Below are 56,453 nucleotides of genomic sequence, written 5' to 3' on the forward strand. Positions count from 1 at the left end.
TTTCAGGTTTCCGCTCCAGCCTTTCGGCCTTTCGCGTTTCCCTTTCCGGCGGTTCCGACTCTATCAGATCCTTTCGGGCCTGATTCCCAGTCAGCGGGGGTTTTGCCTTCCCGGCTGTTGGGCCGTTCCGACGTCCCAGACTTTAGCGGATTCCCCCCGGCGGCTCCTAATCGGGCCACCGAGTCCACCGTGAATTGAATTCGGGCGTACCGAATACACTCCCGGCGGGAGATCGTGCTGCTTGTTTGGGTGCCGCTTGAGCGGCGGAGGTGCTGTCGCGGGGCCGACTGGCCGGGTGACAACTCGGAGGACTCTAGGGATCTCCGGGCCCCGTGTCAATTCAACCCTACTGCGGCGCCTGGGCCGACGGGTCCACGGTCGCCTGGTGCTCCTGGGCGAGGTGCTCCTCGGCCTTGAGCCAGGGCAGGAACTGGGCGGGTTTTCGCCAGCCGCAGGTGTCGCATCTGATGGTGCGGCGCGGGCCCGAGCGCTGTACCCGCACCGTGTGCTCCCGGCCGTGCTGGTCCCAGCGGCTGACCTTGCTCGTGGTGGTGTTCGGCAGCATGACGCCTCCTCCGCGGCCCCTGTGGGCGCGCGTTCCGCAAGGAGTGTGCAGCAAGAGCAATATCAACAGGGGGGTTTCTGTGGTGCGTTGTGTGTCTTGCCGGGCGTCCGCGGCCGCCCGGCAACGACGGAAGCGGCCCAGGAGCGCGATGTGCACGCTCCTGGGCCGCTTCTGTAGTGCGGGACCCCTTAGGGGTTCAGGCCTGGGTTCAGACCTCGGTTCAGCCCTGGGTTCAGCAGCCGACGAGGCGCGTCGCCAGGTAGCCCTCGATCTGGTCGAGCGAGACGCGCTCCTGCTTCATGGTGTCGCGCTCGCGGACCGTGACGGCGTTGTCGTCGAGGGTGTCGAAGTCGACGGTGACGCAGTACGGCGTACCGATCTCGTCCTGGCGGCGGTAGCGGCGGCCGATGGCGCCCGCGTCGTCGAAGTCGATGTTCCAGTTCTGGCGCAGCGCGGAGGCGAGTCCCTTGGCCTTCGGGGACAGCTCCGGGTTGCGGGACAGCGGGAGGACCGCGACCTTGACCGGGGCGAGGCGGTGGTCGAAGCGCATGACGGTGCGCTTCTCCATCTTGCCCTTGGCGTTGGGCGCCTCGTCCTCGACGTAGGCGTCGAGCATGAAGGCGAGCATGGAGCGGCCGACACCGGCGGCGGGCTCGATGACGTACGGGGTGTAGCGCTCGCCGACTTCCTGGTCGAAGTAGGAGAGGTCCTGGCCGGAGGCCTTGGAGTGCGCGGAGAGGTCGTAGTCCGTGCGGTTGGCGACGCCCTCGAGCTCGCCCCACTCGTTTCCGCCGAAGCGGAAGCGGTACTCGATGTCAGCGGTGCGCTTGGAGTAGTGGGAGAGCTTCTCCGCCGGGTGCTCGAACCAGCGCATGTTCTCCTCGCGCATGCCGAGGCCGGTGTACCAGTTCCAGCGCTGCTCCATCCAGTACTCCTGCCACTTCTCGTCCTCGCCCGGCTTGACGAAGAATTCCATCTCCATCTGCTCGAACTCACGGGTGCGGAAGATGAAGTTGCCGGGCGTGATCTCGTTGCGGAAGCTCTTGCCCATCTGGGCGATGCCGAACGGCGGCTTGCGGCGCGAGGTCTGCTGGACGCTGGCGAAGTTGGTGAAGATGCCCTGGGCGGTCTCGGGGCGCAGGTAGGCGACGGAGCCGCTGTCCTGCGTGGGGCCGAGGTGCGTGGAGAGCAGGCCCGAGAACTGCTTGGGCTCGGTGAAGGTGCCCTTGTTGCCACAGTTGGGGCAGTTCAGGTCGGTGAGGCCGTTCTCCGGCAGCTTGCCGTGCTTGGCCTCGTACGCCTCCTCCAGGTGGTCCGCGCGGAACCGCTTGTGGCAGGAGGTGCACTCGGTGAGCGGGTCGGTGAACGTGGCGACGTGACCGGAGGCCTGCCAGACCTCGGTCGCCAGGATCACGGACGAGTCGATACCGACGACGTCCTCGCGCGAGGTGACCATGTAGCGCCACCACTGGCGCTTGAGGTTTTCCTTCAGCTCGACGCCCAGCGGCCCGTAGTCCCAGGCGGCGCGCTGGCCGCCGTAGATCTCGCTGCACGGGTAGACGAAGCCACGGCGCTTGCTGAGGCTGACGATGGTGTCGATCTTGTCGGCGGCCACGGTGCTCTCTTCATTACGACGACGACGAAGCGATTGCTGCTTCAGAGCGAATGCGAATGCTTCAGGTTACCGGCGGCCTGGGGCTCCGGATCAAATCGGTTGGGGGTCGGGAGCCCCGGCTGGGGTGGGATGCCCGTTTCGATGTGATCGCGGCGACAGCTTGTTGACAATCGTTTCCAGATTTGTTGAAAATGAGTGTCATGAACGTACGACGCCTCATACCCACCGCTGCTGTCGCCTCCGTCACCGTGCTCGGCCTCACGGCCCTGTCGGCCTGCTCCGCCTCCTCGGGTGACGGCAAGAACAGCGACGGCAAGCTCGCGGTGGTGGCGTCGTTCTATCCGATGCAGTACCTCGCGGAGCAGATCGGTGGGGACCACGTCGCCGTCACCAATCTGACCAAGCCCGGCCAGGAGCCGCACGACCTGGAGATCAGCGCCAAGCAGACCGCGCAGCTCCAGGACGCGGGTGTCGCCCTCTATCTCAAGGGCCTCCAGCCGGCCGTCGACGACGCGATCCAGCAGTCCGGGATCAAGACCAAGGTCGATGCGGCCTCCCTGACGCATCTGGAGAAGCACGGCACCGAGGTCGGCGGGCATGCCGAGGAGCACGACCACGAGCACGGCGGCGAGGGCGGCCGCGATCCGCACATCTGGCTGGACCCGGTGAAGTACGCCGAGGTCGCCGAGGGTGTGGGCAAGGCCTTCGAGAAGGCCGACCCGGATCACGCGGCGGCGTACAAGAAGAACACCGCGGCGCTCGTCGGCAAGCTCGGCGGGCTGGACACGCGGTTCAAGGACGGACTGAAGAACACCGACTCGAAGGTGTTCATCACGACCCACGCGGCCTTCGGCTATCTCGCCGAGCGGTACGGGCTCACCGAGGAGGCCATCAGCGGCCTCGACCCGGAGAGCGAGCCCAGCGCGGCCCGCGTGAAGGACCTCCAGAACATGGCGAAGGCCGACGGGGTCACCACGATCTTCTACGAGACGCTCGTCAGCGACAGGACGGCAAAGACCCTCGCGGGCGACGCGCACCTCAAGACCGATGTGCTCGACCCGCTCGAGGGCATCACGGACAAGTCCAAGGGCGACGACTACATCCAGGTGATGGATTCGAATCTCAAGGCCCTGCAGAAGGCGCTCGGCGCCAAGTGACCACGGAGGACAGCGGCATGGACGCATCGGTGACGGACGCATCGGTGAAGGCCGGCGAGCCCGTCATAGCCCTGCGCAGCGTGACGGCCGAGCTCGGCTCGCGTCCCGTGCTGCGCGGCATCGATCTGACCGTGCGCCGCGGTGAGGTCGTGGCCCTGCTCGGCGCCAACGGTTCGGGCAAGTCGACGGCCGTCCGTACGGTGATCGGCCAGGTGCCCGTCAGCGGCGGCGAGGTCGAGATCTTCGGTACGCCGCGGCGGCGGTTCCGGGACTGGGCGCGGGTCGGGTACGTGCCGCAGCGCACGACCGCCGCGGGCGGTGTGCCCGCCACGGTCACCGAGGTCGTGTCCTCGGGGCGGCTCTCGCGGGCCCGGTTCGGGCTGCTGCGCAAGGCGGACCGTGAGGCGGTGCGCCGGGCGCTGGAGCTGGTCGGGATGGCCGACCGCGCCAAGGACTCGGTGGACGCGCTCTCCGGCGGCCAGCACCAGCGCGTGCTGATCGCGCGGGCCCTGGCCTCCGAGCCCGAGCTGCTGATCATGGACGAGCCGATGGCGGGCGTCGACCTGGCGAGCCAGGAGATCCTGGCTCGGACGCTGCGGGCGCAGGTCGCGGCCGGTGCCTCGGTGCTGCTCGTCCTGCACGAGCTGGGCCCTTTGGAGCCGCTGATCGACCGTGCCGTCGTGCTGCGTGACGGCTGCGTCCTGCACGACGGGCCGCCCCCGGAGGCGGTCGGCCAGCACGCGCTGCCGGGCCACGACCACGTCCACCCGCACACCTCGGACCTCACCCCCGTACGCACAGGACTGCTGAGCTGACATGGAATTCCTCGACTCCGCCTTCATGCAGCGGGCCCTGATCGCCGCGGTCCTGGTCGGCATCACCGCCCCCGCGATCGGCATCTACCTCGTCCAGCGCCGGCAGGCCCTGATGGGCGACGGCATCGGCCATGTCGCGATGACGGGCGTCGGCCTCGGCTTCCTGCTCTCCACCTCGCCCGTGTGGATGGCGATGGCCGTCTCCGTCGTCGGCGTGGTGATCATGGAGCTGATCCGCTGGTACGGGAAGACGCGCGGCGACATCGCGCTCGCGATGCTCTTCTACGGGGGTATGGCGGGCGGCGTGATGCTGATCAACCTCGCCCCCGGCGGCTCCACGGCGAACCTGCAGAGCTATCTCTTCGGCTCGCTGTCGACCGTCTCGCAGAGCGACCTCGTGTCGATCTGCATCCTCGCCGGGTTCGTCGCCCTGGTCACGATCGGTCTGCGCAGGCAGCTGTTCGCGGTCAGCCAGGACGAGGAGTTCGCCCGGGTCACCGGCCTGCCGGTGCGCTTCCTGAACCTGCTTGTCGCGGTGACCGCGGCGGCCACCGTCACCGTCGCCATGCGGGTCGTGGGCCTGCTCCTGGTGTCCGCGCTGATGGTGGTCCCGGTGGCGGCCGCGCAGCAGCTCACGCGGAGCTTCGCGGCGACGTTCGCGATCGCCGTGGCCATCGGCGTCACCACGACGCTGGGCGGCACCATCACCAACTACTACGTCGAGATCCCGCCCGGCGCGACGATCGTGCTGCTGGCCATCGCCGCGTTCATCGTCTTCAGCCTGGTCGCCGCGCCGCTGGCCAGGCGCAGGGCGCGGGCTGCGGCGAGCGCGGCCGGTGACCCGGCGGAGTGTGCGATTCCAGGCCGGATCCCCGGTCAGGCCGGGGCCGAGGTCTGACCCGGGCACCGCGCGGCCTGGCACAATGGGCCGCCGGCAGCAAATCCGAGGAGGCAACAGTGGGAGCCCCGGTTCGAGGCAGGTCCACCCGCCAGCGTGCGGCCGTGGCGGCGGCGCTCGACGAGGTGGACGAGTTCCGCAGTGCCCAGGACCTCCACGACGTCCTCAAGCACAAGGGTGACTCGGTGGGTCTCACGACCGTCTACCGCACCCTGCAATCCCTCGCCGACGCGGGCGAGGTCGATGTCCTGCGCACGTCGGACGGCGAGGCCGTCTACCGGCGCTGCTCCAGCGGCGAGCACCACCACCACCTGGTGTGCCGGGTGTGCGGCAAGGCGGTCGAGGTCGAGGGCCCGGCCGTGGAGAAGTGGGCCGAGGCGATCGCCGCGGAGCACAGGTATGTGAACGTGGCGCACACGGTGGAGATCTTCGGTACGTGCGCGGAGTGCGCGGGCGCCGCGGATGCTGCGGGCGCTGCGGGCGCTTCCGCGGAGGGCTGAGCGGCCGTTCCGTCCGTGTGCTGTGCGTGTGGGGGGTACTTCCGGGTACCCCCCACACGCGTTTGATCAGCTGTTGGCGATCTCTTCCTCGTTCGGGATGGCTCCGCCGAAGCGGCGGTCCCGGGAGGCGTATTCGAGGCAGGCGCGCCACAGGTCGCGGCGGTCGAAGTCGGGCCACAGGACGTCCTGGAAGACCATTTCGGCGTAAGCGCTCTGCCACAGCAGGTAGTTGGAGGTGCGCTGCTCGCCGCTGGGGCGCAGGAACAGGTCGACGTCCGGCATGTCCGGGTAGTAGAGGTACTTCGCGAAGGTCTTCTCGCTCACCTTCGACGGGTCGAGGCGGCCGGCCTTCACGTCCTCGGCGATGGCCTGTGCGGCGTCGGCGATCTCGGCGCGGCCGCCGTAGTTCATGCAGAAGTAGAGGGTCAGCTTGTCGTTGCCCTTGGTCTGTTCCTGGGAGATCTCCAGCTCCTGGGCGACCGACTTCCACAGCTTGGGCATGCGGCCGACCCAGCGCACCCGTACGCCCAGCTCGTCGAGCTGGTCGCGGGTCTTGCGGATGAAGTCGCGGTTGAAGTTCATGAGGAAGCGGACCTCGTCGGGCGAGCGCTTCCAGTTCTCCGTGGAGAAGGCGTAGAGCGAGATCGCGCCGACGCCCATCTCGATCGCGCCCTGGAGGACGTCCATGACCCGCTCGGCGCCGACCTTGTGGCCCTCAGTGCGCGGCAGCCCGCGCTCCTTCGCCCACCGGCCGTTGCCGTCCATGACGATGGCGACGTGCTCCGGCACGAGCTCGCCAGGGATCTTCGGCGGCCGCGCGCCCGTCGGGTGCGGTTCGGGCGTCTTGTACTCACGGCGGGACCGTCCGAGGATTCCGCGACGTGCCATGTGGGCTCTCCCCTAGCTCAGTTCTAGCTTTTCTCTACGTAACGCAGCGAGCGCAGTCCGCGCTCCAGGTGCCAGTGCAGATACGCCGACACCAGTCCACTGCCCTCTCTCACGAAGCGTGCCTCGCACGCGTCCGCCGTCTCCCAGTCGCCGGTCAGCAGCGCGCCGAGGAGGATGAGGGCCTGCGGTGAGGGTACGACGCTGCCCGGTACCCGGCAGTCGACGCAAACCGAGCCGCCCGCGCCGACGGAGAAGAACCGGTTGGGGCCCGGGAGGCCGCACTTCGCGCAGTCGCCGAAACTCGGGGCGTAGCCGTTCACGGCGAGGGAGCGCAACAGGAAGGCGTCGAGGACGAGATGGGGTTCGTGCTCGCCCCTGGAGAGGGTGCGCAGTCCGCCGACCAGGAGGAGGTACTGCTGGACGGCCGGCTCGCCCTCGTGGTCGGTGAAGCGCTCCGCGGTCTCCAGCATGGCCGTGCCGGCGGTGTACCGGGCGTAGTCGCTGACGATGCCTCCGCCGTAGGGGGCGATGGTCTCGCTCTGGGTGCACAGGGGCAGCCCGCGCCCGATCAGCTCGCTGCCGCGCGCGAAGAACTGCACGTCGACGTGCGAGAAGGGTTCGAGCCGGGCGCCGAACTTGGACTTGGTGCGCCGCACACCCCGGGCCACGGCGCGCACGCGCCCGTGATTGCGAGTGAGCAGCGTGATGATGCGGTCCGCTTCACCCAGCTTCTGGGTGCGCAGCACGATGCCGTCGTCACGGAAGAGACTCATCGCACGCCGCCGCGGGGTTCCGGCTGGGGGTACGGGGGTCGCCCCCCGAAAGAGAACAGCATGATGCGGTCCGCTTCACCCAGCTTCTGGGTGCGCAGCACGATGCCGTCGTCGCGGAACAGGCTCATGGCCCCTATTCTCGCCTACGCCGAAGGGGTGGGGTCAGGGGACCTCGCCGCGGCTCCTCGCGTTCGCATAGGCCGTCGCCGCCCGCAGCCGCTCGGAAGTCGTCGCCACCCGCACGGTGTCCGGGGCGCAGTCCCATTCGCGGCCGCCTCCGAAGGGCCGGAGCTGTACGTACGGACCCTCGTGCCCCATGACCCGGCCCACCTGTCCGGTGCTGATGTCGACGGCGTAAGAACCGATTGGCGGCTTCATCGGCGTTGGCTCCTGTCCATACGTTCCATGCGTTTCCCGGCGGGCGGCAGCGTCAACCGAAACAACGGCCCCATTCCACGAGCAGACACGGGACGTGGCGCTGAATCGTCAGCGTGGTGACGCGAGAGGCAATTCCCGATCTCCGGTGTGGGTATTCACCCAGCTCTTACCGCACCCCCGATCGTGTGCCCGAGCCGCCGTTCCGCCCACGTCAGGTGGCTCCCCGGCGCCGTCGAATTTCACGCTTCCCGCCCAGGGAGGGGCACGCGCCAATTAGAGTGGGAGGGACCTCTGGGCTCTATGCGGCGATGGCAAATTCGAACACGCCATTCGCAAACAGGGATGCTCGATTCTGCGTGAAGCCGGGGGAATGTGCGCGCTTCACTCCATGAAATCCAGGGCCCTCACTCGACGCCCCTGGTCTCCTGTTCCGCGCGCGCCTCGATGCCTCGGAAGTGATGCGCCATGGCCCGCTGCGCGCCGACGGCGTCCTGGGCGCGCAGGGCCGTGACGATGTCGCGGTGGCGGCTGACGGTGACGTCGGGGTCGGGGTCGCTGGACCAGGAGCGCGCGCCGGCGACGCGGTCGAAGACGTTCCAGAACGCGCCGAGGAGCTGCGGGATCAGCTCGTTGCCCAGCGAGCGGTAGAGCGTCTCGTGGAAGTCCCGGTCTAGGTCGGCGAAGGGTACGTCGGCCTCACCCGCCGTTGCCATCCTGCCGACGATGCCGTCGAGCCGGTCGAGGATCTCCGGCGGGAGCGGGGCCGCGGCGACCCTGCGGATCAGGCCTTCCTCCAGGATCTCGCGGACCTGGAGGATCTCGGCCAGGGCGTGCGCGTCGGCGGCGGGGCGCAGCAGGGTGCGGAAGGTGAGGCCATCGGCGAGCGGGGTGAGAGAGGCCTGGCCGACGTAGGTGCCGTAGCCGTGTCTGATCTCGACGATGTCCAGCGCCTGGAGGGCCTTGAGGGACTCGCGTACGGAGTTCCTGCTGACGCCGAGCGATTCCATCAACTCGGCCTCGGTGGGCAGCAGTTCGCCGGGCCGCAGCCCTCTGTCCAGGATCAGCTGTGTGACCGCGCGCTGGACCTGCTGACTGACGCGGCGGTGCCGTATCGCCGGGTTCCTGGGCTCCTCAGACATGCGGGGCATCGTAGGCGCAGCAGACGTCCCACGTCCCATGTCGGGACCAAACTTCTTCGCGCCCGCCGCCCGGAGCCCTCCGGACTCCCTCCGGGCTTCTCTGCGCGATCTCTTGACCGGCCCTCGCGGCGCTCTTATGGTCACGTCGCTACCAAGACGTAGGACGTTGGATCTCCCGCGCAACTCCCTCTCTGGAGGCACCATGAGCGACCACGAGGCGACCGGCCGCCGATCCTTCCTCAAGTACACCGGCGCCCTCGGCGCGGCCGCTGCCATCTCCACCTCTCTGTCGGCCTGTTCGTCCGGGCCGAAGTCCACCAACGACACGGGCGGCGGCAAGGGCGGCGGATCCTCGCTGACCGCGGTCATCGGATACGGCAACGACGGAAGCTGGGACCCGACGCAGACCGCGTCGGCCTTCGCCATGGCCGGCAACCAGCACATCTACGAGGGACTCCTCGACACCGACCCGATCACGCGCGAGCCCTACGCGGCGCTCGCCACGAAGGTGCCGACGGACGCCGAACTGGCCACCACCACCTGGAAGTTCACCTTGCGCGCGGGCGCCAAGTGGCACGACGGCAAGCCCGTCACCGCGGACGACGTCGTGTTCGTCTTCGACCGGATCCTCGACCCGGGCACGCAGTCGCTCGCCAAGGGCTTCTTCGAAAGCTGGCTCAAGGAGGTCAGGAAGACGGGCGACGACTCGGTCGAGCTGGTCCTCAAGTTCCCGTTCCCGGACGGGGCCGCGCGGCTGACCCTCGCCAAGATCATGCCGAAGCACGTGTTCTCGAAGCCGGGCGCGTGGGACGACGCGACCAAGGGCAAGGCCGTGGGCTCGGGCCCGTACCGGCAGACCTCGCACCAGCCGAAGACGAACACCACCTTCGAGGCGTATCCGGACTACAACGGGCCGCGCAAGGCGTCGTTCAAGAAGATGAACTGGCTGACCATCGTGGACGCGGCGCCCCGCGTCGCGAAGATCTCCGGTGGCAGCGCGGACGCGCAGATCGCGGACAACATCCCGTACGCGAACATCGCCCAGCTGAAGAAGGGCGGCCTCACCGTCGAGGGCGGGGCCGGGATGAACAACCTCTTCCTGATGTTCAACACAGCGCACAAGCCGTTCGACGACGTGCGGGTGCGCCAGGCCCTGCACTACGCCATCGACAAGCAGAAGATGATCGAGGTGGCGCTCAAGGGGCACGGGAAGGGCGCGAGTTCGTTCCTGAACGAGGGCAATCCCGACCACCGGCCGGCGAAGACGGTGTACGACTACGACCCCGAGAAGGCGAAGAAGCTCCTCAAGGACGCCGGGGCCAGCGGGCTCTCGGTCTCCCTGATGTCCGTCAACGTGTCGTGGATCATGGACTGTCTGCCGACGATCAAGGCTTCGTGGGACGCGATCGGCGTGAAGACCACGCTCGACCCGCAGGAGACCACGGCCGTCTTCACGAAGATGGACCAGAAGAAGGACTACCAGATCGTGGCGGCCGCCTCGAACCCCAACCAGTTCGGTCTCGACGCCGACCTGATCATGCATTACAACTACGGCCCCTCGAACCTGTGGATGGGCTACGCGCGCTGGGCCGGCAGCTCCGACGCCAAGCACCTCTTCAAGCTGATGGACCAGGCCACGCGCGAGCCGGACCCGGCGAAGAAGAAGACGATGATCCAGGAGTACATCGACATCGTCGCCGAGCAGGCCGTGCTCTACCCGGTCGTGCACAACGAGCTGATGACGGCCTGGGACCCGAAGAAGATCACCGGTGTGCAGGCGCAGCCCTATCCCGGGATCAACGTGCTCAAGGCCAAGCCCGCGTAACGCGGCTTTCTCGCAAGGGAGTTCGTGCCCGTGGTCGTGATCGCCAGAATTCTGGCCCGCCGCCTGGTCCTGCTCGTGCCGCTGCTGCTCGGCATCGTCCTGTTCGTCTTTCTCGTGATGCGGTTCTCGGACAGTGATCCGGCGTCGGCGTTCTTCCAGGGCGCCAATCCGACGCCGCAGCAGCTGCACGACTTCCGGGAGCGCAACGGACTGCTCGATCCGCTGCCCGTGCGCTACTTCCACTTCGTGGGCGATCTCGTCCGGGGCGACATGGGCGTCAGCGCCCTGACCCGGCAGCCGGTGGTCGAGCAGGTGACCACCGCGCTGCCGCTGACACTGCAGCTGACGTTCCTCGGCCTCGCGGTCGCGGTCGTCGTGTCCCTGGTGCTCGGTGTCACGGCGGCCATCCACCGCGACCGGCTCCTCGACCAGATCATCCGCGTCGTGTCCCTGACGGGGGTGGCGGCGCCCGGGTTCTGGCTGGCGCTGCTGATGATCCAGTACCTGGCGGTCGGGCAGGGCTGGTTCCCGACCGGCGGCTACATCAACCCGGCGGACTCCTTCACCGGCTGGCTCAAGTGCATGACACTCCCGGCGCTGTCGCTGTCCCTGCCGGTCGCGGCGCAGCTGACGCGGATCGTGCGGACGGCGGTGGTCGAGGAGCTGGACAAGGACTACGTCCGTACGGCGATCGGCAGCGGTCTTCCGCCGGTCGTCGTGGTGGGGCGCAACGTGCTGCGCAACGCCCTCATCAATCCGCTGACCGTGCTCGGACTGCGGGTCGGCTATCTGCTGGGCGGGGCGGTCGTCACGGAGACGATCTTCTCCCTGCCGGGGATGGGGAAGCTGATGATCGACGCGGTGAAGAACGGGGACCCGGCGGTGGTCCAGGGGGTCGTCCTGACGACGGCCGTCGGATTCGTCGTCGTCAACCTCGCCATCGACATCCTGTATCTGATGGTCAACCCGAGGCTCAGGGGGGCGCAGAGCTAGATGGTCACCTCCCGTAAGACGGTCACCTCCCGTAAGACGGTCACCTCCCGTAAAGCGCTCGCCGAGGCGCTGTCGCGGCCGGGCATCCGGCTGCGCTCCCTGCGCCGGCTGCCCGTCCTGTCCCGGATCGCGGTAGCCGTCGTCGGCGTCGTCGTCCTCGTAGCACTGTTCGCTCCGCTGCTCGCACCCCACGACCCGCTCGACCAGCAGACGCAGACCGACGGCACCGGGCATCCGTCGGGCAGCCACTGGATGGGCCAGGACAGCCTGGGCCGCGACATCCTCAGCCGGCTGATGTACGGGGCCCGCTGGTCGCTCGCCATCGGGCTCGGCGCGACGCTCCTCGCGCTCGTGGTGGGCGCGGTGCTCGGCGCGATCGCGGCGACGTCACGCAAGGCCGTCGACGAGACGCTGATGCGCTGCCTCGATGTCGTGATGGCGTTCCCCGGGATCGCTCTCGCGGCCGTCCTCGTCGCCGTGTTCGGCGGCGGCATCCCCGTACTGATCTGCGCGATCGCGTTCCTGTTCACTCCGCCGGTCGCCCGGGTCGTACGGGCCAACGTGCTCGACCAGTACGGCGAGGACTACGTGACGGCGGAACGGGTGATCGGGGCGCGGACGCCGCACATCGTGCTGCGGCACGTCGCGGTCAACTGCGCGGCGCCGGTCCTGGTCTTCTGCACGGTGCAGGTCGCGGAAGCCATCGTCTTCGAGGCGTCCCTGTCGTTCATCGGGGCGGGGGTCCGGCCGCCCGACCCGTCGTGGGGCAGTGTCATCGCGGACGGCAAGAACATGGTGCTCATCGGAGGCTGGTGGGCGACCGTCTTCCCCGGCCTGCTGATGCTGCTCACGGTGCTGGCGCTCAACATCCTGTCCGAGGGCGTCTCCGACGCGTGGGCCGCGCCCGCCGCGCGCGACGTGTCCGGCGCGGAGGCGGACCGCCTCGAAGCGCCGAAGCCCGGCAGCGGCACCGTCCTCGAACTGCCCGGACTCACCGAGGCCGCCACCCGGCTGAGGTCCCGCGCCCGGCCCCTGCCCGAGGGCGACCCCGTCCTCCAGGTCACCGATCTGGCCATCGGCTTCGACGCGCGGCACGGCGGTGTGGACATCGTCGACGGCATCACGTTCGACGTGCGGCCCGGTGAAGTGCTCGGCCTGGTCGGCGAGTCGGGGTGCGGCAAGTCACTGACCGCGCTGACGGTGATGGGGCTCGAACCCAAGGGCGCGCGGATCCGCGGCCGGGTCACCTTCGACGGCCAGGAACTGATCGGCCGCTCGATGGGCGCCAGGCGCCGGCTCCTCGGCCACGATATGGCGATGATCTACCAGGACGCCCTGTCCTCGCTGAACCCGGCGATGACCGTGCGCTCCCAGCTCAAGCAGGTCGTACGCCGAGGTGGCCGCCGCACCCCGGCCGAGCTGCTCTCCCTCGTCGGCCTCGATCCGGAGCGCACCCTGCGCAGCTATCCGCACGAGCTGTCGGGCGGCCAGCGCCAGCGCGTCCTGATCGCGATGGCCCTGTCGCGCAGCCCGAAGCTGATCGTCGCCGACGAGCCGACGACCGCACTCGACGTGACCGTGCAGGCGCAGGTCATCGAGCTGCTGCTGCGGCTGCGCGAGGAGCTGGGCTTCGCACTGATCCTCGTCTCGCACGACCTGGCACTCGTCGCCGACGTCACGGACCGGGTGGTCGTGATGTACGGCGGGCAGATCGTGGAGACGGGCGTGACGGCGGACCTCGTCGAGGCGCCCACCCACCACTACACGCGCGGGCTGCTCGGCTCGGTCCTCTCGCTGGAGACGGCGGCGGACCGGCTGACGCAGATCAGGGGCGTCGTGCCGTCACCGGCCGACTTCCCGGCGGGCTGCCGGTTCGCCGACCGGTGCCCGATGGCGAGCGAGGTGTGCCGGACGACGGCGCCCGATCTGCTCGGCGGCCGGCGGCACGCGTCGGCCTGTCACCATCCGGCGGTCGTCCCGCCGCCCACGGTTCCGGCTCCCCGGGGAAGCGAGGCACTCAAGTGACGGATCCCGTGGTCGAGTTGAGGGATACCCACGTGGTGCACCGGGCCCGCTCCGGCGGCCTGTTCGCCCGCGACCGGGTGTACGCCCTCACCGGCGCCGACCTGTCCGTGGCGCCCGGCGAGACGGTCGGCGTGGTCGGCGAGTCCGGCTGCGGCAAGTCGACGCTCGCCAAGGTCCTCGTGGGGGTGCAGCGTCCGACGTCCGGCACGGTCGTCGTGGACGGCCGCGACCTGTGGACGATGAAGCCGGCCGAGCGGCGCGCAGCCGTCGGTGAGGGGGTCGGCATGATCTTCCAGGATCCGTCGACCGCCCTGAACCGGCGCCTGACCATCCGCCAGATCCTGCGCGACCCCCTCGACGTCCATCGCCGTGGCACACCCACCGCGCGCGAGGAACGCGTGACGGAGCTGATGTCTCTGGTCGGCCTGCCGGGCGCACTCGCGGGAGCGCTGCCCGGCCAGTTGTCGGGCGGGCAGCGCCAGCGCGTGGCGATCGCCCGTGCCCTCGCGCTCGAACCAGCTCTGGTCGTGGCGGACGAGCCGACGAGCGCGCTCGACGTGTCGGTGCGGGCGCAGATCCTGAATCTGCTGCTCGACCTGAAGGAACGCCTCGGTCTCGCCCTCGTGTTCGTCTCGCACGACATCCAGACCGTGCGGCGCATGAGCGACCGCGTGATCACGATGTATCTGGGCCGGATCGTGGAGGAGTCGCCGTCCGACGACGTGCTCGACCGGGCCAGGCACCCGTACACCCGCGCGCTGTTCTCGGCGACGCCCGGACTGCTCGACCCGATCGACCCGATCCCGCTGGTCGGCCCGGTGCCGTCGGCGACGCATCCACCGAGCGGCTGCCCGTTCCGTACGCGGTGCTGGAAGGCCGACGCGGCGTGCGCGGAGGCGATGCCGGGGTTCGAACCGAGCGGTGACGGGCATCGGTTCCGCTGCCACCATCCCGTGCGCGAGGGCCAGTCCACGCACGAACTCGTCCAGGAGGTTTCATGACCCTGCCCGCCCACCCGTCTCCCACCACCGCCCTTCTAAGGCCGCGCTCCGCGCCTTTCCCTCTGCTGACCGGAGTCGTCCCGCCCGTCTGCACACCCCTGACCCCGGACAACGAGGTGGATGTCGCTTCCCTCGTACGCCTTGTCGACCACCTCGTCGCGGGTGGTGTCGACGGGCTCTTCGTGCTCGGCTCCTCCAGCGAGGCGGCCTTCCTGCCCGACCGGCACCGCAAAGTGGTCGTCGACACCGTCGTCGGTCATGTCGCCGGTCAGCTGCCCGTCCTGGCCGGGGCGATCGACATGGCGACCCTGCGCGTCCTCGACCACGCCCGTACGGCGGCGGAGGCCGGCGCGGACGGGATCGTCGCCACGGCACCCTTCTACACGCGCACCCACCCGGCCGAGATCGCCCGCCACTTCCGGCTCCTGGCCCAGCGCTGCGGCCTGCCCGTCTTCGCCTACGACCTCCCGGTGTCGGTGCACTCCAAGCTGGGCGCGGACCTCGTCCTCGAGCTGGCCGCCGACGGGACGCTGGCCGGCCTGAAGGACTCCAGCGGTGACGAAGGCGCCTTCCGCGAGGTCCTCATCGGCGCACGTTCCCGCGCCGACGTCTCGGGGTTCAGCGTCCTGACCGGGTCCGAGCTGACCGTGGACTCGGCGCTCGCGATGGGCGCGGACGGGGTGGTGCCGGGCCTCGGGAACGTCGACCCGGCCGGGTACGCGCGGCTGTACGCGTACTGCCGGGCCGGTGACCGGGAGCGGGCGCGGGTCGAACAGGAGCGGCTGTGCGCGCTGTTCCGGATGGTGCGGGTGGGGGATCCGGCGCGGATGGGCGGGAGTTCGTCCGCCCTCGGGGCGTTCAAGGCGGCCCTGTATCTGCGGGGCGTGATCGACTGCCCGGTGACGGCCGCTCCGCAGGTTCCGCTGTCGGCGGGGGAGGTTGAGCGGGTGGGGAAGTTTCTGGCGGCGGCGGGGCTGTTGTAGCGCGAAAGTCCTGGGGCTCTGACCCAGACCCCGCTCCTCAAATGCCGGAGGGACTGGAATTGCGGGCCCCTCCGTGATGGTTCACGACGGGGTGCGGGCCGCTTCCAGGAGTTGGGACACCTCGTCCGTGCACATGGTGAGGGCGGCGCCCGCGGTGCTGAGGACGTCGCGTTCGGCGGGCGTGTAGGGCCCGTCGGCGAGCGCGATTCTCGCGCCCTGGAGGAGGATCGACTCGCGTCCGGCGGGGGCGAGGTGCGGGGCGAGCGGGTCGAGGGCCTCGTGGAGTTCGATGGCGAGTCCGGCGCCGGGCCCGCAGTGTTCGGGGACGCGGCCCGCGTCGGTGAGCAACGCCTCGACGAGCGCGGCGAGCCGGACGTCCGTGCAGTCGTCGAACCCGGCGCCGCGCAGTGTCCCGACAGCGGTCTCAAGGGCCGTACGGGAGGAGACTCCGCCCGCGGAGAGGACCGCGAGGACGACGGTGTGGACGGCGTCGCGGAGCATCGCGGAGAAGCGGTGCGTGGTGGGGTGGTCGAGGACGTCGGCGGCGAACCGGTCCTCGCAGGCCGCGCATTCGACGACGGGGCCGGTGCCGCCGCGTGGGACGAGCGGGATGCCGAGGAGCACGAAGCGGCGACGGCCCGTGCGGCGACGGTAGTTGCGGTCGCCGCCGCAGCCGGGACAGAAGAACTCCCCGTCGCCGACGGTGGTCCACGCGGTGCGGACGCCGATGAGGCGCGACAGCGGGCGGGCCCCGGCGCGTGCCACTGGAACACCGGGACCGTTACGACTGGTTCGTCCCCAATTCAGCAGCACGTCGCACACCTCCGTCGACCCCCAGGCCACATCGCCTGGTTGGGCGTGATGTTAGCCACATTGTTGATACGGCGTCATCACCTTGTACGGGACCATGGCCGGTATACGACGCGGCCCCGCCCGCCACGAGGGCGGACGGGGCCGGGGAACGTGCCGGTGACCTGGGTCAGCGTGCGGAGCGGTTGACCGCGGAGACCACGGCCTTCAGGGACGCGCGTGTCGTATTCGCGTCGATGCCGATGCCCCACAGGACCTTGTCACCGATCGCGCACTCGATGTACGAGGCGGCCTGCGCGGAGGCACCCTCGCTCATCGTGTGCTCCTGGTAGTCCAGCAGGCGGGCGTCGATGCCGACGGCCTGCAGGGCGTCGAAGAACGCCGAGATCGGGCCGTTGCCCGTACCGGTCAGGACGGTGGCCTCGCCGTCGACGTCGGCCGAGACGGTCAGCGTGTCGACGCCGTCCGTGTCGGTCGTGGTCTGCCCGGCCTTGACCTGGATGCGGCCCCACGGGTTCTCGCCGTTGGGCAGGTACTCGTCCTGGAAGACCGACCAGATCTCCTTCGGCGTGACCTCGCCGCCCTCGGCGTCCGTCTTCGCCTGGATGATCTTCGAGAACTCGATCTGCATGCGGCGCGGCAGGTCCAGCTTGTGGTCGTTCTTCAGGACGTACGCGATGCCGCCCTTGCCGGACTGCGAGTTGACGCGGATGACGGCCTCGTAGGAGCGGCCGACGTCCTTCGGGTCGATGGGCAGGTACGGGACCGCCCACTCGATGTCGTCGACGGACTTGCCGGCGGCCTTGGCCCGCGCGTCCATCGCCTCGAAGCCCTTCTTGATGGCGTCCTGGTGGGAGCCGGAGAAGGACGTGTAGACCAGGTCGCCCGCGTAGGGGTGGCGCGGGTGGACCTCCATCTGGTTGCAGTATTCGGCGGTGCGGCGGATCTCGTCGATGTCGGAGAAGTCGATCTGCGGGTCGACACCCTGCGAGAACAGGTTCATGCCCAGCGTGACCAGGTCGACGTTGCCGGTGCGCTCGCCCTGGCCGAACAGGCAGCCCTCGATGCGGTCGGCGCCGGCCATCAGCGCCAGCTCAGCGGCGGCGACGGCCGTGCCGCGGTCGTTGTGCGGGTGCACGGACAGGCAGACGTACTCGCGGTTCGACAGGTTGCGGTGCATCCACTCGAAGCGGTCCGCGTGCGTGGACGGGGTCGAACGCTCCACGGTGGCGGGCAGGTTGAGGATGATCTCGCGGCCGGGGCCCGGCTTGTAGACCTCCATGACCGCCTCGCAGACCTCCAGCGCGAAGTCCAGCTCGGTGTCGGTGAAGATCTCCGGGCTGTACTGGTAGCCGAAGGTCGTCTCCGGGCCGAGGATCTTCTCCGCGTAGTCCATGACGTGCTGCGTGCCGTCGATGGCGATCTGCTTGATCTGCTCCTTGGAGCCGCGGAAGACGATCTCGCGGAAGGTCGGCGCGGTCGCGTTGTACAGGTGCACCGTCGCGCGCTTGGCGCCCTTCAGGGACTCGACCGTGCGCTCGATGAGCTCCTCGCGCGCCTGCGTCAGCACGGAGATCGTCACGTCGTCCGGGATCGCGCCCTCTTCGATGATCGACCGTACGAATGCGAAGTCGGTCTCACCGGAGGCGGGGAAGCCGACCTCGATCTCCTTGTAGCCCATGCGGACCAGGAGGTCGAACATCTCGCGCTTGCGAGCCGGGGACATCGGGTCGATCAGCGCCTGGTTGCCGTCGCGCAGGTCGGTGGAGAGCCAGCGGGGGGCGACGGTGACGCGCTTGCCGGGCCACGTGCGGTCGGGGATGTCGACCTGCTCGTACTGTCCGTACTTGTGGACCGGCATGGAAGTGGGGCGCTGGAAGTTCGGCATGTGCGGGGGCTCCTCGGGTGTGTCCGGAAGGACGGCCGACGGTCTGAGCGCAACACCGAACTCCGCGGGGAGGGGGTCGGCCTCGACTACAGGCCCTCGCCGCGGCAGCTAAGGAGAAGCAACCCGTAACGCATGATGTGTCGCAGCCTAGCCCAGCCGTGCGAGGGACGGGGGTGTGTATCAGTATGCGGGATTGCCGTCAGGTAACGGGCAAGAGGTGACGAATACCTCTATTTCATTAATCTCGGCTGCGAGTAGTGACAGCGTGGTCACGCAATGCCACATTGCCGAAATGACCGCGAACCGCACGGGCTTCGAGCCCGTCTTCTGCACCATCGTGCCGCCCCACATCCTCGACAAGGCCGCCCGGTCCGGCGATCCCGCCCTCTCCGCACCGGCCCGCCGCACCCTGGAACGCGACGCCCTGGAGCGCACGCGCCGCCGCCTGACCACCGTGATCGGTGCCTCCGCGGTGGCCGCACCCGCGGACGCCATCGAGCACAAGCCGCACCGCACGGTCTACGACGCGGGCCACCACACCGAGCTGCCGGGCACGAAGGTCCGCGGCGAGGGGACCGAGCCGGGCAGGGACGCGACCGTCAACCGCGCGTACGCGGGCCTCGGCGCCACGTTCGAGCTGTATCTGGAGAAGTTCGCGCGCGACTCCATCGACGGCAGCGGCCTGCCGCTGACGGCGTCCGTGCACTTCGACAACGACTACACCAACGCGTTCTGGAACGGCGAGCAGATGGTGTTCGGCGACGGGGACGGGGAGATCTTCCTCGACTTCACCATCCCCGTCGACGTGATCGGCCACGAGCTGACGCACGGCGTCACCCAGTACACGGCGAACCTCACCTACTTCGGGCAGCCGGGCGCCCTGAACGAGTCGGTCTCGGACGTCTTCGGCTCCCTGATCAAGCAGTATTCGCTCGGTCAGAGCGCGGCGGACGCCGACTGGCTGATCGGCGCGGGCCTGCTCGCGCCTCGCGTCACCGGCAAGGCCCTGCGCTCCATGAAGGCCCCCGGCACGGCGTACGACGACGACGTGCTCGGCAAGGACCCGCAGCCCGCCGACATGGACCACTTCGTGCAGACGAGCAGCGACAACGGCGGCGTGCACATCAACTCCGGCATCCCGAACCGCGCCTTCTACCTGCTGGCCGTGGCACTCGGCGGCAACGCGTGGGAGCGGGCCGGACAGATCTGGTACGACGTGCTGACCGGCGGGGAGCTGGCGCAGGACGCGTCCTTCGCGGACTTCGCGAAGCTGACGGTGAAGGCGGCGCGCACCCGCTACAAGGACGGCGAAGAGCTGGAGTCCGTCCAGAAGGCCTGGTCCCAGGTCGGCGTGCCGACGCAGTAGGGCCGCCTCAGGCGCAGGCTCGGCGGCCGCCCGGCTGGGCAGCGGGCGGCCGCTGGAGTAGACAGGTCCCATGCGTATTCAGATCATCCGTACCGGAGGATTCGCCGGGATCGAGCGGCGGGCCGAGGTCGACACCTCGGGCCGTGCCGACGCCCACGAGTGGCATGCCCTGGCCGAGCGGGCGCTGGCCGCCGGCCGGGGCACGCCGCCGGTGGGGGTGCCGGACGGGTTCAGCTACACGATCACGGTGGACGGGAAGACCGTGTACTGCGCGGATCCACGGCTCACGGACGAGCAGCGGGGACTGATCTCGCGGGTGCTGAAGGAAGGGGCGTAGCGACCCTTCGGGGGTGCAACGACCTTTTCCCGCAAGGGCGTTGACTTCTGTTACCGCCGGTACGCATGATCGCGCGCATGGCAGCGAGCGAACCGATACCTCAGTTCCCGCACGACTTCCTGTGGGGCGTGTCCACCTCGGCCCATCAGATCGAGGGCGCCGTCGACGCGCGCCTGCCCTCCGTGTGGGACGCGTTCACGGCAGAGCCGGGGCGGGTGAAGGACGGCTCGACGGCCACCGTCGCCTGCGACCACTACCACCGCTACGGCGAGGACGTGGCACTGATCGCGGGCCTCGGGGTGGGGGCGTACCGCTTCTCCGTCTCCTGGCCGCGGGTCCTGTCACCGGGCGGCCTCGACTTCTACGACCGGCTCGTCGACGCGCTGTGCGCGGCGGGAGTACAGCCCGTGCCGACGCTCTTCCACTGGGACACCCCGCTGTCCGTGGAGGAGGCGGGCGGCTGGCTGAAGCGGGACACGGCGTCGCTCTTCGCGGACTACGCGGCCCAGGTCGCGGACCGTATCGGCGACCGCGTACAGAAGTGGATCACCCTCAACGAGCCCGCCGAGCACACCCTGCTCGGCCATGCGCTCGGCCAGCACGCGCCCGGCAGGCAGCTCCTGTTCGACGCGCTGCCGGTGGCCCACCACCAGCTCCTCGGCCACGGCCTCGCCGTACGGGCGCTGCGCGCGGCCGGCGCCACGGACATCGGGATCGCGAACTCGCACGGCCCGACCTGGCCCGCCTCCGACGACCCGGCCGACCGCGAGGCCGCGGACTTCTACGACGTGCTCCTCAATTGGCTCTTCGCCGACCCGCTGCTGCTCGGCGCCTACCCGGAGGGCATCGGCGACCTGATGCCGGGCGACGTGGCGGCCGATCTTAAGGTGATCGCGGAGCCCGTCGACTGGTACGGGATCAACTTCTACCAGCCGACCAAGGTGGGCGCGCCGCTCGCGTCGGGGGCGGCGACGGAGTTCTCCGGCCTCACCCTGCCGCCCGAACTCCCCTTCTCCCCGCGGGAGATCGAGGGATATCCCGTCACGGACTTCGGCTGGCCGGTGGTCCCCGAAGCGCTCACCGAGCTCCTCCTCGCCTTCCGCGACCGCTACGGCGACCGGCTCCCGCCCCTCGTCATCACCGAGAACGGCTGCAGTTACGAGGGAGTCGACGACCAGGAGCGGATCGCCTACCTGGACGGCCATCTGCGGGCCCTGCACCGGGCGCTCGATGCCGGTGTCGACGTGCGCGGCTACTTCGTGTGGTCGCTGATGGACAACTTCGAGTGGGCGGAGGGCTACGCGCGCCGCTTCGGCCTCGTCCATGTCGACTACGCGACCCTGGAGCGCACGCCGAAGGCGTCGTACCACTGGCTGCGGGACGTGCTGCGGGCGCAGCGCGCATGACGTCCGCCGCGGCGCTCGACGAACCCGTCGAGCAGGTCGGGCGCGGCTGGACGGCCGCTCTGTCGCTGGCCAACGGGGCGATCTGGGTGGGCTGGTACGGGCCCCTGCAGATCCTGCTCGCCGTCCAGGCCGAGGACTTCGCGCCCGGCACCGGCCTGTCCAAGGAGACGCTGCTCGCGTGGGTGACCGGGGTGGGCGCGGTGGTGTCGCTCGCCGCCAACCCGTTCTTCGGCGCGCTCTCGGACCGTACGGTGTCGCGGTTCGGGCGGCGCACGCCGTGGATCGTGGCGGGCGCGGGCGGCGGCGCGTGCGCGCTGCTCCTGCTGGCGGGGGCCGGGTCGGTGTGGACGATGGCGGCCGGCTGGTGCCTGGTGCAGCTGACGCTGAACGCGGCGTTCGCGGCGGTGACGGCGGCCGTGCCCGACCGGGTGCCGCGGCTCCAGCGGGGCGTGGTGGGCGGCTGGCTGGGGGCGGCGCAGATTCTGGGTGTGGTCGTGGGCACGGGGCTCGCGACGGTCGTGGGCGGAGTGGGCGCCGGGTACACGGCGTGCGCGGTGTTCGCCCTGGTCGGCGTTCTGCCGTACGTGCTGCGCCATCCGGACCTGCGGCTCGACCCGGCGGACCGGCCGCCGTGGGACCGGCGGACCTTCCTGGCCGGGTTCTGGCTGAGCCCCCGCCGCCACCCCGACCTCGGCTGGGCCTGGCTGACCCGCTTCCTGATCAACCTCAGCAACGCGCTGGTCCTCCTGTACCTCCTCTACTACCTGCGCGACCGCCTGCACTACGGCGACCCCGACCAGGGCGTGCTCATCCTGACGGCGGTCAACGGCGTGACCCTGCTGTGCACGGTCGTCGTGGCCGGGGCCGCCTCCGACCGGGTGGGGCGCCGCAAGCCCTTCGTGATCTGGTCGGGCGTCCTGATGGCGGTGGCGACGGCGGCGCTGGCCGGCTGGCAGACCTGGCCGGGCGCGATCGTCGCGGCGGCGGTCCTCGGCGTCGGCTTCGGCGTCTTCACCTCGGTCGACTTCGCGCTGATGACGGACGTCCTGCCCAAGGCCATGGACCGGGGCAAGGACCTGGGCGTCATCAACGTCGCCAACGCACTGCCCCAGGTGGCCGCGCCCGCGCTCGCCGCGCCGATCGTGACGTATCTCGGCGGCTACCGCGTCCTGTACCTGGTGGCGGCGGTGATCGGGCTTGCGGGGGCGCTCCTGGTGCGGCGGATCCGGTCGGTCGCCTGACGGGTGGGCCACTACCAGCGGGCCAGTACCGGTGGGCCCGGTGGGCTACTAGCCGGTGGGCTCTACAGCGCGCCGGCGTCCAGGGCCGTCCACACGGACGGGAAGAACGGGCGGAAGCCCAGTTCGCGGCGGATGCGGCCCGTCGACATCACGCCGGACCACGGGTCCGTGTCCACCTTGTCGTACGCCTCCTGCGGTACCGGTACGCCGTTGAGCTGGTAGAGGTCGACCGTGGTGATCGGGGCGTCGTCGGCGATGTTGTAGACACCGTGCGCGCCCGGCGCGAACAGGAGCCGTTGCAGGCCCTGGGCGACATCCGCGTGGTGGCCCATGTGCAGGCGCTGCAGCGCCTGCCAGTTCGGCGCGAACAGCATCGCGTCGGCCAGGTGCGGATCCCCGTCGCCGTACACGAAGGGCAGCCGTGCGATGCGCAGGTCGTCGAGGCCGTCCATCGCCCGCAGCGCGCGCTCCGCCTCCCACTTGGACTCGGGGTAGGCGCCCCACATGTGGCCGCCCGGCACCGGCTCATCGTCCTCGACCAGTGGCCTGCCGCGCCCGGTGCCGTACACCAGACCCGTGCTGACCTGCACGAACCGTCGCACCCCTGCGGACACGGCGGCCCGGCCCAGCTCGATGGCGGCGTCCCTGTTGACCGCCCGCGCCTCCTCGTCGGGCACTCCGCGGAACGCAGCGGCGACGTTCACCACGGCGTCCGCCCCGGCCGTCGCCTTGCCGAGCACGTCCGCGTCCCGCAGGTCGCCGACCACCACGTCCGCGCCCAGTGCGGCGAACCGCTCGCCGCGCGCCGCGTCCCGTACGAGCACCCGCACCCGGTCGCCCGGCGCCGTGTTCTGCAGCAGTCGCGGCACGAACCGCTGTCCGACCTTGCCCGTCGCACCTGTCACCAGTGTCAGCATGGCCGCCTCCTCGTGTTTCGTAGCCATGCCCGAAGCCTGCGCGAGTGGCGGGCGCGGCGGGAGAGACGCGGTTATCCGGGGACCGGCGCTCCCTGGTTACGGGAGCGGTTCCGAGCGATCCTGAAAAGGTGAACCGAGCCGAACTCGCCGACTTCCTGCGCCGGTCCCGCGCCCGCCTGACCCCGTCCGACGTGGGCCTGACCGCGGGCCCGCGGCGCCGCACGCCGGGGCTGCGCCGCGAGGAGGTGGCGCAGCTCGCCGGGATGTCCACGGACTACTACACGCGCCTGGAGCAGCGCCGCGGCGCCCATCCGTCGCGGCAGATGCTGACGGCGCTGGCCCGCGCGCTGCGGCTCGACGACACCGAGCGCGACCATCTGTTCCATCTGGCGGGCGAGGAGCCGCCCCGGGCGGGCCGTTCCTCCGGGCACGTCCGGCCCGGACTGCTGCTCATCCTGGACCGGCTGCACGATCTGCCGGCTTCGGTGATCAGCGACTGGGGCGAGATGCTCGCCCAGAACACGATGTCGGTGGCCCTGACCGGCGACCACACCGGCAGGAACGTGATCCGCGACTGGTTCATGAACCCGGCGACCCGGCCCATGTTCCCGCCCGAGAACCACGAGGCGCACGCGCGGGCCCACGTGGCGAGCCTGCGGGCGGTCGCCGCGGCCCGCCCGGACGACCCGGGCCCGGCCGCCCTCGTGGCCGAACTACGCGCCGGATCACGGGAGTTCGAGGAGCTGTGGCGGTCGCACGACGTGGTGGTGCGCCGTCCGTCGCCGAAGCGCTTCCTGCACCCCGTGGTCGGCGCCCTCGACCTCGACTGCGAGGTCCTGCTCAGCGACGGCCACGACCAGCAGCTCGTCGTGCACTCGGCGCGACCGGGCACGGAGGCGTACGAACGCCTGGAACTGCTGCGGGTCGTGGGCCTCCAGGACCTGAGCCCGAGCGCGCCGTGAGGGCACGGAACTTGCGCGGGTCCCGCACGTTCAGCCCCTCCGGCGTTTGAGGAGCGGGGTCCGGGGCGGAGCCCCGAGGCACGGGCCGCACGGGCCCGCACCCGATAGGCAGCCTAGAAGCCCAGCTTGCGCAGCTGCCTCGGGTCCCGCTGCCAGTCCTTGGCGACCTTCACGTGCAGGTCCAGGAAGACGGGGGTGCCGAGGAGGGCCTCGATCTGCTTGCGGGACTTGATGCCGACGTCCTTGAGGCGCTTGCCCTTCGGGCCGATGATGATGCCCTTCTGGCTGGGGCGCTCGATGTAGACGAAGGCGTGGATGTCGAGGAGCGGCCGGTCCGCCGGGCGGTCCTCGCGCGGCAGCATCTCCTCGACGACGACGGCGATGGAGTGCGGCAGCTCGTCGCGCACGCCCTCCAGCGCGGCCTCGCGGATCAGCTCCGCCACCATGACCTGCTCCGGCTCGTCCGTGAGGTCGCCCTCCGGGTAGAGCGCGGGACCCTCGGGCAGCAGCGGGACGAGCAGGTCGGCGAGCAGACCGACCTGCTGGTCGGCGACGGCCGAGACGGGCACGATCTCCGCCCACTCGAAGCCGAGCTCCTTGCCGAGCTGGTCGATGGCGATGAGCTGCTCGGCGAGCTGCTTGCTGTCGACCAGGTCGGTCTTGGTGACGATCGCGACCTTCGGCGTCTTCTTGATGGAGGCGAGCTCCTTGGCGATGAAGCGGTCGCCGGGGCCGAGCTTCTCGTTCGCGGGCAGGCAGAAGCCGATGACGTCGACCTCGGCCCACGTCGTGCGCACGACGTCGTTGAGCCGCTGGCCGAGCAGCGTGCGCGGCTTGTGCAGGCCCGGGGTGTCGACCAGGATCAGCTGGGCGTCGGGCCGGTGCACGATGCCGCGCACCGTGTGCCGCGTGGTCTGCGGCTGGTCCGCGGTGATCGCGACCTTCTTGCCGACCAGAGCATTCGTAAGGGTGGACTTGCCCGCGTTGGGGCGGCCGACGAAGCAGGCGAAGCCGGCCCGGTGGGACGCTTCCCCGGACGGCTCGGATGACTGGGTACGAACGCTCATGGCGCCCATTGTCCCTGATCCATCGCGTCCTGCCGCACCTGCGGTGCCGAGCCGGTCCGCGGTGAGGCTCCGGAAACCCCGGCGCAACACGAAACACCACGGAAACGCACGGGTCAGCGAACGGAAACGCACGGCGGTGAGGCTCGTCGTCCGCCCCCCACGCCCGAGGAGACCCCCCGTGCAGACCGAGAACGCGCCGCTGGCCGCCGCCACCGGCCTCGACACCGGCGACACCGCGTGGCTGCTGGCCGCGACCGCGCTCGTCCTCCTGATGACGCCGGGCCTGGCCCTCTTCTACGGCGGCATGGTCCGCACGAAGAGCGTCCTGAACATGCTGCTGATGTCGTTCGTGTCGATCGCGCTGGTCACCGTCGTCTGGCTGGTCGCCGGCTACTCCCTCGCGTTCGGCGACGACGTGTTCGCGGGCCTCATCGGCGGTCTGGAGCACGCGGGCATGGCGGGCATCAGCCCGCACAGCCTGACCGGCACGGTCCCCACGTTCCTGTTCTCCACCTTCCAGCTCACCTTCGCGTTCCTGACGGCCGCGCTGATCAGCGGCGCGGTCGCGGACCGCACGAAGTTCGCGGCCTGGCTGGTGTTCGTACCGGTGTGGACGCTGCTCGTATACGTTCCCGTGGCGCACTGGGTGTGGGGCCCCGGCGGCTGGATCTCGCATTCGCTGGGCGGGCTCGACTTCGCGGGCGGACTCGTGGTCGAGATCGCCTCGGGGGCGTCGGGCCTCGCCCTGTGCCTGGTCCTCGGCCCGCGCCTCGGCTTCAAGAAGGACGCGATGCGCCCGCACAACCTGCCGATGGTGATGATGGGCGCGGGCCTGCTCTGGTTCGGCTGGCTCGGCTTCAACGGCGGCTCGGCGCTCGCCGCGAACGGACTTGCCGCAGCATCCGTCCTCAACACGCTGATCGCGGGCTGCACCGGCCTGCTCGGCTGGCTCTTCGTGGAGCACAAGCGCGACGGTCACCCGACGACGTTCGGCGCGGCGTCCGGCGCGGTCGCCGGTCTGGTCGCGATCACCCCGGCGTGCGGCGTGGTCGGCGTGCTGGGCGCCTGCGTGGTGGGTCTGGTGGCGGGCGTCCTCTGCTCATACGCCGTCGCGTGGAAGTTCCGCTTCGAGTACGACGACTCGCTGGACGTCGTCGGTGTGCACTTCGTCGGCGGTGTCGTCGGCACCCTGCTGATCGGTCTGTTCGCGACGGCCACGATGACCGGCGCCAAGGAAGGCCTGCTCTACGGGGGCGGGTTCGGGCAGCTCGGCAGGCAGGCGGTCGCCGTGCTCACCGTGGCGGCTTACACGTTCCTGGTGACGTACGGGATCGGCAGGGCGATCGACCGGGCGATGGGCTTCCGGGCCTCCGCCGACGAGGAGCTGACGGGTCTCGACCAGACGATGCACGCGGAGACCGCCTACGATCACGGCGTCCACGCCGGACACACCGCCCCGCACACCGCCCACCCCGCCCTGCCGAAGGAGCCCCCCGCATGAAGCTCGTGACCGCGATCATCAAGCCGTTCCGCCTGGACGAGGTGAAGACCGCGCTCCAGGAGCTCGGCGTGCTGGGCCTGACCGTCACGGAGGCCAGCGGGTACGGGCGCCAGCGCGGCCACACCGAGGTCTACCGGGGGGCCGAGTACCGGGTCGACCTCGTCCCCAAGGTCCGGATCGAGGTCGTCGTCGAGGACGCGGACCTCGACCCGGTCATCGACGCGATCGTGAGCGCGGCACAGACCGGGAAGATCGGCGACGGCAAGGTGTGGGCGGTCCCGGTGGAGACGGTCGTCCGCGTGCGGACGGGCGAGCGGGGACCGGACGCGGTGTAGAGCCGGCCCTGAGGGCCGGCTGTCTCAGCCCGCCGCCACGGCCCCGTGCACCACTCCGTCGGGCCCGGCGAGGAACACCGGCGTACCCACGCCGCCGAGATCCCGCACCGCCGCCAGGTCCTCCGCCGCGACCTCCGTACCGCCGGAGACGACGGCGGCGGCCTCCAGCGACTGGGCCCCCGAGGCCACCGCCATCGCGACAGCGGTCCGCAGCGCGGACAGCTTCAGGGAGTCCAGCGCGACGGTCCCCGCCACGTACGTACGCCCCGTCTCGTCCCGTACGGCGGCCCCCTCGGGCACACCGTTGCGGGCCCGCGCGCTGCGCGCGAGCGTGACGATCTTGCGGTCCTCGGGGGTGAGGTCGTTGCTCTCAGTCATGGGGTGAGCATAAGGAACGCCGTCACGCCCACCCGGCAACGGGGTACGCGGCCCCAGCTCGCGGGCCGGTGGACTACGGGCGGTCGAGCTTGAGTCGCTCGGCCCTCGGCAGACCGGCGACCACGAGGTCGTACGAGTCCTCCACGAGCTCCCGGACCATCTTGTCCGGGAGCTCGGCGACGGTGACGGTGTTCCAGTGCCGCTTGTTCATGTGCCAGCCGGGCACGATCGCGTCGTGGTCGGCGCGCAGGCGCACCGCGTCCTCGGGGTCGCACTTGAGGTTGACGGTGAGGGGCCGCGCGTCCAGGTTCGTCAGGGCGAAGAGCTTGCCGAGGACCTTGAAGACGGACGTGTCGGGGTTGAACGGGAACTCCTCGACGGCCGCGTTGAACGACAGACACAAGGCGCGCAGCTCCTGCGGCGTCACGACGTCACTTCTCCTCTTCGCCCACCGGCTCCACGAGCACGGTCACGATCTTGTTGCGCCGGCCGGCGGCGGTCTCGGCGGTCAGCCGCAGCTCGCGCCCGTCGGGCAGTTGGACGACGGACGAGGCCGCCGCGATCGGCACCCGGCCGAGCGCCTTGGCGAGCAGCCCGCCGACGGTCTCCACGTCCTCGTCGTCGTACTCCTCGATGCCGTACAGCTCGCCGAGGTCGCCGATGTCGAGGCGGGCGGTCACGCGGAAGCGTTCGTCGCCGAGGTCCTGCACGGGCGGGAGTTCACGGTCGTACTCGTCGGTGATCTCGCCGACGATCTCCTCGAGGATGTCCTCGATGGTGACGATGCCGGCGGTGCCGCCGTACTCGTCGATCACGACGGCCACGTGGTTGCGCAGCTGCTGCATCTCGCGCAGCAGGTCACCCGCGTTCTTCGTGTCGGGGACGAACGTGGCGGGCCGCATCGCTGTCGAGACGAGCTCGCTCTCGGCGTCCCGGCTGATGTGCGTCTTGCGGGCGAGGTCCTTCAGGTACACGATGCCGACGACGTCGTCCTCGTTCTCGCCGGTGACCGGGATCCGGGAGAACCCGGACCGCAGCGCCAGCGTGAGCGCCTGCCGGATGGTCTTGTACCGCTCGATGGCGACCAAGTCGGTGCGGGGGACCATGACTTCGCGGACCAGGGTGTCGCCCAGCTCGAAGACGGAGTGTACCATGCGGCGCTCCTCGTCCTCGATGAGGGACTCCTTCTCGGCGAGGTCGACCATGGCGCGCAGCTCGGCCTCGGAGGCGAAGGGCCCACGCCGGAACCCCTTTCCGGGGGTCATGGCGTTGCCGATGAGGATGAGCAGCGGCGGAATGGGCCCCATGATCCGGGCCAGCGGCAGCAGCACGTACGCGGCGGCCGTGGCCGTGTTGAGGGGGTGCTGGCGCCCGATGGTCCGGGGCGAGACGCCGACCGCCACGTACGAGACGAGGACCATCACGCCGATGGCGACGGCCAGCGCCTCCCAGGTCGCGTCGAACTCCTGGAGACAGGCGTACGTGACCAGCGCGGCGGCGGCCATCTCGCAGGCGACCCTGACCAGCAGGGCGACGTTGAGATAGCGCGTCGGGTCGGCGGCCACCTGGGCGAGCCGGTCGCTGCCGCGGCGGCCGGACCGGACGGCCTCCTCGGCGCGGAAGCTGGAGGTGCGGGCGATGCCGGCCTCGGCGCAGGCCGCCAGCCAGGCGACCACGACGAGGGCGACGGCGCCCGCGACGAGCGAAAGACTCATGACACGGTGGGCGCGGGGGACGGACCGGTCAGGCCCTTGTCACCCCGCCACCCGTCCACGATGGCCGCCTGAAGCCCGAACATCTCGGCCTTCTCGTCGGGCTCCTCGTGGTCATAACCGAGCAGGTGCAGCACCCCGTGCACGGTGAGCAGCTGGAGCTCCTCGTCCATGGAGTGCTGCGTGTCGGCGTCCTCGCCCTGCTTCTTCGCCACCTCCGGGCACAGCACGATGTCGCCGAGCAGGCCCTGCGGGGGCTCCTCGTCGTCCTTCGACGGCGGCCGCAGCTCGTCCATCGGGAACGACATGACATCCGTGGGCCCCGGCAGGTCCATCCACTGCACGTGCAGCTGCTCCATGGCGTCGGCGTCCACGACGATCACCGAGAGCTCGGAGAGCGGGTGGATGCGCATCCGCGCGAGCGCGTAGCGGGCGATGTCGAGGATCGCCTGCTCGTCGACCTCGGTTCCGGACTCGTTGTTGACGTCGATCGACATGCGGTGCTTGCTACTTCCCTCTGCCGCGGCCCTGGTGCGAGCCGTTCTCGGTGCCGTGCTGGCTGTCGTACTTCTCGTACGCGTCGACGATACGGCCGACGAGCTTGTGCCGGACGACATCCTGGGACGTGAGCCGCGAGAAGTGGACGTCGTCGAGGCCCTCCAGGATGTCCTGGACCTGCCGCAGACCGCTCTTCGTGCCGCTCGGCAGGTCGACCTGCGTCACGTCACCCGTGACCACGATCTTCGAGTCGAAGCCGAGGCGGGTGAGGAACATCTTCATCTGCTCGGCGCTGGTGTTCTGGGCCTCGTCGAGGATGATGAAGGCGTCGTTCAGGGTGCGGCCTCGCATGTACGCCAGCGGCGCCACCTCGATCGTCCCCGCCGCCATGAGTCGCGGGATCGAGTCCGGGTCGAGCATGTCGTGCAGCGCGTCGTACAGGGGGCGCAGATACGGGTCGATCTTCTCGTAGAGCGTGCCCGGCAGGAATCCGAGCCGCTCCCCCGCCTCCACGGCCGGCCGCGTCAGGATGATGCGGTTGACCTGCTTGGACTGCAGGGCCTGCACGGCCTTGGCCATCGCGAGATAGGTCTTGCCCGTACCGGCGGGGCCGATGCCGAAGACGATGGTGTGCTTGTCGATGGCGTCGACGTAGCGCTTCTGGTTGAGGGTCTTCGGACGGATGGTCCGGCCCCGCGACGAGAGAATGTTCTGAGTGAGAACCTCGGCCGGGGTCTCCTGGCCGTCACCCTCCCCGTTCTCGCTCGCCTTGAGCATGGCGATCGAGCGTTCCACTGCGTCCTCCGTCATCGGCTGTCCGGTGCGGAGCACCAGCATCATCTCGTCGAACACGCGCTGGATGAGGGCGACTTCCTTCGCGTCGCCCGCGGCGCTGATCTCATTGCCCCGGACATGAATATCGGCCGCCGGGAAGGCCTTCTCGATCACGCGAAGGAGCGCGTCGCCGGATCCGAGGACGGTCACCATGGGGTGGTTCGCCGGGACCGTGAAATGCGCTCGCGCCTGAGCGGTGGGTGTCTGAGTCATGGGCCGGCACTGAAGGCCTGCTCATCCTCCTCGTGCGGGGGCTCTCGCCCGCGTCGACAGCCTTGCACTGCCCAGGGTACGACGGTGCACCGACAACGCCGTAGGCCTTTTCCGCGGGCCTGGGGCAGGCCCTGGGGCCTCTCGCTAGACGCCCCGCCCGAAGCCGATGGTCGGCACCGCCCGTCGCAGGGGCCACGGCCGGCTCACCTCGGGCAGCAGCGTCTCCAGGAAGGCGTACCGGCGCAGGGCCGCGGGCTCCTGGTCGTCGTACGCCTGCACGTGGCGCCACCAGGCGGCCACCTCCGACCAGCCGGGCGCGGACAGCGAGCCGCCGAACTCCTGCACGGACAGCGCGGCGGTGAGCCCGGCGAAGGCGAGGCGGTCGGCCAGGGGCCACCCCGCGAGCGTCCCGGTCACGAACCCGGCGACGAAGACGTCACCGGCCCCGGTGGGGTCGAGGGCGGCGACCTCGATGGCGGGTACGGAGGCGGTCTCCCCGCTGCGGGAGTCCACGGCGTAGGCGCCCTCAGCACCCAGGGTGACCACGGCCAGCGGCACGTGTTCGGCAAGTGCGTGCGCGGCGGCCCGGGGGCACGACGTACGGGTGTAGCGCATGGCCTCCTCAGCGTTCGGCAGGAAGGCCTCGCAGAGCGACAGGTCGTCGAGGGAGCTCAGGTCCCAGCGGCCCGTGTCGTCCCATCCCACGTCGCCGAAGATCCGTGTCCCGCGGCCGGCGGCCGTGGCGATCCAGGGCTCGCTCGTTCCGGGGGCCAGTGACGCGACGGCGGCGCTCGCCCGCGGGGGGCAGTGGGGGGCGGGCTCCTCCGGCGGCGGCTCGTGGCCGTGGCTGACCATGGTCCGCTCGCCCTCGTAGGCCATGGAGACGGTGACGGGCGAGTGCCAGCCGGCGACGGTCCGCGACGACGTCAGGTCGATGCCCTCGCCCTGCTCCAGGCTGTCCCAGCAGTATTCGCCGTAGTGGTCGTCCCCGAAGGCGGCGGCCAGCGACGTCCGCAGTCCGAGCCGCGCCAGGGCGGTGGCCATGTTGGCGACACCGCCGGGGCTGGACCCCATGCCGCGCGCCCAGGACTCGGTCCCCCGCACAGGGGCGCTGTCCAGCCCCGTGAAGATGATGTCGAGGAAGACGGTCCCCGTCAGATAGACGTCGCAGAGCGGATCGTCGGGGGTGCGCAGCCGGGCGAGCGGGTCCACATGCGCCGGGTCGTTGGAGTTCACGGTGGGCTCCCCAGAGTCGTGAGGGTCCGCACAGTCTGCCTGATACCCCACGGGCAACGCGCGTAGCACGGCGTACGGGACGGGAGGCGCCGCCCTCGATCCGGGGCCGCAGCCAGGGCCCGATCCCCTGGAAAAACGCCTTCGGCTACCCCCACTCCCACTCTCCAAACGGAACGTGGCCCAGATCACATAGTCCCAGCTGTTTTCACCCTCCCCGCGCTTGATACAAATTGGCCGCGCCCCCTCGTATCGCGAGCCCCGGCGCACCCCCCAATCCCCTTGCCTGTTCAGGCAACCCCGTAATTCCGCATGCCCTGATCCCCGTACACCGCCACGCTTTGGAACGCCCGTGTCCCGCCGCACTCCCCGGCCCCTTGTCGCCCTCTTCACGGCCGGTTATCTGGCCCCGTATCTGCTGCCCACCGTCGTGGGCCGCCTCGGTGACAGCCTCCATCTCCCCCCGGCGCAGGCGGGCCTCATCGGCAGTGCGCTGCTGATGAGTTCGGCCGCGGCGGGCTTCACCTTCGCCGGCCGTGTGGACCGCCTGGGCCCCCGCACCCTCGCGAGAGCGGGCCTGCTGCTCGCGGCGCTGGGATTCGGCGCGGCGGCGGCGACGTCCTTCGTGCCGCTGGTGGTCGCCGGCGCGATGGCCGGAGGCTTCGGCTCGGGCACGGCCACGACGGTCGCCGCGACGGGAATCGCCGCGCAGCGCGACCCGCACAGGGCGTCGACGCTGGGCCTGCTCAGCGTCTCGGCGCTGGCGGGTGCGCTGTATCTGACGATGCCGCACCTGGGCACGGGGCACGCGCTCCCGTTCGCGGCGATCGCGCTGACGGCGCTGGCGACGTGGCCGGCGACCGCGGGCCTGGAGAGCGGCACCGCCGGGCTCCGCACCCCGGCCGGGCAGCCCACGACCGCCGGCCCGCTCCCCTTCCGCCGCTCGGGCCTCGTCCTGGCCGCCGCGATGCTCTGCTGGTCCATGGCGCAGAACTCCCTGTGGGGCGTCAGCAGCCGCATCGGCACGGACCAGGCGGGTCTGACGGAGATCACCGTCGGCGCGGTCTTCGCGATCGCGCTCGGCACGGCGCTCGTTGGCGTGCTCGGCGCGGGAGCGCTCGGGTCCCGGCTCGGGCGCGCGCTCCCGATCGGCGCGGGCACGGCACTGATCGCGGGCTGCATCGTGGTGAGCGCCCGCGCGGACGGCCTCGCCTCGTTCGCGACCGGTGAGATCGCGTGGAACACGTTGTACCCGGTGGTCCTGTCGTATTTGATCGGCCTGGCCGCGTCCCTGGACCCGCGCGGCCGGTGGGCGGTCCTCGTCGGCTCGGCGGCGTCGCTCGGCACGGCCTGCGGGCCGCTCACCGGCAGCGTCCTGTCGCAGACGGCGGGCTATCCGGCGATGGGCACGACGCTCGCCGTGGCACTGCTCGTCCTGGCGCTGCCGCTCACGGCGGTGGCACTGCACACGGGCGGCAGCCCGCTGCTGCGGCCCGGCACGGTCCGCAGGAGGGGCGGCGCACCCGCCGCTCTGGTGGCCGGCGTGACGGGCGCCCCGGCGGGCGCGGTCCCGCAGATGGGCGCGCCGGAGCAGGCGGTCGTGGAGATCACCGTGAGCACGCCCCAACCGGCCCCGACGCAGGAGGAGTTCTCCACGGCGGGACCGCGGGGCGGTTCGGCGGCGTTCGGTCAGTCGTCGAACGCGAACGCGTCGACCTCGGCGAGGTAGCGCGCGCGCAGCTCCTCGTCGTCGTCGAGGAACGACGCGACGAACGAGTTGCGGGCGAGCTCGCGCAGCCGCTCGTGGTCGAGCGCGAGCGCCTCGTGGACGGCGTGGAAGGTGTCTGCGACGTACCCGCCGAAGTAGGACGGGTCGTCGGAGTTCACCGTGCAGAGCAGACCGGCGTCCATCATCTGCGGCAGCGGGTGGTCTTCCAGTACGTCGATGGCGCGCAGTCGCACGTTCGAGAGCGGACACAGCGTCAGGGGCACCCGGTCCCGCACGAGCCGCTCGACGAGCGCCGGGTCCTCGACGCAGCGGAGCCCGTGGTCGATGCGTTCGACGCCGAGCACGTCGAGCGCTTCCCATACGTACGAGGGGTCGCCCTCCTCACCCGCGTGGGCGACCTTGCGCAGCCCGAGCGCGCCCGCGGCCTCGTACACCTCGCGGAACTTGGACGCGGGGTTGCCGACCTCGGCGGAGTCGAGGCCGACACCGACGATCCGGTCGAGGTAGGGCTTCGCGGACTCCAGGGTCTGCATCGCCGACTCGGCGGACTGGTCGCGCAGGAAGCACATGATGAGCCGGGTGGAGACGCCGTGGCGCTCCACGCTCTTCGCCAGGGCGGCGTTCAGGCCTTCGACGACGGTCCCGATCGGCACGCCGCGCGCGGTGTGGGCCTGCGGGTCGAAGAAGATCTCGGCGTGCCGCACGCCCTGCGCGGCGGCGCGCGCGAGGTAGGCGTCGGCGAGCTGCTCGAAGTCCTCCTCGGTGCGCAGGACGGCCATCAGGCCGTAGTACAGGTCGAGGAAGGACTGCAGGTCTTCGAAGAGGTAGGCCTTGCGGAGGGCCTCGGTGTCGGCGAAGGGCAGGTCGACGCCGTTGCGGGCCGCGAGTTCGAAGGCGAGCTCGGGTTCGAGGGTGCCTTCGATGTGCAGGTGGAGTTCGGCTTTGGGGAGCGAAGCGAGGGACATCAGAGCATGGTACGCCCGGGATTAACTGCGTTTGGGTACCTGTACGCGGTCGAGGTCGCGTGCCACGGTGAGCTCCCCGGTGAAGCCGGCGGCGCGGGCCTGGCGCTCGAATTCGGCGGGGTCGGAGTAGCGCTGGCTGAAGTGGGTGAGCACGAGGTGCCGCACCCCGCCCTCGGCCGCGACGCGCGCGGCCTGTCCGGCGGTCAAGTGGCCGTGATCGGAGGCCAGTTGGTGGTCCCCGTCGAGGAACGTCGACTCGATGACGAGCATGTCGCACCCGTCGGCGAGTTCGTGCACCCCGTCGCAGAGCCGGGTGTCCATGACGAACGCGAACCGCTGGCCGCGCCGCACCTCGCTCACGTCGTCGAGGGTGACGCCGCGCAGGGACCCGTCGCGCTGGAGGAGCCCCACGTCGGGCCCTGAGATGCCGTGTTCGGCGAGGAGTTCCGGCAGCATGCGCCGCCCGTCGGGCTCCACGAGGCGGTAGCCGTAGGACTCGACGGGGTGGGAGAGGCGGCGCGCGTCCAGCGTGTACGACGGCGTCTCGGCGAGGACGCCGCCCCCGCCGGACACCGGCTCCTCGGCGAGCGCGACGCTCTCGCGGTACGCCGTGGCGTACCGCAGCCGGTCGAAGAAGCGCTGCCCGGAGCGCGGGTAGTGCGCCGTGACGGAGTGCGGCACCCGGTCCAGGTTGATGCGCTGGATGACCCCGGCGAGGCCGAGGGAGTGGTCGCCGTGGAAGTGGGTGACGCACAGCCGGTTGAGGTCGTGCGCGGCGACGCCGGCCCGGAGCATCTGCCGCTGCGTGCCCTCGCCGGGATCGAAGAGGATGCCCTCGCCGTCCCAGCGCAGCAGGTAGCCGTTGTGGTTGCGGTGCCTTGTGGGCACCTGGCTCGCGGTGCCGAGCACCACCAATTCCCGTACGGACACGGCGCGTTGTCCGGCGCCCGCTAGCCGGGGGGCCACTGGAGGCCGCGGCCCCCGAGGACATGGGCGTGGGCGTGGAAGACGGTCTGGCCCGCGCCGCTGCCGGTGTTGAACACGACGCGGTAGCTGTCGAGCTTCTCCTCGGCGGCGACCTCGCCCGTCTCACGCAGTATGTCGGCGGTGATCTGCGGCTCGGCGGCGGCGAGGGCCGCGGCGTCGGGGTGGTGGACGCGCGGGATGACGAGGACGTGGGTCGGCGCCTGCGGGTTGATGTCCCGGAAGGCGACGGTGGTCTCGGTCTCCCGTACCAGCGTGGCCGGGACCTCGCCCGCGACGATCTTGCAGAACAGGCAGTCGGCCTGCGGCTCTCCGGCCACGATCACGTCTCCTCATACCGTCCGGTCACTACGCCGGAATGCTATCCGGCCCGCCGCCGCCCGCGACGCCTGGCTCCTGCGACAGGCTTGTGCGCGCAGCCTTGCGCCCGCCCGCGGCCTTACGCGCGCAGCCTCACTCCCGTACGCGCGGTTCCGGGAGTTCGGGGGCCGTCCGCGCCGGGTTCTCCGCGAGCGCCGCCAGCGCGATGCGCACGGCCTCGTCGAGCTGCGGGTCGCGCCCGGCGGCGTAGTCCTGCGGGGCGGCGACGACTTCGACGTCGGGGTCGACGCCGTGGTTCTCCAGCCCCCACTCGTAGCCGTCGAGCCAGGTCGCGTACTTCGGCTGGGTCACCAGCGTCCCGTCGACGAGCCGGTAGCGGCTGTCGATGCCGATGACGCCGCCCCAGGTGCGTACGCCGACCACGGGGCCGATGCCGAGCGCCTTGATCGCCGCGTTGACGATGTCGCCGTCGGAGCCGGAGAACTCGTTGGCGACGGCCACCACCGGGCCGCGCGGCGCGTCCGCCGGGTAGCTGAAGGGGCGGGAGCCGCGCGGCAGGTCCCAGCCGACGACCCGGCGGGCCAGCTTCTCGACGACGAGCTGCGAGGTGTGGCCGCCGCGGTTCTCGCGCACGTCGACGATGAGCCCGTCGCGCGCCACCTCGACCCGCAGGTCCCGGTGGATCTGGGCCCAGCCGGGCGCCTGCATGTCGGGCACGTGGAGATAGCCGAGGCGGCCGCCCGACTGCTCGTGGACGTAGGCGCGCCGGTCGACGACCCAGGCGTGGTAGCGCAGCGGCTCCTCGTCGGCGACGGGGACGACGACCGCGTGGCGCGGGTCGCCGCCGCCGGCCGGGGAGACGGTCAGCTCGACCGGCTTGCCGGCTGTCCCGACGAGGAGCGGTCCCGGACCGGTGACCGGGTCGACGGGGCGTCCGGCCACCGCGACGATCGCGTCACCCGCGCGCACGGCGACCCCGGGCGCGGCGAGCGGCGCGTGCGCGCGCGGGTCGGACGTCTCGGTGGGCAGGACGCGGTCGATGCGCCAACTGCCGTCCTCGTGGCGGGAGATGTCCGCGCCGAGGAGGCCCTGGCGCCGGTCGCCGCCGCTCCAGGAGCCGCCCGGCGTGACGTAGGCGTGGGAGGTGCCGAGTTCGCCCTGGACCTCCCACAGGAGGTCGACGAGGTCGTCGTGGGTGGCGACGCGGTCGAGGACGGGCCGGTAGCGCGCCAGGACGCCGTCCCAGTCGACGCCGTCCATGTCCGCGCGCCAGAAGTTGTCCCGCATGAGGCGGCCGGCCTCGTCGTACATCTGCCGCCACTCGGCGACGGGGTCGACGTCCTGGCGGACCCGGCTCAGGTCGACCGTGATGTTGGTGTCGCTGTCGTCGTCGGAGGAGGCGCGCCGGTCGCTGGGGACGACCTTGAGCTTGCCGTCGGTCCACAGCAGGACGCGCTTGCCGTCACCGCTGACGGCCAGGTGGTCGGCGTCGGAGGCGAGGTGCTCGATGCGCTGCTGTGCGAGGTCGTAGCGTTCGAGTTCGGTCTTGGGGTCGGGGTCGTCGGGGGTGGCCCGGGACGCGCCGAGTACGCCCTGGACCGGGTGCCGCAGCCACAGGACGCCGTCCTTGGCGGCCCGCAGGGTCGTGTAGCGGGCGGCCTCGACGGGGAACGCGACGATGCGGTCGGCGAGCCCTTCGAGGTCGATACGGGTGGTGGGGGTGCCTTCGCTGTCGGGGGTCTCGGCGGCGGGGCTGTCCGGCGTCTCGAAGGGCCGGCCGTGCCGCTGGGGACCGAACGGGGACGGCGTGGTCGCGGCGAGCGTGATCAGGTGGGGCCGCGAGCCCCCGACGAACGCAAGGTCGAAGACGTGCTCGTCGTAGACCGGGTCGAAGGAGCGCGCGGAGAGGAACGCGAGGTGTTTGCCGTCGAGGGTGAACGCGGGCGCGTAGTCCCGGAACCGCAGCGGCGTCGCCTCCGTCACCGACAGGTCGGCGGTGTTGGCGAGCTTGAGGTGGCGCAGCGGCGAGGGACCTGGGTGCGACCAGGCGAGCCACGCCGAGTCCGGCGAGAAGACGAGGCCGCTCACGTCGCCGTCCTCGCTGCGGTCGACCTCCCTGACCTCGCCGCTCTCGCGCTCGACGAGCAGCACGCGCCCGTCGTGCGAGGCGACGGCGGCCCGGCTGCCGTCGGGCGCCATCGTGAGGTTGAGTACGCGGCCCAGCTGACCGGCGGCGAGCCTGCGCGGGGTGGCGCCGGGCGCGACGCCGGTGGCGGGCGCGAACTCCAGGGCGTCGTCGCCCTCGGCGTCCGTCACCCACACCACGTGTTCCTCGCCCTCGACGCGGAAGGTGCGCGGGAGGCGGGCCCGTACGCCGGGTTCGGCGGCCAGCGCGCGGGCGGGCCCGGAGCGGTGGGTGACCCAGTGGACGGCGCCGCGCACCGAGACGGCGCTGCCGCGTGCGGTGTGGTCGGGTGCCGCGGCGCCGAACCAGCGGGCGGCGCTGACGGGGTGGGGCTGGAGGTCGACGCGCTGCCCGCCGAGGCGGATGTCGAGGCGGCGTGGCGCGGCATCCTCCGCGCCCGCCGCGGATTCGAGGGAGTCCACGATCCACAGCTCACCGGCCGACGCGTACACGACGCGGGTGCCGTCGCTCGACGCGTGCCGGGCGTAGAAGCTGTCCAGGGGGGTGTGCCGGCGCAGTGAACTGCCGTCTGCGAGGGACGAGTACAGGGCGCCGACGCCTTCATGGTCGGACAGGAAGGCGACCCTTCCCCGAGCTCTCGGCTCCGCTCGAGCAGGGGAGGCCCCAATGCCGACCCACATCGGGCACTCGATGTTCCCGTCGAGCTCGTCATGGAGGCGGACGAACTCGCCGTCGCCCGCCCGGTCGATCCACAGCTTCCCGGCCGTGCCGCCCCGGTAGCGCTTCCACCAGGCGGCCTCGCGGCCCATCGGCGCGGACAGCAGGACGACCTGCCCGCCGGGCCCGGTCACGACGTCGCCCACGGGCCCGTACGGCAGCGTGGTGGCGGGTCCGCCGTCGAGGGGCACAGCCCTCGCCCAGCTGCGGCGCAGAGACGCCTGGCCCTGGGTGCTGAGCGCGAGGACCTGCCCGTCGGGGGTCCAGCCGCGCACCGTCGTCCTCGAACTGCCCCAGTACGTAAGGCGTTTCGAGGGTCCGCCGTCGACCGGGGCGATGTGCACCTCGGGGGCGCCGTCGCGGGTGGACGTCCAGGCGACGGTGGTGCCGTCGGGTGAGATCCGGGGGTGGCTGACGGGGACGTTGTCGGCGCTGACGCGCCAGGCGCGGCCGCCGTCGAGGGGGGCGACCCAGACGTCGTCCTCGGCGGTGAAGGCGGCCAACTCGCCGTGCAGATGCGGGAACCGGAGATATCCAGAGTGCGCTGTCCGTGTCACCTGATCACCCTAGGCGCGCACGCACGGCCAGGTCAGGGGGTTTGGTCACTTGCCCCGGACCGCCGCGCGACGCCACCGCCGGCGAGGGGGTTCAGCCGCGCATCAGCAGCCACTCCTGAAGCTCCACGATGTTGTCCTCGGGGTCCTTGAGGTGGGCGACCCGCATCCGGTCGGTCATCGGCGCGGGCCCGTGGAGGATCTCGGCGCCGCGGGCGACGATCTGCTCGCAGAACTCGTCCAGGTCGTCGACCCTCAGTACGACGAGGGAGCGGTGCCCGTCCGGGGCGTCACTCAGATCGCCGATGATCTGCGACATCATCGCCCGGTCCTCGAGCCCGATGCCCGCGGAGCCCGCCGTGAGGCTGAACTTCTCGTACGGGCCGTCCTGCGCGCCCGACTGCGGCTTGAGGCCGAGCACGTCCGCGTAGAAGTGGTAACAGGCACGGAAGTCCGTGACGAGGAGTCTGACCTGGGCGAGTTCCACGCGTCCCCCTGGGGGTCTGATCAGGACCAGCGGCCGGTGCGGCCGAGGAGCAGCGCCGTCGCGGCGGTCCCCGCGGTCGACGTACGCAAGACGCTACGCCCGAGCCGGTACGGGCGCGCGCCCGCCTCGGCGAACGCGGCGAGCTCGTCGGGCGAGACGCCGCCCTCCGGGCCGACCACGAGGACGATGTCCCCGGCCGTGGGCAGCTCGGCGGTGGCGAGGGCGCCGCTGTCGCAGTCGCGGTCCTCGTGGAGCACGGCCGCGAAGTCCGCCCCGGCGAGCAGTGCCGCGACCTGCTTGGTCGTCGCGGCGTCCGCGACGTCCGGGAAGCGCACCCGGCGCGACTGCTTGCCCGCCTCGCGCGCGGTGGCCCGCCACTTGGCGAGCGCCTTGGCCCCGCGGTCGCCCTTCCACTGCGTGATGCAGCGGGCGGCCTGCCACGGCACGACCGCGTCGACACCGGTCTCCGTCATGGTCTCGACGGCGAGTTCGCCCCGGTCGCCCTTGGGCAGGGCCTGGACGACGGTGATCCTGGGCGCCTGCGCGGGCTCCTCCTGGGCGGGGCCCGCGGTGACGACGAGCCGGTCCTTGCCCTCGGCGGCCGCCACGACCGCCTCGGTCCAGCGCCCGCGCCCGTCGGTCAGGACGACGTCCTCACCGGCGCGCAGCCGCTTCACGGAGACCGCGTGCCGTCCCTCGGGCCCGTCGAGCACGAACGTTCCGGCTCCGGGCACCTCGTCGACGACGAACACCGGCGCCGTCATGCGGCACCCCGCGCGCCCAACGCGTCCTTCGCCTGCGCGAGTTCCGCCGCGAGCACCTCGACGAGCTGGCCGGCGGGCAGCTCACGGGCGAGCCGGTGGCCCTGCCCGGCCCACAGCGCCATCCCCTGCGGGTCCCCCGCCTTGGCGGCGGCCTTGCGCAGCGTCGACGTCATGTGGTGGATCTCGGGGTAGGCGGCGGGGGCGTACGGGCCGTGCTCGTGCATGAACCGGTTCACGAGGCCGCGCGCCGGGCGCCCGGAGAAGGCCCGGGTCAGCTCGGTCCGCACGAACAGCGGGTTGGTCATGGCCTGCTTGTGCAGGATGTTGGCGCCGGACTCGGGGCAGACCAGGAAGGCCGTGCCGAACTGTCCGGCGTCGGCGCCCGCGGCGAGCACGGCGGCGAGCTGCCCGCCGCGCATGAGGCCGCCGGTGGCGATGATCGGGATCTGCACGGCCTCGCGGACCTGGGCGATCAGCGCGATGAGTCCGATGCCGGAGCCGTCGGCCTCCGGGTTGTCCCGGTGGGTGCCCTGGTGGCCGCCCGCCTCGATGCCCTGGACGCACACCGCGTCGGCGCCGGCCCGCTGGGCGGCCTGGGCCTCCTCCGGGGTGGTCACGGTGACGGCGGTGAAGGTGCCGACGCGGGCGAGGGAGTCGAGGACGTCGCGGCTCGGGCAGCCGAACGTGAAGGTGACGACCGGTACCGGGTCGTCGAGGAGGATCGCGAGCTTCGCGTCGAAGCCGTCGTCGCGGCCGCTGTCAGGGTCGCCGAGCTTCGTCTCGTACCAGGCGGCCTCACCGGCGAGCTGGTTGCCGTAGACGGCGACGGCCGCGGGGTCCGCGTACTCGGGCTGCGGCATGAAGAGATTGACGCCGAACGGCTGGTTGGTCAGCCCCCGTACCTGCTTGATCTCCTGGTACATCCCGTCGGCGGTCTTGTACCCGGCGGCGAGGAATCCGAGCCCGCCGGCCTCCGAGACGGCGGCGGCGAGCTGCGGACAGGAGGCACCGCCCGCCATGGGTGCCTGCACGATCGGATAGTGACAGAGATCGGTCAGCGTGGGGGACATGACCGCATCGTGCCACGTCCCCCGGACAAGTCCGAATCCGCCTGCCGGCCGTTGAATGCAATCCGCCTAGCGGCCGTTGAAGGCATCCTTCAACCGCGAGAACAACCCCTGCTGCCCCGGCTGGAACTGCCCCGTGGGCCGTTCCTCGCCGCGCAGCTTCGACAGCTCGCGCAGCACCCGCTCCTGCTCCGGGTCCAGCTTGGTCGGCGTCAGGACCTCGACGTGCACGATGAGGTCGCCGCGGCCGCCGCCGCGCAGGTGCGTGATGCCCCGCCCGTGCAGCGGGACCGACTGGCCGGACTGCGTGCCCGGCCGGATGTCGATCTCCTCCAGGCCGTCGAGCGTCTCCAGCGGCACCTTCGTGCCGAGCGCCGCGGCCGTCATCGGGATGGTGACGGTGCAGTGCAGGTCGTCGCCGCGCCGCTGGAAGACGGTGTGCGGCAGCTCGTGGATCTCGACGTACAGGTCACCGGCGGGGCCGCCGCCGGGGCCGACCTCGCCCTCACCCGCGAGCTGGATCCGCGTGCCGTTGTCGACACCGGCCGGGATCTTCACCGTGAGCGTGCGCCGCGAGCGGATGCGGCCGTCACCGGCGCACTCCGGGCACGGCGTCGGCACGACGGTGCCGAAGCCCTGGCACTGCGGACACGGCCGCGACGTCATGACCTGGCCGAGGAAGGACCGCGTGACCTGGGACACCTCGCCGCGACCGCGGCACATGTCACAGGTCTGCGCGGACGTACCCGGCGCGGCACCCTCACCGCTGCAGGTCGTACAGACGATGGCCGTGTCGACCTGGATGTCCTTGGTGGTCCCGAAGGCGGCCTCGTCCAGCTCGATCTCGAGCCGGATCATGGCGTCCTGGCCGCGGCGCGTGCGCGACCGGGGACCACGCTGGGACGCCGTTCCGAAGAACGCGTCCATGATGTCGGAGAAGTTCCCGAAGCCACCGGCGCCGAAGCCACCGGCCCCGCCTCCGCCCGCCTGCGAGAGGGGGTCGCCGCCGAGGTCGTAGACCTGCTTCTTCTGCGGGTCCGACAACACCTCGTAGGCGGCGTTGATCTCCTTGAACCGCTCCTGTGTCTTCGGGTCCGGATTCACATCCGGGTGAAGCTCACGGGCCAGCCTGCGGAAGGCCTTCTTGATCTCGTCCTGGGAGGCGTCGCGGCGCACGCCGAGTACGGCGTAGTAGTCCGTGGCCACTTACGACTCCGCCAGGATCTGTCCGACGTAACGTGCCACTGCGCGTACTGCTCCCATCGTTCCCGGGTAATCCATGCGGGTCGGTCCGACCACGCCGAGTTTGGCGACTGCCTCGCTGCCCGAACCGTAGCCGACCGAGACCACGGAGGTGGAGCTGAGTCCCTCATGGGCGTTCTCGTGACCGATCCGTACGGCCATGCCCGAATCGTTTACCTCACCAAGGAGCTTGAGGAGCACGACCTGCTCCTCGAGGGCCTCGAGGACGGGCCGGATGGTGAGGGGAAAGTCATGTCCGAAGCGGGTGAGATTGGCGGTGCCGCCGATCATCAGCCGCTCCTCGGTCTCCTCGACGAGCGTCTCCAGCAATGTGGAGAGCACCGTCGCGACCGTGCCCCGGTCCTCCGCGTCGAAGGACTCCGGCAGGTCCTGCACCAGCTGCGGCACGTCCGCGAAGCGGCGTCCCGCGACCCTGCTGTTGAGCCGGGCCCGCAGATCCGCGAGCGAGGTCTCGCCGAACGGCGCCGGGCAGTCGATCATCCGCTGCTCGACGCGCCCCGTGTCCGTGATCAGTACGAGCATCACACGGGCGGCGGCGAGCGAGAGCAGCTCCACGTGGCGCACGGTGGACCGCGTCAGGGACGGGTACTGCACCACGGCGACCTGCCGCGTCAGCTGCGCGAGCAGCCGCACGGTCCGGCCGACGACGTCGTCGAGGTCGACGGCGCCGTCGAGGAAGTTCTGGATGGCGCGGCGCTCGGGCCCCGTCATCGGCTTGACCGCCGTCAGCTTGTCCACGAACAGGCGGTAGCCCTTGTCGGTCGGGATCCGCCCGGCGCTCGTGTGAGGCTGGGCGATGAACCCCTCCTCCTCCAGCGCCGCCATGTCGTTGCGCACCGTCGCCGGTGACACGCCGAGGCTGTGCCGCTCGGTGAGCGCCTTGGAGCCGACCGGCTCCTCGGTCCCCACGTAGTCCTGGACGATGGCGCGCAGCACTTCGAGCCTGCGTTCACTGAGCATTCGCGCACACCTCCAGCTGTGTCGTCCGCGGCTGGCACTCGGTGCGGCCGAGTGCCAATAGTCTCCGGGTCAGTGTACGGCCGGTGGGTACGGGCCCGGCAAGGGCGCTAGCGTCGGACCCATGGACGACCTGGACTGGAATGCGGTGGGCTGGGAGGAGCTGTCCGCCCGGACGGGCCGGATCCGGCTGCCGGGCTGGGACTGCACGACGGGCCTTGTGGTGGGCGACGGGGCGGCGTTGCTGATCGACACGGGGTCATCACTTCGTGAGGGTGCGGCGCTGCGGGCCGACACCCGGCGCCTCATCGGCCCGCACTCGCGCGTGACGCATATCGCTCTGACGCACCCCCATTTCGACCATGTTCTCGGCACGGCGGCCTTCGCCGGGGTCGAGGTGTACGGAGCCGCGGGCATCGACGCCGTGTTCACGCGGGGCCGCGACGAGCTGCGGGCCTCCGCGGTCGCCCACGGCGTGCCGTACGACGAGGCGGCCGAGGCGGTGGACGTGCTCGTCGTGCCGCACCACCGGGTGTGCGGGGAGTGGACGCTCGATCTGGGCGGCGGGCTCCAGGTGCTGCTCGCGAACGTGGGTCCGGGGCACAGCGGGCACGACCTGGCCGTCCTGGTGCCGGGCACGCCCGAGATCGTCTTCTGCGGTGACCTGGTCGAGGAGTCGGGCGAACCGCAGGCGGGCCGCGACGCGGTGCCGAGCCGCTGGCCCGCCGCTCTCGACCGGCTGCTGGAACTGGGCGGTGAAGATGCCGTGTACGTCCCTGGGCACGGAGCCGTGGTGAATGCGGAGTTTGTCCGTGCGCAACGTGCCGCGTTGGCGGCTCGTTTCGGCGTGTCGTAACCGCACGGCAGTTCGTACTCCTATCGTCTGGTCCATGCGCCAGTACTCCCCCGACTTCACCCCGCCGTGGAAGAAGCAGCAGGCCGCGCCCGAGGTGGCGGCGGACGTGGACCTCGTGGTCGAGGAGGTCACGACCGGGTTCTGCGGGGCGGTCGTCCGCTGCGAGAAGACGGCCCAGGGCCCGACGGTGACCCTGGAGGACCGCTTCGGCAAGCACCGGGTGTTCCCCATGGAACCGCGCGGCTTCCTGCTCGAAGGCCGGGTCGTCACCCTCGTACGTCCCGCGGCCGCAGCGCCCGTTCGTCCTGCGCGCACGGCCTCCGGGTCGGTCGCGGTCCCCGGGGCGCGGGCGCGGGTCGCGCGGGCCGGGCGCATCTACGTGGAGGGCCGGCACGACGCGGAGCTGGTGGAGCGGGTCTGGGGCGACGACCTGCGCATCGAGGGCGTGGTCGTGGAGTACCTGGAGGGCGTCGACGACCTGCCCGCGATCGTCGCCGAATTCGCTCCGGGGCCCGACGCGCGGCTCGGCGTCCTCGTCGACCACCTGGTGCCCGGCTCGAAGGAGTCACGGATCGCGGCGCAGGTCACCGGCGAGCACGCGCTGGTCGTCGGCCACCCCTACATCGACGTGTGGGAGGCCGTGAAGCCCTCGTCCGTGGGCATCCGGGCGTGGCCCCGGGTGCCGCGCGGCCAGGACTGGAAGACGGGCGTGTGCCGGGCGCTCGGCTGGCCGGAGAACACCGGCGCGGCCTGGCAGCACATCCTGTCGCGGGTGCACAGCTACCGCGATCTGGAGCCCGAACTCCTGGGCAGGGTCGAGGAGTTGATCGATTTCGTGACACTGCCCGCGGACCTGAGCTAGGGATGCTCGGGGCCCTCCTCAGTCGACCAGGTCGCGGACGACCGCGTCGGCGAGGAGGCGGCCGCGCAGCGTGAGGACGGCGCGCCCGGACTCGTACGGGGCCGCTTCGAGCAGGCCGTCGGACAGGGCGCGGCCGGCGGCGGCGCGGCCCGTGGGCTTGAGGAGCGACAGCGGGCAGCCCTCCAGGAGCCGCAGCTCCAGCAGGATCCGCTCGACGCGCCGGTCCTCGTCCGTCAGGAGTTCGCGCCCCGCGCCGGGCGAGCGCCCCTCCGCGAGGCGTCCGGCGTAGGCGCCCGGGTGCTTCACGTTCCACCAGCGCACCCCGCCGACGTGGCTGTGCGCTCCGGGGCCGGCGCCCCACCAGTCGGCGCCGCGCCAGTACAGCTCGTTGTGCAGGCAGCGGCCGGCGTCGGTGGTGGCCCAGTTCGACACCTCGTACCAGTCGAAGCCCGCCCCGCCGAGGACCTCGTCGGCGATCAGGTAGCGGTCCGCGTGGACGTCGTCGTCCGTCATCGGGACCTCGCCGCGGCGGATGCGCCGGGCGAGCTGCGTGCCCTCCTCGACGATCAGTGCGTACGCCGACACGTGGTCTGGCCCGGCGCCGATCGCCGCCTCCAGCGAGGCCCGCCAGTCGTCGTCGCTCTCGCCGGGGGTGCCGTAGATCAGGTCGAGGTTGACGTGGTCGAAGCCCGCGGCGCGCGCCTCGGCGACGCAGGCCTCGGGGCGGCCGGGGGTGTGGGTGCGGTCGAGGATCTTCAGCACGTGCTGCTTGGCGCTCTGCATGCCGAAGGAGATCCGGTTGAAGCCGCCTTCGCGCAGGGTCTGAAGGTAGGCGGGGCCGACCGACTCGGGGTTGGCCTCCGTCGTCACCTCGGCGTCGGGCGCGAGCCCGAACTCGTCACGGATCGCCCCGAGCATCCGTACGAGGTCCTCGGCCGCGAGCAGCGTCGGGGTGCCGCCGCCGACGAAGACGGTCCGCACCCGGCGCGGGTCGTCACCGAGGACCTTGCGGGCGAGGCGCACCTCGTCGACGAGGGTGTCCGCGTAGTTGTCGCGGGAGGCGAGCACACCGCCGGAGCCGCGCAGCTCGGTCGCGGTGTACGTGTTGAAGTCGCAGTAGCCGCAGCGCGTGGCGCAGTACGGGACGTGCAGATAGAACCCGAGGGGCCGGTCCGCCGCCCCGGCCAGGGCGGAGGCGGGCAGCGCGCCGTCGTCGGGGACGGGCTCACCGTCAGGAAGTGCGGAAGGCATGGCCCTATTGTCCCGCAGCCGAGAGGTCGCCCCGCCGGCCGCGGCTCAGGGGGTCCGGGGGCCAGGGGCCCAAAGGCGTATCGGGGGCCCGTACGGCTCAGCAGGCCTGGAGGACCAGGAGTGCGAGGTCGTCGTCCGGCGGGCTTTCGGAGAACTCGTGGACCAGGCGTCTGATCCGCTCGGCGAGCAGCGGCGCCGTGAGGCCCGTGCAGCCGGCGAGGGCGTGGGAGAGGCCGTCGCCGTCGTCGAACTGGCGGTGTCCGTCCCGGCGCTCCGTCACCCCGTCCGTGACGCACAGCAGGGTGTCGCCGTGGTGGAGTACGAGGCTCTCGCTGGTGTAGTCGGGGTCGTCGACGACCCCGAGGAGCACCTGGGGCTCGGCGGCGGACTCGACCAGGCCGTCCGGCCGCAGCAGGAGCGGCAGCGGGTGTCCGGCACTGGCCAGGGTGCAGCGCATCCCGTCCTCGGTGGGCACCAGCTCCCCGTAGAGCAGGGAGAGGAAGCGGGGTGCGCCCTCGGGGGTGAGGCCCTGGCCGCCCGCGGCGGCGAGCGCGCGGGCCGCCGCGTCGGCCGCCTCCGTGGCGTCGTCGAGGAGGAGCCGGTTGAGCCGGTCGAGGACCTCGGCGACCTGGTACCCCTCGCGGGCGAGCAGCCGCAGCCAGGGCCGGGCGAGGCCGATGACGACGGCCGCCTCCGGGCCCTTTCCCTGCACGTCGCCGAGCGCGAAGCACCAGCGGCCGTCACCGGCGGGGAACACGTCGTAGAAGTCGCCGCCGGGGCCGCCCGCGTCCCGCGGCTCGTAGACGAGCGCGGACTCGATGCCGGGGATCTGCGCGACGGCGGAGGGCAGCAGGCCGCGCTGGAGGATGCGGCTGATGGTGGCCTGCCGGGTGTAGCGGCGGGCGGCGCTGACGGCGAGGGCGACCCGGCGGGCGAAGTCCTCGACGAGGCCGGTGACCTCGTCCGGGAAGCGGGTCAGGCCCGCCCGTCCGATGAGCAGGGTGCCGACGGCGCGGCCGCCCGCGCTGAGGCGGTAGGCGAGCGCGGCGCCGGCCGGGTCACCGCCGAGGGACTCGAAGGGCCACGGCACGGGGACGGCCGCGCTGCGCGCCGCGTCGGTGGGCTGCGGCGGGTCCTTCTCCAGGATCTTGCGGAGCTCCTCCATACGGTTCTCGCTGGTGTGCCAGACGCGGGCGAGGCGGGGCGTGGCGAGGGCGCCGGTGCCGCGGCCCGCGCGGTCGGCGGTCCCCCGGTCCGGCCTGCCGTCCTCGTCGTCGAGCCAGACCGCGCACCAGTCGGCGAGGCGCGGCACGAGCATCTGTCCGGCGAGCGAGGCGACCTGGTCCTCGTCGAGCTGTCCGGCGAGCAGGTCGGAGGCCTCGGCAAGGAAGGAGAGGGCGCCGCGGTTGACCCAGTCCTGGTCGGCCGGGAAGCGGCGCGGCGCGAGAGCCGGCAGTTCGGCGGCGCGCAGCCCGCGCTGAAAGGTTCTTGCACCGAGGAACGCCTCGGGGTCGCCGCCGCGCGGGTCGGCGTCGTCGACGGGGAGGCGGGCCCAGACGGTCTTGGTGCCGGGCTGGTAGGTGATGCCCCAGGCGTCGGAGAGGGAGGCCACGAGGCGCAGGCCGCGCCCGCACTCGGGAGTGTCGGGGCCCAGGTCGGTGCGGTCGCTGCGGACGGCGCGCGCGGGGTGGTGGTCGGAGACCTCGATGACGAGGGCGGCGGGCGCGCACCCGCCGTCCTGGTCGTCGGGGTGGACGGTTTCGAGGCGGCACAGCAGCTCGACGTTGGTACCGGCGTGTACGACGGCGTTCGTGACGAGTTCGCTGAGTACGACCACGGCGTCATCGGTGAGCCGGTCGCCGCCGGCCGCCGTCGCGGTCAGGCCGAGCTCCGCCCAGTCGGCGAGCGAGGCCCGTACGAAGCGCCGCGCCGCGGCCGGGGCCAGCGGGTTTCCGGGCAACGAGGTCCGCACGACGGCCGGTGCTCCCGGGCGACGGGAGGGCTCGTCGGTGGCGTAGGTGATCTCCCGTTGCAGCGGAATGGACCCCACGGTGCGGCTCCTGAGCAGGTTCGGGCAAAGACGCCTCAGGCGACACGGACAGAGTGACAGACCGGCCCCGCCCATAAGCACCGAGTTACCGAAGTGGGCCACCATGAGCGAGAACAGTGCTACGCGTGTTCACGATCCGGGCCGCATCGGCGCCACCGTCCGACTGCCTCACCACGCCCTTCGGCCCTTGGGAGCGCCGGAAACGATGAACGACGCAGGAGCTGTAACGCGCGATGCGTCGCGGCCGGACACCGTAGTGCCCGACCGCGACGCATCCTTCAAGAGGTGACGCGGGGCGTCACTTCTCGCGTGAGCCCGCGTACATCTCGTCGATCAGGTGCCCGTATTCGCGCTCGACGACCGGCCGCTTCAGCTTCAGGCTCGGGGTGAGCTCGCCGTGCTCGATGTCGAGGTCGCGCGGCAGGAGCTTGAACTTCTTGATGGTCTGCCACTTCTGGAGGCCCAGGTTGAGCTCCTTGACGTAGCCCTCGACCAGTTCGACCGTGGCGGGGGCGGCGACCACATCGGCGTACGACCTGCCCCCCAGGCCGTTGTCCTTGGCCCACTCCAGGATCGACGGCTCGTCCAGGGCGATGAGCGCCGTGCAGAAGTTCCGGTCGGCGCCGTGCACCAGGATGTTCGAGACGTACGGGCACACGGCCTTGAACTGGCCCTCGACCTCGGCGGGCGCGATGTACTTGCCGCCCGAGGTCTTGATGAGGTCCTTCTTGCGGTCGGTGATCTTGAGGTAGCCGTCGGGCGACAGCTCACCGATGTCGCCGGTGTGGAACCAGCCGTCGGACTCGAGGACCTCGGTCGTCTTCTCGGGCAGCCCGTGGTAGCCCTCCATGACGCCGGGGCCGCGCAGCAGGATCTCGCCGTCGTCCGCGATCCGTACCTCCGTGCCGGGCAGCGGCTTGCCGACCGTGCCGGTGCGGTACGCCTCGCCGGGGTTGACGAAGGACGCGGCGGAGGTCTCCGTGAGGCCGTAGCCCTCCAGGATGTGCACGCCCGCGCCGGCGAAGAAGTAGCCGATCTCGGGAGCGAGCGCGGCGGAGCCGGAGACACAGGCGCGCAGCCGGCCGCCGAACGCCTCGCGCAGCTTGGAGTACACGAGCGCGTCGGCGACCTTGTGCTTGGCACCGAGCGCGAACGGCACCGAGGCCGAACCGGTCCTGCGGAAGTTGTCCTGGCTGGCCTTCGCGTACTCGCGGGCGACCTCGGCGGCCCACTGGAAGATCTTGTACTTGGCGCCGCCGCCGGCCCGCGCCTTGGCCGCGACCCCGTTGTAGACCTTCTCGAAGATGCGCGGGACGGCCGCCATGTACGTCGGCTGCACGATCGGCAGATTCTCGATGATCTTGTCGACACGGCCGTCGACGGCGGTGACGTGTCCGACCTCGATCTGGCCGGAGGTGAGGACCTTGCCGAAGACGTGCGCGAGGGGCAGCCACAGGTACTGCACGTCGTCCGGGCCGACCAGGCCGGTCGCGGCGATGGCCTTCGCCATGTACGACCAGTTGTCCTGCGGGAGCCGCACACCCTTGGGCCGGCCGGTGGTGCCGGAGGTGTAGATCAGCGTCGCGAGCTGGTCCGCGGTGATCGCGCCGACCTTCTCCTTGATCAGGTGCGGGTTCTTCTCCAGGTACGCGGCGCCCCGCTTCTCCAGGTCGGCGAGCGTGAGCAGCCAGCCCTCGGGGTCCGCGGCGTCCGGCTCGACCCCGGCCTCGTCGATGACGACGACATGGGCGAGGTCGGGCAGCTCGGCCCGGCGCTCGCGGGCCTTGGCCAGCTGCGCCGCGTCCTCGGCGATCAGGACCTTGCTGTCCGAGTCCGCGAGGATGAACGCCGACTCCTCGGCGTTGGTCTGCGGGTACACGGTGGTCGTCGCGGCGCCCGCGCACAGGATGCCGAGGTCGGACAGGATCCACTCGACCCGCGTGGAGGAGGCGAGCGCGACGCGCTCCTCCGGCCGCACGCCGAGCTCGATCAGGCCGGCCGCGATGGCGTAGACCCGCGTCGAGGCCTGCGCCCAGCTCAGCGACTTCCACTCGTCGGGGCCCTCACCGGAGGCCGATGGCACCGGGTAGCGATAGGCCTCGGTATCGGGCGTGGCCGCCACGCGCTCCAGGAAGAGGGCCGCCACGGACGGCGGGCGGTTCTCGATCAGGGTCTGTGTGTCGCTCACGACGTCCTCCGGGGGCCCGCGGCAGCGCGGCGAGACTGGGCGCGGCTGGCTGTTGGCGGCTGTTGTTTAACTGGCGAGTAACTACCGAGCAGTGATCAGAGTAGAGCGCGGTCGCCCGGTGCGTAAGGGGCCGCAGCCTGTCACTTCTTGTCGACAGCCGCTGTACACACGGCCCCCACAAAAGGCCCGCACAACAATGCCGGGAAAACAAGAGGCCCGCCGCACTGACGCGCGACGGGCCCCGGACTGCTGTGACGACCGGCCTACTTCTTCTTCGTACCGCTGTCGTCGCTGGAGAGCACGGCGATGAAGGCTTCCTGCGGCACCTCGACGGAGCCGACCATCTTCATACGCTTCTTGCCCTCCTTCTGCTTCTCGAGCAGCTTGCGCTTACGGGAGATGTCACCGCCGTAGCACTTGGCGAGGACGTCCTTGCGGATGGCGCGGATCGTCTCGCGGGCGATGACCCGGGAGCCGATGGCGGCCTGGATCGGCACCTCGAAGGCCTGCCGCGGGATGAGCTCGCGCAGCTTGGCGACGAGCCGCACGCCGTACGCGTAGGCCGCGTCCTTGTGCGTGACGGCCGAGAAGGCGTCGACCTTGTCGCCGTGCAGCAGGATGTCGACCTTGACCAGGCTGGAGTCCTGCTCGCCGGTGGGCTCGTAGTCCAGGGACGCGTAGCCGCGCGTCTTGGACTTCAGCTGGTCGAAGAAGTCGAAGACGATCTCCGCGAGCGGCAGCGTGTAGCGGATCTCGACGCGGTCCTCGGAGAGGTAGTCCATGCCGAGCAGCGTGCCGCGGCGGGTCTGGCAGAGCTCCATGATCGAGCCGATGAACTCCGACGGCGCGAGGATCGTGGCGCGCACGACCGGCTCGAAGACCTTGTCGATCTTGCCTTCGGGGAACTCGCTCGGGTTGGTGACCGTGTGCTCGGTGCCGTCCTCCATGGCCACGCGGTAGACCACGTTGGGCGCGGTGGCGATGAGGTCGAGCCCGAACTCGCGCTCCAGGCGCTCGCGGATCACGTCGAGGTGGAGCAGGCCGAGGAAGCCGACGCGGAAGCCGAAGCCGAGGGCGGCCGAGGTCTCCGGCTCGTAGACGAGCGCGGCGTCGTTGAGCTGCAGCTTGTCGAGGGCCTCGCGCAGGTCCGGGTACTCCGAGCCGTCCAGCGGATACAGGCCCGAGAAGACCATCGGCTTCGGGTCCTTGTAGCCGCCGAGCGCCACAGTCGCGCCGTTGTGCAGGGAGGTGATCGTGTCACCGACCTTGGACTGACGGACGTCCTTCACGCCGGTGATGATGTAGCCCACCTCGCCGACGCCGATGCCGTCGGCCGGGGTCATCTCCGGGGAGGAGACGCCGATCTCCAGCAGCTCGTGGGTGGCACCGGTGGACATCATCCGGATCCGCTCGCGCTTGTTGAGCTGACCGTCGACGACTCGTACGTACGTCACGACTCCGCGGTAGGAGTCATAGACGGAGTCGAAGATCATTGCGCGGGCGGGAGCGTCGGCGACACCGACCGGGGCCGGGATCTCGGCGACGACCTTGTCGAGCAGCGCCTCGACACCCATGCCGGTCTTCGCGGAGACCTTCAGCACGTCGTCCGGCTCGCAGCCGATGAGGTTCGCGAGCTCCTCGGAGAACTTCTCGGGCTGGGCGGCCGGCAGGTCGATCTTGTTGAGAACCGGGATGATCTTGAGGTCGTTCTCCATCGCCAGATAGAGGTTGGCGAGAGTCTGCGCCTCGATGCCCTGGGCCGCGTCGACGAGCAGGACCGTGCCCTCACAGGCCGCGAGGGACCGTGAGACCTCGTACGTGAAGTCCACGTGCCCCGGGGTGTCGATCATGTTGAGGATGTGGGTCTTGCCCGGGTCCTCGCTCGGGGCCCAGGGCAGACGCACCGCCTGGGACTTGATCGTGATGCCGCGCTCGCGCTCGATGTCCATCCGGTCGAGGTACTGAGCACGCATCTGCCGCTGATCGACCACACCGGTCAGCTGGAGCATCCGGTCGGCGAGCGTGGACTTGCCGTGGTCGATGTGCGCGATGATGCAGAAATTGCGGATCAGAGCCGGGGCGGTACGGCTCGGCGCGGGCACATTGTTAGGGGTCGCGGGCACGCAGGGTCCTGTCTCTTGAGGCGCCTGTCGCCTCGGGTCGGATCTATACGTAGGTTCCATGGTCCCACGGACGCGGGACTGCGCCCGGTTTGGGCCGCTCGGAGTGCGACTGGTACCGTTGACGGCTGTGCCTCATGCCCTCTCAGCACGAGGCGCCTCAAGAGAAATCACCGGCGCGTGGGCGTGAGCTCGCGTGCCTGAACCTGCAAAGGCTCATTTCGTGGCGAACATCAAGTCCCAGATCAAGCGGATCAAGACCAACGAGAAGGCTCGTCAGCGCAACAAGGCTGTCAAGTCCTCCCTGAAGACCGCGATCCGCAAGGCCCGCGAGGCCGTTGCCGCGGGTGACACCCAGAAGGCCGTGGAGCTCACGCGCGAGGCTTCGCGCCAGCTCGACAAGGCCGTCTCCAAGGGCGTCATCCACAAGAACCAGGCCGCCAACAAGAAGTCGGCGCTTGCTTCCAAGGCTTCTTCCCTCAACGGCTGAGTACCCACTCCCTCACGGGACGGGCACACTCCTTTGATGTGAATCGCCGGACGGAACCGAGCGGGCCCTCTCTCTCCGCTCCCGGCCGGCACCCCGGATCTGCACGCGACTGCGTTCGCCACGCGGGTGCGGATCCATCGAGCTTGAACCCAAGACCCCGCACAGCTGTCCTTCCCCAGGATGGCTGGGCGGGGTTTTTGGCGTGTACGGGGTGGGGCTGGGGGCTGGGGTTTTGGGCGTGTACGGGGATGCGTGGGCCGGGGGGGCTGTGCGTGGTGTGCGTGGTGCACGTGCCCCGGAGGGCTTGTGGGTGAGCCGTCGCCGGGTGCAGGGGATACGGGGGACGGCTTGCGTGCTGGCCGTCGCCGGGTGCAGGGGTGCAGGGGTGCAGGGGTGCGGGGGGGCGGCTTGCGTGCTGGCCGTCGCCGGGTGCAGGGGTGCGTGTGGTGCGGGGGTGCGTGGGCCGGGGAGTCGGCGTGTGCACGTAGGCCTGGGCGGCCTGCGCGTAGGCCGGGGGCTTGCGCGTCGGCCTATCGCCGGGTGCGGGGGGTGCGCGTGGGCCGGGGGCCTGTGCGTGGTGCGGGGGGGGTGCGCGTGGGCCGGGGGCCTGTGCGTGGTGCGCGTGGCTCCGGGGGGCTGCGGGTTTGGGTGGGGGCTCAGCCGCGGCGGGAGCGGGCGGCCCGGGCGATGGTGACCACGGCCTTCTCCAGGGCGTACTCGGGATCGTCCCCGCCGCCCTTGACGCCCGCGTCGGCCTCGGCGACGGCCCGCAGCGCGACGGCCACGCCGTCCGGCGTCCAGCCGCGCATCTGCTGGCGCACCCGGTCGATCTTCCACGGCGGCATCCCCAGCTCGCGGGCGAGATCCGCGGGCCGGCCGCCCCGCGCCGACGACAGCTTGCCGATGGCACGGACCCCCTGCGCGAGCGCGCTGGTGATCAGCACGGGCGCCACCCCCGTCGACAACGACCAGCGCAGCGCCTCGAGCGCCTCCGCGGCGCGGCCTTCGACGGCCCGGTCGGCGACGGTGAAGCTGGAGGCCTCCGCCCGGCCCGTGTAGTACCGAGCGACGACCGCCTCGTCGATGGTGCCCTCGACGTCCGCGCCGAGCTGCGTCACAGCGGATGCCAGCTCCCGCAGGTCACTGCCGATCGAGTCGACCAGGGCCTGGCACGCCTCCGGCGTCGCCGAACGGCCGGTCGCCCGGAACTCGCTGCGCACGAACGACAGCCGGTCCGCGGGCTTGGTCATCTTGGGGCAGGCGACCTCGCGGGCCCCCGCCTTGCGGGCCGCGTCGAGCAGCCCCTTGCCCTTGGCGCCGCCTGCGTGCAGCAGCACCAGCGTGATCTCCTCGGCGGGCGCCGCGAAGTAGCCCTTCACGTCCTTGATCGTGTCGGCCGAGAGGTCCTGCGCATTGCGCACGACCACGACCTTGCGCTCGGCGAAGAGCGACGGGCTGGTCAGCTCGGCGAGCGTGCCGGGCTGGAGCTGGTCGGACGTGAGGTCACGCACGTCCGTGTCCGCGTCGGCGGCGCGGGCGGCGGCCACCACCTGCTGCACGGCGCGGTCGAGCAGCAGGTCCTCCTGCCCCACGGCGAGGGTGACAGGGGCGAGCACGTCGTCTGTTGCAGTCTTCCTGGCCATCGCGGTCAAGCATCCCACGCGGCACTGACATCCCCCGCCGTGCCGGAGAATGGCCGGGTGACCGATGCACGACATGTACTGGTGCTGCCCGACCGCGACGCCGCGGAGGAGGTGGCCGAGGAGCTTCCCGACCGGTTCGGCGTCACCGAGGAGCCCCAGCTCGTACGGGACGCACTGGCCGGTGAGGACGACGCCGAGGACGCCCAGTGGCTCGTGGTGATCGAGGACCCCACCGGCCGCCTCGACCCCGCCTCACTCGACGAATTCGCCGCAGAGCACGAGGGCTGGCTCGAGGCGCCTTAGCGGCGGGGCCATCGAGGACCGGCCGTCGGAAGCGCCGTCGTTGGGGCTCCGTCGTTGAGAGCTCCGTCGTTGAGAGCTCCGTCGTTGAGAGCTCCGTCGTCGGGAGCGCCCTCGTCGGGAGCGCCGCACCGACGTCAGGTCTTGCGGCGACGTCAGGCCTTGGGGACGATCTGGATGTCGAGCTCGATCTTCACGCTGGAGCCGACCGCCGCGATCCCGCGCGCGAGCATCGTCTGCCAGTTGACCGTGAAGTCGTCGCGGTGCAACTCCGTGGTGGCGCGGCAGGCGGCACGGGTCTCCCCCTCCATGCCGTTGCCCAGGCCCAGGTACTCCGCGTCGAGCGTGACCGTGCGGGTCACACCGTGCAGCGAGAGCGCGCCGGTGATCGCCCAGCGGCTGCCGCCCTTGTGCACGAACCGCTCGCTGTAGAACTCGAGCGTCGGGAAGTGGTCCACGTCGAGGAAGTCGGCCGACCTGAGGTGG

Annotated in this window: 53 protein-coding genes (1 of these 53 running past the window's edge); 21 read left to right on the top strand and 32 right to left on the bottom strand. The window is 71.0% G+C overall.

Annotated elements, in window-relative coordinates; genetic code table 11:
• Positions 1-346 precede the first annotated feature (346 nt).
• A complete protein-coding gene (locus AC07EJ_RS17170) occupies positions 347-565 on the bottom strand; it encodes a hypothetical protein (protein WP_326775828.1) in 219 nt (72 codons plus the stop codon).
• Between the two features lie 232 nt (positions 566-797).
• Entirely contained in the window at positions 798-2,180 is a 1,383-nt protein-coding gene (locus tag AC07EJ_RS17175) for a glycine--tRNA ligase (RefSeq protein WP_389486041.1), read from the bottom strand.
• Positions 2,181-2,380: 200 nt separating this feature from the next.
• On the opposite strand from AC07EJ_RS17175, the gene AC07EJ_RS17180 reads away from it, so the two are divergent.
• Genes AC07EJ_RS17180 through AC07EJ_RS17195 form a run of 4 tightly spaced genes read left to right on the top strand, consistent with a single transcriptional unit; the run spans position 2,381 to position 5,550 of the window.
• On the top strand, positions 2,381-3,337 hold the full coding sequence (locus AC07EJ_RS17180) for a metal ABC transporter substrate-binding protein (protein WP_389486043.1): 957 nt from the start codon (positions 2,381-2,383) through the stop codon (positions 3,335-3,337).
• Positions 3,338-3,354: 17 nt separating this feature from the next.
• On the top strand, positions 3,355-4,152 hold the full coding sequence (locus AC07EJ_RS17185) for a metal ABC transporter ATP-binding protein (protein WP_393586448.1): 798 nt from the start codon (positions 3,355-3,357) through the stop codon (positions 4,150-4,152).
• Between the two features lies 1 nt (position 4,153).
• Positions 4,154-5,050 (top strand): metal ABC transporter permease, encoded by an 897-nt coding sequence (locus AC07EJ_RS17190; protein WP_393586450.1) that lies wholly within the window; start codon positions 4,154-4,156, stop codon positions 5,048-5,050.
• 59 nt (positions 5,051-5,109) lie between these two features.
• The gene (locus tag AC07EJ_RS17195) at positions 5,110-5,550 is read left to right on the top strand and encodes a Fur family transcriptional regulator (RefSeq protein ID WP_393586452.1); all 441 of its coding nucleotides are present in this window, start codon (positions 5,110-5,112) and stop codon (positions 5,548-5,550) included.
• Between the two features lie 66 nt (positions 5,551-5,616).
• Here AC07EJ_RS17195 and AC07EJ_RS17200 read toward each other — a convergent pair whose 3' ends face one another.
• From AC07EJ_RS17200 to AC07EJ_RS17220, 5 genes are all read right to left on the bottom strand, one after another.
• On the bottom strand, positions 5,617-6,438 hold the full coding sequence (locus AC07EJ_RS17200; protein ID WP_389486051.1) for an isoprenyl transferase: 822 nt from the start codon (positions 6,436-6,438) through the stop codon (positions 5,617-5,619).
• A gap of 23 nt (positions 6,439-6,461) precedes the next feature.
• A complete protein-coding gene (gene recO, locus AC07EJ_RS17205) occupies positions 6,462-7,211 on the bottom strand; it encodes a DNA repair protein RecO (RefSeq protein ID WP_100594283.1) in 750 nt (249 codons plus the stop codon).
• Complete coding sequence (locus AC07EJ_RS17210; protein ID WP_478884459.1) at positions 7,208-7,339, bottom strand: hypothetical protein; 132 nt, start codon at positions 7,337-7,339, stop codon at positions 7,208-7,210. The genes recO and AC07EJ_RS17210 overlap by 4 nt, the downstream gene beginning before the upstream one ends.
• 34 nt (positions 7,340-7,373) lie before the next feature.
• Positions 7,374-7,589 (bottom strand): hypothetical protein, encoded by a 216-nt coding sequence (locus AC07EJ_RS17215; RefSeq protein WP_100594282.1) that lies wholly within the window; start codon positions 7,587-7,589, stop codon positions 7,374-7,376.
• A 404-nt stretch (positions 7,590-7,993) separates the two neighbouring features.
• Complete coding sequence (locus AC07EJ_RS17220) at positions 7,994-8,737, bottom strand: FadR/GntR family transcriptional regulator (RefSeq protein ID WP_389486053.1); 744 nt, start codon at positions 8,735-8,737, stop codon at positions 7,994-7,996.
• 193 nt (positions 8,738-8,930) lie between these two features.
• On the opposite strand from AC07EJ_RS17220, the gene AC07EJ_RS17225 reads away from it, so the two are divergent.
• The 5 genes from AC07EJ_RS17225 to AC07EJ_RS17245 are packed head-to-tail and all read left to right on the top strand — an operon-like array spanning position 8,931 to position 15,555.
• Positions 8,931-10,553, top strand: a complete 1,623-nt coding sequence (locus AC07EJ_RS17225; protein WP_389486055.1) for an ABC transporter substrate-binding protein — start codon at positions 8,931-8,933, stop codon at positions 10,551-10,553.
• Positions 10,554-10,583: 30 nt separating this feature from the next.
• Positions 10,584-11,546, top strand: a complete 963-nt coding sequence (locus AC07EJ_RS17230; RefSeq protein ID WP_362902708.1) for an ABC transporter permease — start codon at positions 10,584-10,586, stop codon at positions 11,544-11,546.
• The gene (locus AC07EJ_RS17235; RefSeq protein WP_393586457.1) at positions 11,547-13,571 is read left to right on the top strand and encodes a dipeptide/oligopeptide/nickel ABC transporter permease/ATP-binding protein; all 2,025 of its coding nucleotides are present in this window, start codon (positions 11,547-11,549) and stop codon (positions 13,569-13,571) included. It begins immediately after the preceding gene.
• Complete coding sequence (locus AC07EJ_RS17240) at positions 13,568-14,572, top strand: oligopeptide/dipeptide ABC transporter ATP-binding protein (protein ID WP_478884460.1); 1,005 nt, start codon at positions 13,568-13,570, stop codon at positions 14,570-14,572. Before AC07EJ_RS17235 ends, AC07EJ_RS17240 begins: the two co-directional genes overlap by 4 nt.
• Positions 14,569-15,555, top strand: coding sequence for a dihydrodipicolinate synthase family protein (locus AC07EJ_RS17245; RefSeq protein ID WP_389486061.1), 987 nt, complete (start codon positions 14,569-14,571; stop codon positions 15,553-15,555). Before AC07EJ_RS17240 ends, AC07EJ_RS17245 begins: the two co-directional genes overlap by 4 nt.
• A gap of 81 nt (positions 15,556-15,636) precedes the next feature.
• Here AC07EJ_RS17245 and AC07EJ_RS17250 read toward each other — a convergent pair whose 3' ends face one another.
• Positions 15,637-16,320 (bottom strand): TerB family tellurite resistance protein, encoded by a 684-nt coding sequence (locus AC07EJ_RS17250; RefSeq protein WP_393586461.1) that lies wholly within the window; start codon positions 16,318-16,320, stop codon positions 15,637-15,639.
• A gap of 214 nt (positions 16,321-16,534) precedes the next feature.
• Complete coding sequence (leuA, locus tag AC07EJ_RS17255; RefSeq protein ID WP_389486065.1) at positions 16,535-18,253, bottom strand: 2-isopropylmalate synthase; 1,719 nt, start codon at positions 18,251-18,253, stop codon at positions 16,535-16,537.
• 292 nt (positions 18,254-18,545) lie between these two features.
• Between leuA and AC07EJ_RS17260 the strand changes: the two genes are divergently transcribed.
• From AC07EJ_RS17260 to AC07EJ_RS17275, 4 genes are all read left to right on the top strand, one after another.
• Positions 18,546-19,619, top strand: coding sequence for a M4 family metallopeptidase (locus AC07EJ_RS17260; RefSeq protein WP_478884461.1), 1,074 nt, complete (start codon positions 18,546-18,548; stop codon positions 19,617-19,619).
• A 70-nt stretch (positions 19,620-19,689) separates the two neighbouring features.
• A complete protein-coding gene (locus AC07EJ_RS17265; protein WP_389486069.1) occupies positions 19,690-19,956 on the top strand; it encodes a protealysin inhibitor emfourin in 267 nt (88 codons plus the stop codon).
• Positions 19,957-20,021: 65 nt separating this feature from the next.
• Positions 20,022-21,362, top strand: coding sequence for a GH1 family beta-glucosidase (locus AC07EJ_RS17270; RefSeq protein ID WP_478884462.1), 1,341 nt, complete (start codon positions 20,022-20,024; stop codon positions 21,360-21,362).
• Positions 21,359-22,603, top strand: a complete 1,245-nt coding sequence (locus tag AC07EJ_RS17275) for an MFS transporter (protein ID WP_389486073.1) — start codon at positions 21,359-21,361, stop codon at positions 22,601-22,603. Before AC07EJ_RS17270 ends, AC07EJ_RS17275 begins: the two co-directional genes overlap by 4 nt.
• 62 nt (positions 22,604-22,665) lie before the next feature.
• Here the strand turns inward: AC07EJ_RS17275 and AC07EJ_RS17280 are convergent, their stop codons facing one another.
• Positions 22,666-23,520: an NAD-dependent epimerase/dehydratase family protein gene (locus AC07EJ_RS17280; RefSeq protein ID WP_478884560.1), complete on the bottom strand. Its 855-nt coding sequence runs from the start codon at positions 23,518-23,520 to the stop codon at positions 22,666-22,668.
• Positions 23,521-23,648: 128 nt separating this feature from the next.
• Here AC07EJ_RS17280 and AC07EJ_RS17285 point away from each other — a divergent pair, with 128 nt between their 5' ends.
• Positions 23,649-24,482 (top strand): helix-turn-helix transcriptional regulator, encoded by an 834-nt coding sequence (locus AC07EJ_RS17285; protein ID WP_478884463.1) that lies wholly within the window; start codon positions 23,649-23,651, stop codon positions 24,480-24,482.
• Positions 24,483-24,595: 113 nt separating this feature from the next.
• Here the strand turns inward: AC07EJ_RS17285 and era are convergent, their stop codons facing one another.
• Positions 24,596-25,558 (bottom strand): GTPase Era, encoded by a 963-nt coding sequence (era, locus tag AC07EJ_RS17290; protein WP_389486077.1) that lies wholly within the window; start codon positions 25,556-25,558, stop codon positions 24,596-24,598.
• A 169-nt stretch (positions 25,559-25,727) separates the two neighbouring features.
• Here era and AC07EJ_RS17295 point away from each other — a divergent pair, with 169 nt between their 5' ends.
• Complete coding sequence (locus AC07EJ_RS17295; protein ID WP_389486079.1) at positions 25,728-27,050, top strand: ammonium transporter; 1,323 nt, start codon at positions 25,728-25,730, stop codon at positions 27,048-27,050.
• Positions 27,047-27,385 (top strand): P-II family nitrogen regulator, encoded by a 339-nt coding sequence (locus AC07EJ_RS17300; protein ID WP_389486081.1) that lies wholly within the window; start codon positions 27,047-27,049, stop codon positions 27,383-27,385. The genes AC07EJ_RS17295 and AC07EJ_RS17300 overlap by 4 nt, the downstream gene beginning before the upstream one ends.
• Positions 27,386-27,409: 24 nt before the next feature.
• On the opposite strand, the gene AC07EJ_RS17305 is transcribed toward AC07EJ_RS17300, so the two are convergent.
• The 6 genes from AC07EJ_RS17305 to AC07EJ_RS17330 form a co-directional block, all read right to left on the bottom strand.
• Positions 27,410-27,763: a cytidine deaminase gene (locus tag AC07EJ_RS17305; protein WP_389486083.1), complete on the bottom strand. Its 354-nt coding sequence runs from the start codon at positions 27,761-27,763 to the stop codon at positions 27,410-27,412.
• A 73-nt stretch (positions 27,764-27,836) separates the two neighbouring features.
• Complete coding sequence (locus AC07EJ_RS17310; protein WP_393586469.1) at positions 27,837-28,190, bottom strand: MmcQ/YjbR family DNA-binding protein; 354 nt, start codon at positions 28,188-28,190, stop codon at positions 27,837-27,839.
• A gap of 4 nt (positions 28,191-28,194) precedes the next feature.
• Complete coding sequence (locus AC07EJ_RS17315) at positions 28,195-29,478, bottom strand: hemolysin family protein (RefSeq protein ID WP_478884464.1); 1,284 nt, start codon at positions 29,476-29,478, stop codon at positions 28,195-28,197.
• Complete coding sequence (gene ybeY, locus AC07EJ_RS17320) at positions 29,475-29,972, bottom strand: rRNA maturation RNase YbeY (protein ID WP_100594262.1); 498 nt, start codon at positions 29,970-29,972, stop codon at positions 29,475-29,477. Before ybeY ends, AC07EJ_RS17315 begins: the two co-directional genes overlap by 4 nt.
• 10 nt (positions 29,973-29,982) lie before the next feature.
• Positions 29,983-31,020: a PhoH family protein gene (locus AC07EJ_RS17325; RefSeq protein ID WP_389486089.1), complete on the bottom strand. Its 1,038-nt coding sequence runs from the start codon at positions 31,018-31,020 to the stop codon at positions 29,983-29,985.
• Between the two features lie 144 nt (positions 31,021-31,164).
• The gene (locus AC07EJ_RS17330) at positions 31,165-32,256 is read right to left on the bottom strand and encodes a carbohydrate kinase family protein (protein ID WP_389486091.1); all 1,092 of its coding nucleotides are present in this window, start codon (positions 32,254-32,256) and stop codon (positions 31,165-31,167) included.
• A gap of 349 nt (positions 32,257-32,605) precedes the next feature.
• Here AC07EJ_RS17330 and AC07EJ_RS17335 point away from each other — a divergent pair, with 349 nt between their 5' ends.
• Positions 32,606-33,982, top strand: a complete 1,377-nt coding sequence (locus AC07EJ_RS17335; protein WP_389486093.1) for an MFS transporter — start codon at positions 32,606-32,608, stop codon at positions 33,980-33,982.
• On the opposite strand, the gene AC07EJ_RS17340 is transcribed toward AC07EJ_RS17335, so the two are convergent.
• From AC07EJ_RS17340 to hrcA, 9 genes are all read right to left on the bottom strand, one after another.
• The gene (locus AC07EJ_RS17340; protein ID WP_393586474.1) at positions 33,943-34,947 is read right to left on the bottom strand and encodes an adenosine deaminase; all 1,005 of its coding nucleotides are present in this window, start codon (positions 34,945-34,947) and stop codon (positions 33,943-33,945) included. The two genes, AC07EJ_RS17335 and AC07EJ_RS17340, sit on opposite strands and share 40 nt — an antisense overlap.
• Positions 34,948-34,968: 21 nt before the next feature.
• The gene (locus AC07EJ_RS17345) at positions 34,969-35,877 is read right to left on the bottom strand and encodes a ribonuclease Z (protein WP_389486097.1); all 909 of its coding nucleotides are present in this window, start codon (positions 35,875-35,877) and stop codon (positions 34,969-34,971) included.
• A gap of 20 nt (positions 35,878-35,897) precedes the next feature.
• On the bottom strand, positions 35,898-36,251 hold the full coding sequence (locus tag AC07EJ_RS17350; RefSeq protein WP_389486099.1) for a histidine triad nucleotide-binding protein: 354 nt from the start codon (positions 36,249-36,251) through the stop codon (positions 35,898-35,900).
• Positions 36,252-36,384: 133 nt separating this feature from the next.
• A complete protein-coding gene (locus AC07EJ_RS17355) occupies positions 36,385-39,672 on the bottom strand; it encodes a S41 family peptidase (protein WP_389486101.1) in 3,288 nt (1,095 codons plus the stop codon).
• Positions 39,673-39,763: 91 nt separating this feature from the next.
• Positions 39,764-40,156, bottom strand: a complete 393-nt coding sequence (locus AC07EJ_RS17360; RefSeq protein WP_389486104.1) for a VOC family protein — start codon at positions 40,154-40,156, stop codon at positions 39,764-39,766.
• A 20-nt stretch (positions 40,157-40,176) separates the two neighbouring features.
• Positions 40,177-40,920: a 16S rRNA (uracil(1498)-N(3))-methyltransferase gene (locus AC07EJ_RS17365; RefSeq protein ID WP_389486106.1), complete on the bottom strand. Its 744-nt coding sequence runs from the start codon at positions 40,918-40,920 to the stop codon at positions 40,177-40,179.
• The gene (locus tag AC07EJ_RS17370) at positions 40,917-41,990 is read right to left on the bottom strand and encodes a nitronate monooxygenase (RefSeq protein WP_389486108.1); all 1,074 of its coding nucleotides are present in this window, start codon (positions 41,988-41,990) and stop codon (positions 40,917-40,919) included. The genes AC07EJ_RS17365 and AC07EJ_RS17370 overlap by 4 nt, the downstream gene beginning before the upstream one ends.
• Before the next feature lie 66 nt (positions 41,991-42,056).
• Positions 42,057-43,193, bottom strand: a complete 1,137-nt coding sequence (gene dnaJ / locus AC07EJ_RS17375; protein WP_389486110.1) for a molecular chaperone DnaJ — start codon at positions 43,191-43,193, stop codon at positions 42,057-42,059.
• Positions 43,194-44,210 (bottom strand): heat-inducible transcriptional repressor HrcA, encoded by a 1,017-nt coding sequence (gene hrcA, locus AC07EJ_RS17380; RefSeq protein ID WP_382999409.1) that lies wholly within the window; start codon positions 44,208-44,210, stop codon positions 43,194-43,196.
• 121 nt (positions 44,211-44,331) lie between these two features.
• Between hrcA and AC07EJ_RS17385 the strand changes: the two genes are divergently transcribed.
• Together AC07EJ_RS17385 and AC07EJ_RS17390 are read left to right on the top strand one after the other, a co-directional pair.
• Positions 44,332-45,063, top strand: coding sequence for an MBL fold metallo-hydrolase (locus tag AC07EJ_RS17385; RefSeq protein ID WP_389486112.1), 732 nt, complete (start codon positions 44,332-44,334; stop codon positions 45,061-45,063).
• Between the two features lie 34 nt (positions 45,064-45,097).
• Positions 45,098-45,925 (top strand): DUF3097 domain-containing protein, encoded by an 828-nt coding sequence (locus tag AC07EJ_RS17390; RefSeq protein WP_393586483.1) that lies wholly within the window; start codon positions 45,098-45,100, stop codon positions 45,923-45,925.
• Positions 45,926-45,943: 18 nt separating this feature from the next.
• Here the strand turns inward: AC07EJ_RS17390 and hemW are convergent, their stop codons facing one another.
• From hemW to lepA, 4 genes are all read right to left on the bottom strand, one after another.
• Positions 45,944-47,176, bottom strand: coding sequence for a radical SAM family heme chaperone HemW (gene hemW, locus AC07EJ_RS17395; RefSeq protein WP_389486116.1), 1,233 nt, complete (start codon positions 47,174-47,176; stop codon positions 45,944-45,946).
• A 97-nt stretch (positions 47,177-47,273) separates the two neighbouring features.
• Positions 47,274-49,226: a SpoIIE family protein phosphatase gene (locus AC07EJ_RS17400; RefSeq protein ID WP_389486118.1), complete on the bottom strand. Its 1,953-nt coding sequence runs from the start codon at positions 49,224-49,226 to the stop codon at positions 47,274-47,276.
• A 298-nt stretch (positions 49,227-49,524) separates the two neighbouring features.
• Positions 49,525-51,414, bottom strand: coding sequence for an AMP-dependent synthetase/ligase (locus AC07EJ_RS17405; RefSeq protein WP_389486120.1), 1,890 nt, complete (start codon positions 51,412-51,414; stop codon positions 49,525-49,527).
• 263 nt (positions 51,415-51,677) lie between these two features.
• Positions 51,678-53,537 carry a translation elongation factor 4 gene (lepA, locus tag AC07EJ_RS17410; protein ID WP_389486122.1) on the bottom strand — a complete coding sequence of 620 codons (1,860 nt, stop codon included), beginning with the start codon at positions 53,535-53,537 and terminating at the stop codon, positions 51,678-51,680.
• 220 nt (positions 53,538-53,757) lie between these two features.
• On the opposite strand from lepA, the gene rpsT reads away from it, so the two are divergent.
• Positions 53,758-54,024 (top strand): 30S ribosomal protein S20, encoded by a 267-nt coding sequence (gene rpsT, locus AC07EJ_RS17415; protein ID WP_383884776.1) that lies wholly within the window; start codon positions 53,758-53,760, stop codon positions 54,022-54,024.
• A gap of 656 nt (positions 54,025-54,680) precedes the next feature.
• Here rpsT and holA read toward each other — a convergent pair.
• Positions 54,681-55,667, bottom strand: coding sequence for a DNA polymerase III subunit delta (gene holA / locus AC07EJ_RS17420; protein ID WP_362902580.1), 987 nt, complete (start codon positions 55,665-55,667; stop codon positions 54,681-54,683).
• A gap of 57 nt (positions 55,668-55,724) precedes the next feature.
• Between holA and AC07EJ_RS17425 the strand changes: the two genes are divergently transcribed.
• Positions 55,725-55,970, top strand: coding sequence for a hypothetical protein (locus AC07EJ_RS17425; protein WP_100594242.1), 246 nt, complete (start codon positions 55,725-55,727; stop codon positions 55,968-55,970).
• 152 nt (positions 55,971-56,122) lie between these two features.
• Here AC07EJ_RS17425 and AC07EJ_RS17430 read toward each other — a convergent pair whose 3' ends face one another.
• Positions 56,123-56,453, bottom strand: the end of a protein-coding gene (locus AC07EJ_RS17430) for a YceI family protein (RefSeq protein ID WP_389486125.1). The gene runs 551 nt beyond the window's last position; 331 of the gene's 882 nt are visible here — the last part of the coding sequence; the start codon falls outside the window, past its right edge; the stop codon is at positions 56,123-56,125.

The sequence above is a fragment of the Streptomyces sp. NPDC045026 genome (assembly GCF_056432625.1).

What these genes read in the sequence shown, in the direction of transcription:
- AC07EJ_RS17170 (WP_326775828.1), bottom strand. Translation starts at nt 565, where the DNA reads ATGCTGCCGAACACCACCACGAGCAAGGTCAGCCGCTGGGACCAGCAC.
- AC07EJ_RS17180 (WP_389486043.1), top strand. Translation starts at nt 2,381, where the DNA reads ATGAACGTACGACGCCTCATACCCACCGCTGCTGTCGCCTCCGTCACC.
- AC07EJ_RS17185 (WP_393586448.1), top strand. Translation starts at nt 3,355, where the DNA reads ATGGACGCATCGGTGACGGACGCATCGGTGAAGGCCGGCGAGCCCGTC.
- AC07EJ_RS17190 (WP_393586450.1), top strand. Translation starts at nt 4,154, where the DNA reads ATGGAATTCCTCGACTCCGCCTTCATGCAGCGGGCCCTGATCGCCGCG.
- AC07EJ_RS17200 (WP_389486051.1), bottom strand. Translation starts at nt 6,438, where the DNA reads ATGGCACGTCGCGGAATCCTCGGACGGTCCCGCCGTGAGTACAAGACG.
- recO (WP_100594283.1), bottom strand. Translation starts at nt 7,211, where the DNA reads ATGAGTCTCTTCCGTGACGACGGCATCGTGCTGCGCACCCAGAAGCTG.
- AC07EJ_RS17210 (WP_478884459.1), bottom strand. Translation starts at nt 7,339, where the DNA reads ATGAGCCTGTTCCGCGACGACGGCATCGTGCTGCGCACCCAGAAGCTG.
- AC07EJ_RS17215 (WP_100594282.1), bottom strand. Translation starts at nt 7,589, where the DNA reads ATGAAGCCGCCAATCGGTTCTTACGCCGTCGACATCAGCACCGGACAG.
- AC07EJ_RS17220 (WP_389486053.1), bottom strand. Translation starts at nt 8,737, where the DNA reads ATGCCCCGCATGTCTGAGGAGCCCAGGAACCCGGCGATACGGCACCGC.
- AC07EJ_RS17225 (WP_389486055.1), top strand. Translation starts at nt 8,931, where the DNA reads ATGAGCGACCACGAGGCGACCGGCCGCCGATCCTTCCTCAAGTACACC.
- AC07EJ_RS17235 (WP_393586457.1), top strand. Translation starts at nt 11,547, where the DNA reads ATGGTCACCTCCCGTAAGACGGTCACCTCCCGTAAGACGGTCACCTCC.
- AC07EJ_RS17245 (WP_389486061.1), top strand. Translation starts at nt 14,569, where the DNA reads ATGACCCTGCCCGCCCACCCGTCTCCCACCACCGCCCTTCTAAGGCCG.
- leuA (WP_389486065.1), bottom strand. Translation starts at nt 18,253, where the DNA reads ATGCCGAACTTCCAGCGCCCCACTTCCATGCCGGTCCACAAGTACGGA.
- AC07EJ_RS17260 (WP_478884461.1), top strand. Translation starts at nt 18,546, where the DNA reads ATGACCGCGAACCGCACGGGCTTCGAGCCCGTCTTCTGCACCATCGTG.
- AC07EJ_RS17265 (WP_389486069.1), top strand. Translation starts at nt 19,690, where the DNA reads ATGCGTATTCAGATCATCCGTACCGGAGGATTCGCCGGGATCGAGCGG.
- AC07EJ_RS17270 (WP_478884462.1), top strand. Translation starts at nt 20,022, where the DNA reads ATGATCGCGCGCATGGCAGCGAGCGAACCGATACCTCAGTTCCCGCAC.
- AC07EJ_RS17275 (WP_389486073.1), top strand. Translation starts at nt 21,359, where the DNA reads ATGACGTCCGCCGCGGCGCTCGACGAACCCGTCGAGCAGGTCGGGCGC.
- AC07EJ_RS17280 (WP_478884560.1), bottom strand. Translation starts at nt 23,520, where the DNA reads ATGCTGACACTGGTGACAGGTGCGACGGGCAAGGTCGGACAGCGGTTC.
- era (WP_389486077.1), bottom strand. Translation starts at nt 25,558, where the DNA reads ATGGGCGCCATGAGCGTTCGTACCCAGTCATCCGAGCCGTCCGGGGAA.
- AC07EJ_RS17300 (WP_389486081.1), top strand. Translation starts at nt 27,047, where the DNA reads ATGAAGCTCGTGACCGCGATCATCAAGCCGTTCCGCCTGGACGAGGTG.
- AC07EJ_RS17305 (WP_389486083.1), bottom strand. Translation starts at nt 27,763, where the DNA reads ATGACTGAGAGCAACGACCTCACCCCCGAGGACCGCAAGATCGTCACG.
- AC07EJ_RS17315 (WP_478884464.1), bottom strand. Translation starts at nt 29,478, where the DNA reads ATGAGTCTTTCGCTCGTCGCGGGCGCCGTCGCCCTCGTCGTGGTCGCC.
- ybeY (WP_100594262.1), bottom strand. Translation starts at nt 29,972, where the DNA reads ATGTCGATCGACGTCAACAACGAGTCCGGAACCGAGGTCGACGAGCAG.
- AC07EJ_RS17325 (WP_389486089.1), bottom strand. Translation starts at nt 31,020, where the DNA reads ATGACTCAGACACCCACCGCTCAGGCGCGAGCGCATTTCACGGTCCCG.
- AC07EJ_RS17340 (WP_393586474.1), bottom strand. Translation starts at nt 34,947, where the DNA reads ATGTCCCTCGCTTCGCTCCCCAAAGCCGAACTCCACCTGCACATCGAA.
- AC07EJ_RS17365 (WP_389486106.1), bottom strand. Translation starts at nt 40,920, where the DNA reads ATGACGGCGCCGGTGTTCGTCGTCGACGAGGTGCCCGGAGCCGGAACG.
- AC07EJ_RS17370 (WP_389486108.1), bottom strand. Translation starts at nt 41,990, where the DNA reads ATGTCCCCCACGCTGACCGATCTCTGTCACTATCCGATCGTGCAGGCA.
- hrcA (WP_382999409.1), bottom strand. Translation starts at nt 44,210, where the DNA reads ATGCTCAGTGAACGCAGGCTCGAAGTGCTGCGCGCCATCGTCCAGGAC.
- AC07EJ_RS17385 (WP_389486112.1), top strand. Translation starts at nt 44,332, where the DNA reads ATGGACGACCTGGACTGGAATGCGGTGGGCTGGGAGGAGCTGTCCGCC.
- AC07EJ_RS17390 (WP_393586483.1), top strand. Translation starts at nt 45,098, where the DNA reads ATGCGCCAGTACTCCCCCGACTTCACCCCGCCGTGGAAGAAGCAGCAG.
- hemW (WP_389486116.1), bottom strand. Translation starts at nt 47,176, where the DNA reads ATGCCTTCCGCACTTCCTGACGGTGAGCCCGTCCCCGACGACGGCGCG.
- holA (WP_362902580.1), bottom strand. Translation starts at nt 55,667, where the DNA reads ATGGCCAGGAAGACTGCAACAGACGACGTGCTCGCCCCTGTCACCCTC.